The sequence below is a fragment of the Neisseria sp. HMSC15G01 genome (assembly GCF_001808255.1).
GTDB classification, from domain to species: domain Bacteria; phylum Pseudomonadota; class Gammaproteobacteria; order Burkholderiales; family Neisseriaceae; genus Neisseria; species Neisseria subflava_A.
On sequence record NZ_KV792697.1, the window covers coordinates 93,462 to 149,127 of the forward strand.

The following is a 55,666-nucleotide window of genomic DNA, read 5'->3' on the forward strand; positions in this document are numbered from 1 at the left end:
CGACTTTTGGGTTTTAGGGGGGAAAGGTCGTCTGAAAGTTGTTTGGAAAAATAGTAGGGTCAGTGCAGCATGGCAATGGCGGCGGACAGAAAAAACGGTGCGACAAGGGTCAGGATAAAGCCGCTGACGACGGCGTATTTGATGTATTCGGCGCGGCAGTTTTCTTTTACAAAGGGCAGGGCGGAGTCCATTGCTGCTGCGCCGGAAATGCCGATTGCCGCCATAGGCTGCTTTCGTCCGTAGAAATACAGGAAGACGATGCTGATCATTTCGCGGAAAAAATCGGTCATAAACGCTGCCGCACCCATTTCGGGCGATACCGCTTTTCCAACCATAGGACCCGAAAGGGAGAACCAGCCGAAACCGCCCGACAATACCAGGCTTTGGGCAAACGAATAGGGCGAACATAGCGAAAAAACGAAACACGCGGCGGCGGTTGCAGCAACGGTCAGAAGCGGCAGCAGGAAAATCCTACGTCCGAATCCGCCAAGCTGGAAATGAACCAAGTCCATGCCAACCATGAAAATCAGCAGATAGAGGATATGGGTGCTGTCGATGGGCAGATTGCCGACCTGTCGCCCGAAAAAGGCAAATGCCGCGACACCCAAACCGAAAAAAGCAAAGGCTTTGAAACAGCCGTAAAAGGGTTTGATAAAGCTGCCCGATGGAGTGGGAGCAGTCGAGGCTTCGGGTTTGCGATAAAGCGCAATCAAGGTAAACGCGCTGATAATCAGTGCGAGCAGCAGGGCATATTTGACGATGTCCGCGCCCAGATTCGGGTCGGTAAAGACGCCGCCGAACTCATAGCCCATGAAAAAGAGCAGCAGCAGGACAATAAAGGACAAGGGTTTGAGTAGGACTTGTCGAAGGGGTGGTGCAAGAAATTTACCAGATAGGAAACCGGTAGATAACAATGCAAGAACAATAAAGATCGATGATAAAGATGATTCCATATTTATAATTCTCCAGTTGAAAATTATTGATTTGATATTAAATATTTTGTTTCGTAAGAGAGAAGTCAATTAATATCATTGTTCTTTGAGCAGGTTTGCCAGTTGCAGTTTGCGGCCGGTTTCGCATTTGATGTGGTCAATAAGGTCGATGGTGTCTTGGATTATTCGTTTTCTTCCTTATTTTTTTCAAAGGCTTCATGTTCTACGAGCAGCTTATAGTATTTTGGATAAAGCTTGGCGATGCGGTTACGGTTTTCCGAGGTGCAGAATTTTGCAACCTCTTTGGGTTCATGAGATTTAGGATAGCGGGAAAACATTTCAGTCTGCTCTTGTTTGGTCATTTTTTTGACCGTTGGGCAGATAGGGGCCATTGCTGATTTGCTGTTGGCAAATCCAGCCATATTCCATGCCAGCATCCCGTTACGTTGAGTTTCCTCGTTCGTGTTTTTTTCACAAAACTCCATATCGTTATACATATCCAATGAATCACGAATGACTTGCATACACTCGGCATGTGTCATTTTTTTGATGAGGGAAATTTCAGCGTGCGCAGACAAGGCGGGGAGTAAGAGCAGTAGGGAAATGAATTTTTGCATGGTGTTAGTTGTATATTATGGATAAGTGAGAAAGATTGATGATTAGGTTGTTTATTGATATTCAGACGACCTTGCCGGTGGGTAAGGCCGTCTGAAAATATGCTGATTCAAAGTAAAATCAGGAATCTTGTTGTACTTTCAAGACCGCTTGAACCACGTCTTCTACGGTACGCACGTTGCGGAAGTCTTCGGCTTGCAGTTTGCGGCCGGTTTCGCGTTTGATGTGGTCGATAAGGTCGATAGCGTCGATGCTGTCGATTTCCAAATCTTCGTAGAGGTTGGTTTCGGGTTTGATGCGTTCCGGTTCGATTTCAAACAGGTTAACCAGTGCATCGGTCAGCAGGGTGCGTACTTCTTGTTCGGTCATCTTGTCTCTCCCTTATGCTTGGCGGCTCTTGACGAACTCGGCTAAAGTTTTGACGTTGGCGAAGTTTTCGCGCAGGTTGTCGTTTTCACCGTCGAGCTGGAAGCCGAAGGTTTTTTGTACGGCCAAACCAAGTTCCAATGCATCAACCGAATCCAGGCCCAGGCCGTCGTCGCCGAAAAGTGGATCTTCGCTGCCGATGTCGGCAACGGTAATGTCTTCCAAGCCCAAGCTGTCGATGATTAATTGTTTGATTTGGTTTTCTAAATTGCTCATGTGGTTTTCCTTGTGAAATAGTCTTGCAGGTATTCGTTTAAACGGCGTGCGGCGATGGGCAGGGGTTTTTCTGCCAGCCATTCTTCCGGCAGGATGTCGTCGCCGACGGTAATTTCATAATGAATTTTTTGTGGCGGGATTTTGTACCACGGTTGCCCTTTTTTAAAATTGGGTGGCGTCATCTTGATGCACACGGGCGTGATGACTGATGCACTGCGCAAACCGAGTGATACGGCGCCGCGGTGCATTTTAACCTGTCCGTCCCAACCTGTGCGCGTGCCCTCGGGGAAAATCAGCAAACTTTGTCCGCTTTTGAACACGGCGTCGATTTCTTCCAGCATTTCCATGCTTTCATCGTTGGGGATGTAGCCGGAAGCGATAATCTGGCTTTTCATGCTGGGGTTGTGCAGCAGGTCTTTTTTTACCAGTACGTTTGGCTCGGAATAGTGGCTGATCAGCAAGACGACATCCAAAAGCGAGGGATGGTTGGCAAGAATGAGCTGGCCGGGCCTGCCGAGTTTTTCCAAGCCGTTGAAACGGACGCTCAATACGCCCGACCATTGCAGGTAGCCGACGAAGAAACGCCAAACTTTGCCTATCATGCGTCTTGCTTCAAGTTGGCGTTTGATGTCGCCTTTGGTCGATTTGAGCGTATAGGGCAAAAGTGCGATTTTGAACAATACGCCTGCAACGCCGAAGAGGATGAAGCCGAAGAGTGTGGCAAAAAAGCGACGGAAATAGTCTAAAGTCTTCATGCGTTTTTCTGCCAGTACCAGTTTCTACCGGCATAGTGTTGCGTGTGTTGTCGGCCGTCTGAAAGCAGGAAGCGTACCCACTCCAAGCTGCTCCAATAGGGCTCGACTGTTGTATCGTTAGGGTTTTCAGACGGCCTTGCGGATGTGGTTTCCAAGCTTAGGGTATAGTCTTCGCCCTTTGTGATGACCAGTGCCAATGCATAGGCAAACGGCGCACGTGTAGCCAAGACAGGATAGTCTTCAGACAACGGATCATCGGCGACAATCACTAAAACAGATGGCGCGCCGTCTTGCAAAAGCGCGAATGCTTCAGTCAGCGCGGTTTCAAAGGAATCGGCGGCAACGGCCAACGCGGTATGTTCGCTCATGTCTTTACGCAACATCGACCATTGCCCAATCGTCGCGTTGTGAACGGACAGGCCGAATGAGGTCGGCGAGACGGTATGCGTGTTCAGAAGCTCTTGCCATAATTCAAAGCTGCGGTTGCTTTCGCCGTCGTGCGAAACGTACACCGGGACGCTTTCAGGATATTGGTCGGCCAGATTCCATGCGGCATCACAAACCAAGCGCGCCGCTTTTCCCAAGCGGCGGCGTTGCATAGGCGGCAAAAAGGAGAGCACTGGTTTGCACTCCGGCAGGGAGGCGGTATCGAGTTTTCCCTGTGCCCAGTCCTGCCATTGCTCCGGCGTACTGATTTTGCTGGAGGAGGCCTGCCATGCGGCGATATTGAAGCTGAAACGGCAAACGTTTTGAGGCATGATGTCTTTCAATGTTTTACATTTTCATACATTGTAATGAAATGGGTTAGTAAAAGCTAGGCTCTGTTATAATGCATATTGTAACGTAATTTATTCCCGGATGACATTTTATGCCTTCAATACCGAGTGCCCCGATTTATGATGTGGCGTCGCTACTTCCGCACAACGGACATATGGTGCTTATCGACTGTGTGAAAGAATTTGGCGATGACTATACGGTTTGCTGTGCGCCAGTTGGCGACAAGCATATTTTGCTGCAGGATGGCGTGTTGCCGTCTATGGCTTATATGGAATTGATGGCGCAGGGTATAGGCGCGTTTGCAGGCATTGAGGCTTTAAAGGCCGGAGAGCCTGTACGCTTGGGTTTTTTATTGGGAACGCGCAAGCTGGATTTGTTTGCCGATTCCGTGCCTGTCGGTACTGAGCTGGAAGTCAGGGCGCATGTGTCCATTCAGGATTTGGGCGGCATGGGCGTATTTGATTGCGAGTTGCGCTGGACGGATGCGCCGGAAGATGTGAAGCATCTGTTGCCGCCGGACGGTTTACTGGCAAAAGCTTCTTTAAATGTGTACAGTCCGAAAGACGGTCAAGTCATTTAAACCGTTTACAAGGCCGTCTGAAAAGACAAAGATTCAGACGGCCTGTCGATATAGTGAGAAAACGTATGAGTGAAACTATTTTAATTACAGGGTCTAATCGCGGTATCGGCAAAGCCGTCGCGCTTGGTTTGGCGCAGGACGGCTTTGATATTGTCGTCCACTGCCGCAGCCGCCGCGATGAAGCGGAAGCCGTTGCAGAAGAAATCCGTGCATTGGGTAGAAATGCGCGCGTGTTGCAGTTTGACGTGTCCGACCGCGAAGCTTGCCGAGAAATTTTGACTGCCGACATTGAGGCAAACGGCACATATTACGGCGTGGTGCTGAATGCCGGCCTGACGCGAGACAATGCGTTTCCTGCATTTACAGATGATGATTGGGACTTGGTGCTGCGTACCAATTTGGACGGTTTTTATAATGTGTTGCACCCTTTGACCATGCCGATGATCCGCCGCCGCAAAGCCGGACGGATTGTGTGCATGGCGTCGGTATCCGGTTTGACGGGCAACCGCGGTCAGGTCAATTACAGCGCGTCCAAAGCGGGCTTGATCGGCGCGGCAAAAGCCTTGGCGGTTGAGTTGGCTAAACGCAAAATTACCGTCAACTGCGTGGCACCGGGCCTTATTGATACCGATATTATCGATGAGAACGTACCTGTCGAAGAAATCTTAAAGGCTGTCCCTGCCGCGCGTATGGGATTGCCCGAGGAAGTGGCGCATGCGGTGCGCTTTTTAATGGATGAAAAAGCGGCGTACATTACGCGCCAAGTGATTGCTGTGAACGGAGGTTTGTGTTGAATACCAGAAGAGTCGTTGTAACAGGTATCGGCGGTATTACCGCCTTCGGCCGTGATTGGCAAAGTATTCAGACGGCCTTTAAAGCCGAAAAAAACGCAGTCAAACATATGGACTGGAGCGAACGCTTTCCTGAATTGGAAGCGCAACTGGGTGCGCCGATTGAAGGCTATTCTCCTCCCAAACATTGGACGCGCAAGCAGCTCAGAAGCATGGGGCGTGTATCGCATTTGTGTGTCGATGCGGCAGAACAAGCCCTGACGGATGCAGGCTTGTTGGGTGATGAAAGCATTACCGACGGCCGTATGGGCGTGGCGTGCGGTTCGTCTGTCGGCAGTACCCAAGACATCGGCGATTTGGGCGAGCTCCTGCTGACCGGCACATCGCGTAATTTCAACGCCAATACTTATGTGCGTATGATGCCGCATACGACTGCCGCCAATATCGGCATTTTCTTCGGCTTGAAAGGCCGCATTATCCCGACTTCGAGCGCGTGTTCGTCCGGCAGCCAAGGCATAGGCTATGCCTACGAAGCCATCAAATACGGCATGATAGACATGATGCTGGCGGGCGGCGGCGAAGAATTTTGTCCGTCCGAAGTTTATGTTTTCGATTCACTTTATGCCGCCAGCCGCCGCAACGGCGAACCTGAGCTGACGCCGCGCCCTTACGACAACGCTCGAGACGGCTTGGTCATCGGCGAAGGCGCAGGCATTTTCGTATTGGAAGAATTAGAACACGCCCGTGCGCGCGGTGCGAAAATCTATGCCGAGCTTGTCGGCTATGGTGCCAACAGCGACGGCAGCCACGTTACCCAGCCGCAAAAAGAAACCATGCAGAAATGTATGGAGCTTGCGCTGAAAGACGCCGGTATTACGCCTGATAAAGTCGGCTATGTCAGCGGCCACGGTACGGCGACCGAAAAAGGCGATATTGCCGAAACATTGGCGACTGAGGCGGTATTTGGTTTTGTGCCGATGAGTTCGCAAAAAAGCTATCTCGGCCATACACTCGGCGCGTGCGGCGCATTGGAAGCCTGGTTTACCATTGAAATGATGAACAACGGCTGGTTTGCGCCGACTGTCAATTTGGAAAACATCGATCCGCGTTGCGGCAAGGTGGATTACATCCAAACTGGCGGACGTGAGATTCAAACCGATTATGTGGTCAGCAATAACTTTGCTTTTGGCGGCGTCAATACTTCGCTGGTGTTCAAACGTTGGCAAGAATAATCATTGCTTGATTTTATGATTAAAGGCCGTCTGAAACGTATCTTGAGTTTCAGACGGCCTTTATTTCATTTAGAGCTTGAGATGCTTGCGAATTTTATTCGTTTGTTTTCTTCTGATTTAAATCCACCAGCCTTGTTCCGGCCAAGAAGTCGTAGAGGAATTGGCGGTCGGGATGGAACAGGGCGAAGCCCCATGGCAGGATGAGCCAGATGAGCGCGGCTCCGAATGCGCCTTTGGGCGGTATATTGAGCAGATGACGCAATCCGGCGTAGGCAAGCAGGGGAATGAAAACAATAAAAATGCTGGCCCAAATAAAGCGCAGGCGCAGTTGAGGCAGGGGCGGCTGGGTGTCGTTTTTATCGGCTAAGCCGATTTTCCATGTTTGCATGGCGAGGGTTTGGCCTTTTTTGTGCCAGTTGGCGCGGAAGTAGAGCCACCATGCGTAGAACAGAATCAGACAGGTTGCCAGCATGGACAGGCGCGTGGAAACGGGATTGAGAAAGATGGCGACAATACCGGCTGCAAGGGCGGCAATGCTGGTAACGGCGCCGGTCAGCAGAAGTTCGTAAACCAGTGCGGCGAGGCGGCGTTTAAGTGGGGCAGTGGGAAGACGGGTCATAATGCGATGGAAACGAAAATGGGTTTGATGGCAATAAAAACAGGCCGTCTGAAACGGGATAGGATGTTCAGACGGCCTGTTACTGTCGGGATTAGCGATGTGGACGTTTTTGACCGCGTGCCTGTTGGGCAGCCATTTGGTTCATTTCCTGACGGGTCGGACGTTTTTTGAAGATAGCATGCGCTTCGTCAACAGAACATTTTTGTGACAGGCAAACCAGGGTAATCGCGTCTTTTTGATGTTGGCCGCCGCTGTGGTACATACGGCGCAGGTTGGCTTCGTTGATACGGCCTTTTTCCGGGTCGATGTCGAATTTTTTCAGGCGCTCGAGGAATTGGCGTTGCTGACGGCGTGAAGTCCAAACGAAACCGCCTGCGGCAGCGGCCACGATGATGACGGCCAACAGAATGGCCAGCGGCCATGAATCGACAATCAGAACGATGATGAGGCTTAATACGGCAGTGGTCAGCAGGGCCAGACCGCCGATGCGAAGTTTGGTTTTATTATCCATATGGTTGGTGTTTCCTTGTTTTTTGCTGGAAGAGGCCGTCTGAAATGCGAGGTTCAGACGGCCTGAATTTGAGTTTACGCTATTTTACAGTATTTTCTGTTTTTGGGGCGTATTGCGTGCAAGTTTCTTGACGCGTGGCAACGGTTTCAAGCGGCCAGCGAGGTAACGAGTTGTTTGAACTCGGTCCATGCATCGCCTTCTTCCGCGCCTTTGATGATGCGGTCGATTTTAGCGCAGGTTTTGAGCGCGTCGAGCAGGCGGTTGATGGAAATGCGTTTGGCCGCCATCGGTGCAAGGGTCTGCTTGTCGCCCCATAAGCGCAGGCTGTTGCGCAGGCTTTGGATGTTTTGTCCCTGCTTGAGTGCGGCAATCAGGCGGATTAGAGTGCGGATGTCTTCGGCAACCGCCCACAACAGCAAAACCGGCTCTTCGCCTTCTTCTTCCAAACCGTCCAGTAAGCGGGAAACGCGCAGGGCATCGCCTTTCATCCATGCACCGGCCAGTTGGAATACGTCGAAACGGGCAACGGTGGCAACTGCGGCTTCTGCGTCGGCAATATTGATCAAATGGCCTTTGGGATGGAGCAGTGCGAGTTTTTCGATTTCCTGACGGGCGGCTAAAAGATTGCCTTCGACGCGCTCGGCAAAAAGGGCAAGTGCTTCAGGTTCGATATCCAAACCTTGCTGCTTCAGACGGCCCTGTATCCATTGCGGCAAAGCATGTGGCGCAACGGCTTTGGCTTCTAAGACGATGCCTTTGCCTGCCAATGCAGAAAACCATTTGGACTGGATTTGCGCTTTTTCAAGCTTGGGTAGGAGGATAAGCGTAACCGTATCTTCGGGCAGGCGTTCGGCGAAAGTTTGCAGGGCATCGCCTCCGTTTTTGCCGGGTTTGCCGTTGGGAATGTGGATTTCCAGCAGTTTCAAATCGGCAAACAAACCTGCGCTGCCGGCACTTTGCAACAGCTCGTTCCAGTCAAAATTGTTTTCGGCGGTATAGACTTCGCGGTTGAGATAGCCTTGTTTTTTTGCGGCTGCGCGCAGCGTATCCAAAGCCTCGATGCGCAACAAATCCTCTTCGCCGTGAATAATGTACAACGGTTTGAGCGGCGTATCGGGGCGCAGGCTCTCAATGGGCGCGGCAGCCATTATTGCGCCTTCAGGAAAGTCAGGCGGCGGACGATTTGATCTGCGGCGTCGATGCGCATTTCAGACCAAATGGTTTCTTCCTCTTCCTGTTTGCCCAAAACTTCGCTGTCGGCGTAGTCCATGGTACGGTGAACCTTAACTTCCATCGGTTCGCCAACCGGCTCGCTGTTGCGGAAGGCTTGGGCTTTGATGGTCATGGCCAGCAGGTATTCGTTGATTGCGGCGGCGCGGGTGATGGTGTAGATGTCGCGGCGTTTTTGAAAGTCGACAACGCGCAGGGTGATTTGTGATTCGGCTTCGCTAACTGGATGGCCGTCAGCACGGCGTAAGGCATTTTCCAGCGCTTTTTGCATGACGGCTCCGCCTTCTACATGCCAGTTTTGATAAGGCAGCGGCTGAGAAGTCACGCCTGTGCCTTTCAGGTGGAAACCGCAAGAGGCAAGCAATAGGGCGAGTGCAGGCAATAGGATTTTTTTCATTGGATATTCCTTCGTTGAAACCGGTTACGGTATCGTCGGATTATAACGAATAATGTTTAGGCCGTCTGAAATCGCAAACGGAAAGTATTTCAGACGGCCTTGTCTTTGATGGTGCAAATTTTATTTTTCCAACCAAATCAGGCTGACCATGCGACCGGTTTGTCCGTCGCGGCGGTAGGAGAAGAAAGTATCGCGTTCCAAGACGGTGCAATGGGTGCCGCCATAAATCATGTTCACGCCTTCGCGGTGCAGAACCATGCGTGCCAAAGCGTAAATGTCGGCAAGGTATTTGCCGCCGCCGATGTCTTCAAACGCATCGACAGCTTCCGGCATAGGGGTGCAAAACGCATCAAATACATCTTGCCCTACCTCAAACGCATCAGGGCCGATGGCAGGCGCGAGATAGGCCATGATTTCCAACGGCTCGATATTCATTGCTGCAATGGTGTTTTGCAAAACGCCGCCAGCCAAACCACGCCAACCTGCATGAGCCGCCGCAACCACCGTTCCTGCTTTGTCGCAAAACAAGACAGGCAGGCAATCGGCAGTCATCGAAGCGCAGGCGACTGTACCCGTCGCATCAACCGAAGCATCGGCGTCGGGCGTATTACCTAACGCTTCGGCGGCATTTACAACGATGGTACTGTGGATTTGATTGAGGTAGGCAACGGGCAGGCCGACTTGTTCCTGTACGATTTCACGGTTGCGGAGCACGGCTTCCAGATTGTCGCCGACGTGCGAACCGACATTCAGGCTGCGATATACGCCTTCGCTGACACCGCCGTTGCGCGTGGTAATAAGCGTTTTAACATTGGCAGGGGCAGGCCAGTCGGCAGTCAAAAAATTCTTGCCTTGCGGGGCGAGGTTTAGGGTATCTGTGATGGTTTTCATAATCTTTGAGTCGCTGAAATATTGGAACGGATTGATTTCAGACGGCCTGAAATAATATTTTAGGCCGTCTGAAAAATGGGTTTAATCCCTTACATAAACGACTTCGACATCGTAGTCGTCTTCATTCCAATCATCGTCATCGTCCATGCCGAATTTCTCTTGCCATTCTTCCTCGTTGCTTAGGGACGAATCCAAACCGGCTTCCAGACGCAGGACGGAAAGCAGGTGGTACATATCGTCAGGCATAGGCGCTTCAAAGGAAACGGTTTCACCGGTTTTCGGGTGTACAAAGCTCAAGCGGTAGGCGTGCAGGGCTTGACGCGCACCAAGGGCTTTGATGGCTTCTTTAACTGCGTCGCTGCATGGATGGCGCAGGTTGCCGTAAACAGGGTCGGCGGCCAGCGGATGGTTGGCTTCGCGCATATGAACGCGGATTTGATGCGTGCGGCCGGTTTCGAGCGAGCATTCGATGTAGCTGTGCGCCAGATAACGTTCCAACACTTTGACGTGGGTAATGGCAGGTTTGCCGCCGAATTTGACGACTGCCATTTTCAGGCGGTTGTGCGGATCGCGGCCGATTTGGGTTTCGATTTTGCCGTCAAAAGGGACGATTCCGTTGGCAACGGCGCGGTAAATGCGTTTGACTGTGCGCTCTTGAAGCTGTTGAACCAGTGAGTTTTGCGCCGGCAGGGTCTTGGCGACCACCATCAGGCCGCTGGTTTCTTTGTCCAAACGGTGTACGATGCCCGCACGCGGCACTTGGCTTAATTCGGGACAGTGCGCCAACAGGCCGTTGAGCAGGGTGCCGCTCCAGTTGCCTGCGGCAGGATGGACGACCAACCCGGCAGACTTGTTGATGACGATAACGGTATCGTCTTCATAAATAATGTCCAAATCCATGGGTTCGGGTGTGAACGCGAGGTTTTCTTCGCTCGGACGTACCGTAACGGCAATCAATTCACCACCTATCATTTTATCTTTGGGTTGAGCGGGCTTATCGTTTACAATGACCGCACCCTCTTTAATCCACGAACTCAGACGGCTGCGCGAGTAGTCGGGCATGAGTTTGGCCAATACGGCATCCAGCCTTCCGCCCGCCATTTCGAGCGGAACGGTCAAATTAACACAACTTTCTGTTTCAGGGGATGACGGAAAGTCTAAATCATCGCTATAATCGGCTTCGTTATCAAAGGAAGTATTCTGCATGAAAAAAATTCTTTTAGTAGTTTCTTTAGGTTTGGCACTGAGTGCCTGCGCAAATAAAGGCACAATCGATAAAGACGCCCAAATTACTCAAGATTGGAGTGTGGAAAAGCTTTATGCCGAAGCGCAAGACGAATTGAACAGCAACAATTATACGCGAGCTGTCAAGTTATACGAAATTTTAGAATCCCGTTTTCCAAACGGCCGCTATGCCCAGCAGTCCCAGTTGGATACGGCGTATGCCTATTATAAAGACGATGAGCCGGAAAAAGCCTTGGCTGCCATTGCGCGCTTCCAACGCCATCATCCGCAACATCCGAATATGGACTACGCGCTGTACTTGAAAGGTTTGGTCCTGTTTAACGAAGACCAGTCTTTCTTGAACAAGCTGGCTTCCCAAGACTGGTCCGACCGCGACCCGAAAGCTAACCGCGATGCTTATCAGGCGTTTGCCGAGTTGGTTCAACGTTATCCAAACAGCAAATACGCTGCCGATGCAACCGAGCGTATGGCCAAGCTGGTGGACGCTTTGGGTGGTAACGAGATATCTGTGGCACGTTATTACATGAAACGCGGTGCTTATGTCGCAGCGGCCAACCGTGCGCAAAAAATCGTCAGCCGTTACCAAAATACCCGTTACGTCGAAGAAGCTTTGGCGATGATGGAATTGGCATACAAAAAACTGGACAAGCCGCAACTGGCTGCCGATACACGCCGCGTTTTGGAAACCAACTTCCCGCAAAGCCCGTTCTTGCAACACGAATGGCGATCTGACGATATGCCTTGGTGGCGTTACTGGCGCTAAGCGTCGGGTTGTTCAGGCATGAATAAGGCCGTCTGAAAACGATGCAGCTATGCATTTGGTTTTCAGACGGCCTTTGTTTTTAATGTTTTTTTACGTTCTCTGTAAACAGGGTGCAAAATTCGTTTTAATATGGTAAAGTCTGATTTTAATAACTCGACGGTTTGAAGCCGTTACTCAGGGGCTGTTTAAATTTAAAATCAGTTTTGTTGAAGCCGCATCAGATTTGCTATTGATGCATTCAGGAAAATTTCAGTCGTCAGGCTGATTTGGTTTTAAATTTAATCAGCCCTTTATGTTTACAAAAAAACAGAGGTAGATTCTCATGAAGTCTTGGCAGCTTCCTGAACACGTTGCCGACGTGTTACCGACCAATGCCCGACAACTGGAAAGCGCCCGTGAGCGGTTGTTGGCTTTGTTTCGCGTGCATGGTTATGAATTGGTGCAACCGCCATTGATGGAATACAGCCATTCCTTATTGACGCATATCGATGCCGGTTTGTCTTTGAAAACCATTTTGGTCGTCGATCAGCTTAGCGGCCGTCAGCTCGGTATCCGCGCGGATATTACGCCGCAGGTGGCGCGCATTGATGCCCATTTGCTTTCCGCCAATCAAGGCATCAACCGTTTGTGCTATGCCGGCTCGGTGCTTCATGCGCGGCCTGACGGATTGCTCAATATGCGCGAGCCTTTGCAGGCCGGTGCGGAAATGTACGGCTTGGAAGGCATTGAAGCAGACATCGAATTGATTGATTTGATGCTGAAAAGCATGAAAATCGCCGACATGGGCGAAGTTCTGCTTTCATTAGGCCATATCGGTGTATTCCGCGCTTTGGCAAATGCCGCTCATTTGGACGAGCAACAATCGGCAACCCTGCTGTCATTGATGCAGGACAAAGATGCCGAGGCTGTCAGCCAGTTGGTCAAAGAGTGGAAACTCGACGGTATGTGGGCAAAAGCGTTTTCACTGTTGCCCCGACTGTACGGCGGTCGCGAAGTGCTGACTTTGGCCCGTGAGAAATTACCTGAATTATCCGCAGTCAGTGCGGCGCTGGATGAATTGCAGGCCGTATGCGATGCGTTCCCAAATCAAAAAGTGCATATCGATTTGTCGGAATTGCGCGTTGACAATTACCATACCGGCTTGCTTTACGCGGCTTATGGTTCAAATCTTTATGATGCCGTGGCGCGCGGCGGCCGTTATGACGGTTTGGGCGGATACTTCGGACGCGCACGTCCGGCTGCCGGATTCAGTTTTGATTTGCGCAGCTTTATCGGCCGCCTTCCCGCTATCGGACGAGAGTCCGTGGTGGCGGTCGATGTCAAAGACATGCCTGCGGCTCAAGAAGCGGTAGATGCTTTGCGCGAACAAGGACAATGTGTCGTTATCGATTACGGTATCGGCTACAACGGTTCGGAAGAGGTTACAGGCCGTCTGAAACAAGTGGACGGCGTTTGGAAAGTAATCGCTTTGAATAATTGAGTTTTATTTTGAAATTTTGTATCTGAAATAAGGTTAGATAGCTATGGCTAAAAATGTTGTCGTAATCGGTGCCCAATGGGGTGATGAAGGCAAAGGTAAGATTGTTGACTGGCTGGCGGAAGAAACCAGCGGTGTTGTACGTTTCCAAGGCGGCCACAATGCCGGCCATACATTGGTCGTCGGCGGCAAAAAAACCATTTTGCGTCTGATTCCAAGCGGCATTTTGCATGAGACTTTAGACTGCTTCATCGGTTCGGGTGTCGTGGTTTCTCCTGAAGCATTGTTGGGTGAAATCGACGAATTGAACGCCGCCGGTGTGAAAAACGTTGAAGGCCGTCTGAAAATTGCGCCGACCTGCCCATTGATTCTGCCTTACCACATTGCGCTTGACCAAGCACGCGAAGCTTACCGCGGTAAAAGCAAAATTGGTACAACCGGCCGCGGCATCGGCCCGGCTTATGAAGATAAAGTTGCCCGTCGTGCGATCCGCGTGGTGGACTTGTTGCACCCTGAAAAACTGGTTGAAAAACTGGAAGCTGTTTTGGCTTATTACAATGTTCAGTTGCAACACCTGCACCATGCCGAGCCGGTAAAACTTGAAGACGTGATGGCGGTCATTGAAAAAGTTGCGCCGCGCATTACGCCGATGATTACCGATGTTTCCCGTGTTTTGAACGAGAAAAACCGCAAAGGCGAAAGCCTGTTGTTTGAAGGCGCGCAAGGTACGTTGCTTGACATCGACTACGGTACTTATCCGTTTGTAACTTCGTCCAACTGCTTAGCCGGTGCCGCTTCTGCCGGTGCAGGCGTGGGCCCGCAAATGCTGGATTACGTTTTGGGTATTGTTAAAGCCTATACGACCCGCGTGGGTTCCGGCCCGTTCCCGACTGAATTGTTTGACGAAGTGGGTGCAGGTTTGGCTGAGCGCGGTCATGAGTTCGGCTCTGTAACCGGTCGTGCGCGTCGTTGCGGTTGGTTTGACGTGGCTGCGTTGAAACGCTCCATTCAAGTTAACGGCATTTCCGGCATGTGCATTACCAAGCTGGATGTCATGGACGGTGTTGAAAACATCAATATCTGCGTAGGCTATGAATTGCCTGATGGCAGCAAAACCGACATTCTGCCTTGCGGCTCTGACGCGGTGGAAACCTGCAAACCGATTTATGAAACCATGCCGGGTTGGAGCGAGTCGACTTTCGGTGTGAAAGAGTACGACAAGCTGCCTGAAAACGCTAAAGCTTATCTGAAACGTATTGAAGAAGTGTGCGGTGCGCCTGTGGCCATTGTTTCAACCGGTCCTGACCGTGAAGAAACCATTGTTTTGCATCATCCGTTTGCTTAATTGATTAAGTGAATAAAAGGCCGTCTGAAAATTCAGACGGCCTTTTATATAAAATGCAATAAAAACTCAGCCCTGAAGAACACCTGTCTTCAGGGCTGAATTTTGTATTTTACGCCGTTTTGAAGTACGAATGTTTGGAAAATGAGATGTAGTGCCAAGTAACAATTATTCTCATTGACGTAAATCAAGAAAAACCAAATCTGTAATTTTATTTCACAAAAACCCCTGTAAATAAATGGGTATTGATGTTATCCTTTCAGAAAATTTACAGTCTATATTTTCAATAAAATTAGGAGCTTGATATGTCAAATGATGTTCAGCAACGTCCTGCCGCTTGGGAAGGTTTTGTCGGTGGCAACTGGGAAACCAACGTAGATGTCCGCGATTTTATTCAAAAAAACTACACGCCATATGAGGGCGATGCTTCATTCTTAGCACCTGCAACCGAAGCCACAACCAAGCTGTGGGCGGAAGTGATGGAAGGTATCAAGGTTGAAAACCGTACACACGAGCCGTATAAAATCGACGCGCAAATCGTCTCCGGTATTACCAGCCACGCTCCAGGCTACATCAACAAAGATTTGGAAACCATTGTCGGCCTGCAAACAGACGAGCCTTTGAAACGCTCTATCATGCCGTTTGGCGGTTTGAAAATGGTGCAAGACGCGTGCAAAGTGTACAACGTTGAATTGAATCCCGAAGTCAGCGAAATTTTCACCAAATACCGCAAAACCCACAACCAAGGCGTATTTGACGTTTATACGCCCGACATCCGCCGCTGCCGCAAATCAGGCGTGATTACCGGCCTGCCGGATGCTTATGGCCGCGGCCGTATTATCGGCGACTACCGCCGCGTGGCATTGTACGGTATCGACTTCTTGATGAAAGACAAACTCAACCAGTTCAACTCACTGCAAGCCGATTTGGAAAACGGTGTGGACTTGGAAGAAGTGATCCGCCGCCGCGAAGAAATCAATGAGCAATATAAAGCATTGAACCAAATGAAAGAAATGGCAGCTTCTTACGGCTACGATATTTCCGGCCCTGCAAAAAATGCACAAGAAGCCATCCAATGGACTTACTTTGCCTACCTCGCTGCCGTTAAATCTCAAAACGGTGCGGCGATGTCTTTCGGCCGTGTATCTTCATTCTTGGATATTTATATCGAACGCGACCTGAAAAACGGTGTGATTACCGAAACCCAAGCGCAAGAATTTATCGACCACTTGGTGATGAAACTGCGTATGGTCCGTTTCCTGCGTACGCCCGAATACGACCAACTCTTCTCCGGCGACCCGATTTGGGCAACCGAATCCATCGGCGGTATGGGCTTGGACGGCCGTACGCTGGTAACCCGCACCAACTTCCGCGTGCTGCATACCCTGTACAACATGGGCCCGTCTCCTGAGCCAAACATCACTGTATTGTGGTCAGAACAACTGCCTCAAGGCTTTAAAGAATTCTGCGCCAAAGTATCCATCGATACTTCGTCCATCCAATACGAAAACGACGATTTGATGCGCCCTGACTTTAATAGCGACGACTACGCCATTGCCTGCTGCGTCAGCCCGATGGTGGTCGGCAAACAAATGCAGTTCTTCGGCGCACGCGCCAACTTGGCTAAAACTCTGCTGTACGCAATCAACGGCGGCGTGGATGAAAAATCTAAAGAGCAAGTTGGTCCGAAAACCGAGCCGATTATGGACGAAGTTTTGGACTACGACACTGTCTTTGAGCGCATGGACAAATTCATGGATTGGTTGGCAACCCAATACGTTACCGCGCTTAACATTATTCACTACATGCACGACAAATACAGCTACGAAGCCGCGTTGATGGCGTTGCATGACCGTGATGTGAAACGTACGATGGCATGCGGTATCGCCGGTTTGTCTGTGGCTGCCGACTCATTGTCCGCCATTAAGTACGCCAAAGTGAAACCGATTCGTGACGAAAATGGCATTGCCGTTGACTTCGAAATCGAAGGCGAATACCCACAATTTGGTAACAACGACGACCGCGTTGACGATATCGCCTGCGATTTGGTTGAACGCTTCATGAAAAAAGTGGCAACCCACAAAACTTACCGCAACGCTACTCCGACTCAGTCCGTACTGACCATTACTTCCAACGTTGTTTACGGTAAGAAAACCGGTAATACTCCAGACGGCCGCCGTGCAGGCGCTCCGTTTGGTCCGGGTGCAAACCCAATGCACGGCCGTGACGTCAACGGTGCAGTCGCTTCATTGACTTCCGTAGCCAAACTGCCATTTGAGTTTGCCAAAGACGGTATTTCTTATACCTTCTCCATTATTCCTGGCGCGTTGGGTAAAGACGAACATTCTCGCGAACGCAACCTTGCCGGTTTGATGGACGGCTATTTCCACCATGAAGACGGTAATTTGGAAGGCGGCCAACACTTGAACGTCAACGTATTGAATCGCGAGACTTTGGAAGATGCGATGCACAATCCGGAGAAATATCCGCAGTTGACCATTCGTGTGTCCGGTTATGCGGTTCGCTTCAACTCGCTGACCCGCGAACAACAGCTTGACGTGATTACCCGTACGTTCACAGAAACCATGTAATCCGGGTGGAGAAACAAACCGGAAGCTAAATTTGCATTTGGTTTGTTTTGAAACAAAGCTCCGAGGCCGTCTGAAATGTTCAGACGGCCTTTATTATCGTACAATCCATATAAGCAAAAACATTTTTGAGCCGAACACTATGTCCACGACTTTTGCCATTACCCCCGAGCCGGCACTGAAAGACCTTGGTCACCGTCACTATAACGGCAAAGGCATTATTCATTCGATTGAATCTTGCGGTGCTGTCGATGGTCCGGGTTTGCGCTACGTGCTCTTTTTGCAAGGCTGCCTGATGCGTTGCCTGTATTGCCATAATCGTGACACATGGGATCTTCATACTGAGCAGGCGCAGGAATTGGATGTGGCAACTGTGATGAAGCAGGTCATGACCTATCGTCATTATTTGCGTGCGACAGGCGGAGGCGTAACGGCAACCGGCGGCGAGCCGTTATTGCAATATGAGTTTGTGCGCGATTGGTTTACGGCCTGCCGGGAACACGATATCCATACCTGTCTCGACAGCAATGGCTATGCTTTGCACTATGATTCGATTTTGGATGATTTGCTCGATCATACCAATTTGGTCATGCTCGACTTAAAACAAATCGATCCTGAAATTCATAAAGTGCTTGTCGGTATTCCAAATACCAAAACGCTGAAATTCGCGCGCTATCTTGCCGAACGCAATCAGCCGACGCGTGTGCGTTATGTGGTTGTTCCAGGCTACACTGATGATGAGCGTTCAGCGCATTTATTGGGCGAGTTTATCGGTGATATGGATAATGTCGAAATGGTCGAGCTTTTGCCGTATCACGAATTGGGCGCACACAAATGGGCTTTGTGCGGCGACGAATACAAGTTAAAAGGCGTACATCCGCCGCCTAAAGAAACCATTTTGAAAATCAAAGAAATATTAGAGAGCTACGGAAAAAACATTATTTATTAAAACAGAAAAAGGCCGTCTGAAACGAAATAATCAGTTTCAGACGGCCTTTTCATTATTGAAAAAAATTTAAGCGTTCAATGCGGCCAGAACCTTGGCAACAACTTCTGATACTGCAACAGCTTGAGCCTGATTGTCACGGCGTTCGGCATATTCGACATTGCCTTCTTTTAAGGCGCGATCACCGATCACGATGCGGTGAGGAATACCCAACAGCTCAGAGTCATTCAGCAATACGCCCGCACGTTCATCGCGGTCATCCAACAATACATCCGCACCGGCAGCCAAAAGCTCGGCATAGATTTTGTCAGCGGCTTCGCGTACGGCTTCAGATTTTTTGTAGTTCATCGGCACGATAACGACTTCAAACGGCGCCATTGCTTTGGTCCAAACAATGCCTTTTTCGTCGTTGTTTTGTTCGATGGCGGCAGCAACAACGCGGGTAATACCGATACCGTAGCAGCCCATTTCCATGATTTGGGATTTACCGTTATTGTCCAAGAAGCTGACATTCATGGCTTGGGTATATTTATCGCGTAATTGGAAAACGTGGCCGACTTCAATACCACGCGCCAGTTTTAGACGGCCTTGTTCGTCAGGGCTGATATCGCCTTCGATGACATTGCGCAAATCGACAAATTCAGGCTCGTCAGCATCTCGGCCGAAGTTGAAGCCGGTATAGTGGTAGTCGTCTTCGTTCGCGCCGATAACCCAGTCTGCGCCTTTTTCAGTAGCGAAATCGGCATAGACTTTACCTTTGAAGTTGACAGGGCCGAGAGAGCCGCCGTTTGCGCCGAATTGTTCAATAATCACGGCAGGGCTCGCCATGGTCAGTGGCGATTTTACGCCGGCCAGTTTTTCTGCCTTGATGTCGTTAAATTCATGGTCGCCACGCAACAGCAGCAGGACGAGTTCGCCTTCGTTTTCGCCTTCAACCACGATGGATTTGAGGGTTTGTTCAACCGGAATATTGAGGAATTCAACCAAAGACTCAATGGTTTTGACGTTTGGCGTATGTACTTTGGTCAACTCGGCCTGAGCAGCAGCGCGTTCGCCTTTAAGCGGCAAAGTCGGCGCCAGCTCGATATTGGCGGCGTAATCAGAAGTGTCGCTATATGCAATAACGTCTTCGCCGCTTTCAGCCAATACTTGGAATTCGTGAGAGCCGGTACCGCCGATGCTACCGGTATCCGCGGCAACAGGACGGAATTCCAAACCCAAACGGGTGAAGATACGGCAGTAAGCGTCGTACATATCTTGATAGGTCGTCTGAAGCGAGGCATAGTCGGCATGGAAGGAATAAGCGTCTTTCATGACAAACTCGCGTGCACGCATCACACCAAAGCGCGGACGCACTTCATCGCGGAATTTGGTTTGGATGTGATAAAAGTTTTTCGGCAATTGTTTGTAGCTGTTGACTTCTTTGCGCACGATGTCGGCAATCACTTCTTCACAAGTCGGACCCATACAGAAATCACGGTCATGACGGTCTTTCAGGCGCAGCAGTTCTTTACCGTAAAACTCCCAGCGGCCGGATTCCTGCCACAGTTCGGCAGGTTGTACCACCGGCATCAGCAGCTCCACGCTACCTGCGCGGGCCATTTCTTCGCGCACGATATTTTCAACTTTGCGCAATACGCGCAGACCCATCGGCATCCAAGTATAAAGACCTGATGCGTTGGCTTTGATCAAGCCGGCACGAATCATCAGCTTGTGGCTGGCAAGTGCGGCTTCGGCAGGGGCTTCTTTAAGGGTAGAAATGAAGAACTGGGAGGCTTTCATGGCGTATTTTTCTTTCTTAAAAATAAGTGCGTATTGTAACGCAAAATGTATGACCGCGTGTCTTTTGAATGGCATCTGATGAAATCGGCCGTTGTTTTACGCAGCTTTTGATTCGGGGCGATTTTTAGGGATGTCAACCCTAATTTATGCACAAAGCCGCATAACCTTGTTTTACCTATAAATTTTCACTGTATGATTATAGTAAAATCTTATAAATATAACTATTTGATTTTATTATGTTTTATTTGATTAAATTTTAGTCAATTTAAGACTTGGTTTGTTCCTAAAGAAAATTTTACGATTACCCAAAGCTTATCAACAGATTTATCCACAGAGATTGTGTATAGATTTTAAATGCCGCCAGCGTAATGATTTTGCATGATTGGCAACCTTGTTTAAAGCAGATTTGATTGCCTTAAAAAGATGGGGCAACAACACGATGGGCAGGTTTTGCGCTAACATTCTGCTTATTGCTGTTTCCTTACAAGAGGTAAAATGAAAAATTCAGAATTGCATTTGCTGGAACGCAGAAAGATGTTTAACGGGTATCAGGAACGGTACCGCCATTTTTCTCAAACCTGCCGGACGGATATGGTATTTGATGTCTATCTGCCGCCACAAGTCTTAAAAGGCTATCCCGCGCCTGTTTTATATTTTCTTTCCGGTTTAAATAGCGATGGTTCTGAATTGGTTCGGCAAAGTGGAATCCAACGTTTTGCGGCACAGTGGAATATTATTGTGGCTTTTCCGGATACCTCGCCACGCGGTCAGCATGTTGCCGACAGTGAGGAACATTATCTTGGACAGGGTGCCGGATTTTATGTCAATGCAACTGAAGTGCCTTGGGCGCAGCATTACCAAATGGAAAGCTATATCAGCCAAGAATTGTCTGATTTAATCGAGCATCATTTTCCGGTAACGAAAGAGCGCAGCATTGCAGGTTTCAACATGGGCGGGCATGGCGCGCTGCATTTGGCTTTGAATCATCCAGGCCGATATGCTGCGGTTTCAGCCTTTGCGCCTTTATGTCATCCTATCGATACGGAAGGCGGCAGGCAGGCGTTGTCAGCTTATTTGGGCCAAAACGTGGAAACGTGGAAACGCTATGACAGTACAGAGCTGCTTCAGACGACCTCGCATAAATTGCCTGTTTTGATTGATGTCGGCAGTGAAGATGCTTTGTATCCTGAAGTCCTGCAACCGGAAGGGTTTGTCCGCTCAGCACGCGAAAAAGGTTTCAATATCCAATATAAAGTACGCCCGGGCTATGGGCATGACTATTTCTTTATTGCCAGCTTTATCGATTCGCATATTGAGTTTCATGCTCAGGCATTGGGGCTTTAAGCAGTATTGAATAAAAGGCCGTCTGAAATCCGATTAATGGTCGGATTTCAGACGGCCTTTATTTGGTCTTTAACCTTTAATTTCAAACAGACTTATTCCTCAGGACGTTCGCCGTCGGTATCGTCCAATTTGCCTTCGGTAATATCGACATTGATACCGACTGCCGCACGGATTTTGGCATCGATTTCGTTGGCGATATCAGGGTTTTCTTTCAGCCAAACGCGTACATTGTCTTTACCTTGGCCGATTTTTGCGCCGTTGTAGCTGTACCATGCACCAGATTTTTCAACGATGTCATGTTTGACGCCCAAGTCGATCAATTCACCTTCCCAGCTGATGCCTTCACCGTAAAGAATATCGAATTCGGCTTGACGGAATGGAGGTGCAACTTTGTTTTTGATGACTTTGACTTTGGTTTCGTTACCAATGACGTCATCGCCTTTTTTAATCTGACCGGTACGGCGGATGTCGAGGCGGACGGAGGCGTAGAATTTGAGTGCGTTACCGCCGGTCGTGGTTTCAGGGCTGCCGAACATCACGCCGATTTTCATACGGATTTGGTTAATGAAAACAACCAATGTATTGGTGCGTTTGATGTGGCCGGTCAGTTTGCGGAGGGCTTGGCTCATCAGGCGAGCTTGCAGGCCGACGTGGCTGTCACCCATTTCGCCTTCGATCTCGGCTTTAGGTACAAGTGCGGCTACGGAGTCGACAACAACCATATCGATACCGCCTGAGCGTACCAATGTATCGCAGATTTCCAATGCCTGTTCGCCGGTATCCGGTTGGGAGAGATAGAGTTCTTCGACTTTTACACCGAGTTTGCGGGCGTAAATCGGGTCAAAAGCATGCTCGGCATCGATGAATGCGCAGATGCCGCCATTTTTTTGGCATTGGGCAATGGCTTCGAGACAGAGTGTGGTTTTACCGGAGGATTCCGGGCCGAAAATTTCAACCACGCGGCCGCGGGGCAGACCGCCAACGCCGAGTGCCAAGTCCACGCCGAGGGAGCCGGTGGAAATAACATCAAGGTTTTCTTCCTGTTGGCTGCCGTCCATTTTCATGATGGAGCCTTTGCCAAAGTTTTTTTCGATTTGGGCAAGGGCGGCGGCTAAGGCTTTGCTTTTTTCGTCTGACATGTTTTCTCTCCGAAAGGAAATATGAATCGCTAAGAATTTATTTAGCTATTATCGCATAAATTAAGAAAAAGTATAGTTTTATTTTTATTTTTCAGACGGCCTGTGTTTTTTGTATGCAACAGGCCGTCTGAAACTTTGAATAATCAATCAGTTGGTTAATGATGCAAAAACTTGGAAATACTCGGGGAAAGTTTTATGCGTACATTTCGGGTCGTTGATGATGACGGGGACGCCCAAAAGCGAAGCCAGCGAGAAACACATGGCCATGCGGTGGTCGTCGTAAGTATCAATGACGGCATTGGGGGTAAGTGTTTCGGGCGGCGTAATATGGATGGCTTCGGCTTCTTCAACGACTTCTGCACCCAGTTTGCGCAGTTCGGTTGCCATAGCGGCGATGCGGTCGGTTTCTTTGACGCGCCATGAGCCGATATTGCGCAGGGTGCAGGGTTGCTTAGTGGCCAGCGCAACAATGGCCAGAGTCATGGCCGCGTCTGGAATATGGTTGGCATCCAAATCAAAAGCCTGAATCTTGCGCTCGGCAGGACGGGAAATTTCTACAAAATTTTCGCCCCAAATGACATCTGCGCCGATTTTCTCCAATTCACGCGCAAAGGCAACGTCGCCTTGGATGCTGTGTGCGCCGATGCCGGTTACGCGGATGGGTGTACCCGCAATCAGGCCTGCGCCCAAGAAATAAGACGCGCTGGAGGCATCGCCTTCTACATATAAATGCTCGGGCGCATGATATTTGGCACCAGCCGGGATTTTAAATACACGGTAGTCTTCATTGATGATGTCCACACCGAACTGCGCCATCAGCTTGAGCGTGATGTCGATATAAGGTTTGGAAATCAATTCGCCTACCATGTGGATTTCAAATGCTTGTCCGGTCAAGGGCAAAGCCATCAGCAGGGCGGTCAGGAATTGGCTGGAAACATTGCCTTTAATCGGAATAACGCGCTCGCCGTTGTCTTGGCGTTTGCCGATCTGAAGAGGCGGATAGTTTTCATTGCCCAGATATTGTACGTCCGCGCCTGCAATCCGCAGCGCATCCACCAAATCGCCGATGGGGCGTTCGTGCATACGCGGTACGCCATGCAGATGATAGTCGCCACCCAAAACGGCAAGCGCGGCAGTCAAAGGACGGAATGCCGTACCGGCGTTGCCTAAAAACAAATCGGCGGTTTGGTTGGGAAAGCGGCCGCCGGTGCCATGAACTTTCAGACGGCCTTCAGGTAAAGATTCAATTTGAACACCGAGTTTATCGAGTGCTTCAAGCATTCGGTCGGTATCGTCGGATTTGAGCAAAGAATGGATTTCGCAAACGTTGTCGGAGAGTGCCGCCAAGAGTAGCGTGCGGTTGCTGATGCTTTTGGAACCGGGCAGGGCAACGGTCGAAGGCTTGAGTGTAGAAGCGGGCAGGCGGATGGATTCGGTCATGGCTGGACTAAGCTCATTTGAGTTGTAAATTAGACCGATATTATACGCAGGCAAAGGCCGTCTGAAAAATGAAGAGGGTGCAATTTATTTGTGAAAAAATGAATTTTTATATCAGTACACGATTTTCTAATCGTTTATTTTGAAATTTTCTGCTTCAGTTTTATGTTTGCCACTATAACTTATTTTGTTGTGGCAGGCATATAACCAAACACCATAAGAAAATCAGAAACCATTCTTTCCTATTTTTTCAGACGGCCTTTAATATCGGCGGACAATCATTGATAAAGCAAGAGCACGACCATGAGACATTATCCTTTGTTTGCCGATTTGAGAGACCGCCCAGTTTTACTGGCAGGTGCGGGTAAGGTTGCCGAACGCAAGGCGGAAAGCCTGTTGTCTGCCGGAGCGCGCGTACGCGTTGTTGCGGAAACTCTGAATCCGCAGTTTCAGCAATGGGTGACTGAAGGGAAAATAGTTTGGCTGGGCGGCTTGTTTGAAGAAGCTATGCTGGACGAGGTGTATTTCGTTATTGCGGCGACGGATGATGATGGGTTTAACCGCCGTGTTTTTGAAGCGGCGGAACGACGGGCAAAATTGAGCAATACGGTGGATACGGCAGATTTGTGTTCGTTTATCGTGCCTGCCGTGGTGGATAGGGGGCCATTGAAGATAGCCATATCCAGCGGCGGTACTGCGCCTGTATTGGCGCGTAAATGGCGGCAGATTATTGAAACATTGATTCCGTTGCATACGGGCACGATGGCGCGTATTGCCGGTAAATGGCGTGAGAAGGTGAAACAGACGATTCATCATGTCGAACGCCGCCGTTATTTTTGGGAAAAGTTGTTCGACAGCCGTTTTAGTATTTTTGCGGCTCAAAACAATATCGAAGCGGCAGAACGTGAATTGATCACGCAGTTGAATCGGGAAACGCCGTTTGGCGGCGAAGTGGTTTTGGTGGGCGCAGGGCCGGGTGATCCGGGCTTGCTGACTATACATGCTTTGCAGGCGATACAGGCTGCGGATACGGTGTTTTACGATGCTTTGGTATCGGATGATATTTTGGCGATGGTACGTAAAGATGCAGTGAAAATCAGCGTGGGCAAACGCGCCGGTGCGCACCATGTCCAGCAGGAAGAAACCAATCGTCTGTTGGTTGAACACGCTCAAAAAGGCGAGCGTGTGGTAAGGTTGAAAGGCGGCGATCCTTTTGTGTTCGGACGTGGTGGGGAGGAAGTGCAAACCCTGCATCAAGCTGGAATCGCTTACCGCATTGTGCCGGGTATTACTGCTGCACTTGGAGCTACTGCTTATGCCGGTATTCCGTTAACCCATCGCGATTGCGCCCAAAGTGCTTTATTTGTAACTGGCCACAGCAAACACGAGGGCAATCAGCCTGATTGGCAGACTTTGGCTTTAAGCCGTCAAACGCTGGTAATCTATATGGGCACGCTTAAAGCGGCTGAGATTGCGGAAAAACTAATGGCTTATGGCAGGCAGCCTTCTACGCCCGTTGCCGTGATTTCTAATGGCACTTTACCTAATCAAACCGTGCGGACAGGCCGTCTGAAAGATTTGGGCTTGCTGGCTGCCGAAGCAGAGCGTCCGGCTTTAATGGTGATTGGTGAAGTGGTTGCCCTGCGCGATGAGATGAAATGGTTTGGAGAATTTGTCGAATGCTATGAAGAAGCGGCGTAAAGAGTATTGATCAAACAAGGCCGTCTGAATATTGGTTTTCAGACGGCCTTGCCTTATTTAAAAGCTTGGCAATATTGCTGATAACGTTCTGCCAGTCCATATAGGATGATTGCTGTCAGCCCCCAGATGTCGTAGTGCCGAAAAGGTAGGGCGGGGAGGGCGAGGGTTTGATTGTTGTGATGAAGCTGGCGGAATGTGTAGTTTTGCAGGTTTAAGGCGAAGTCCAAAGGCAGATAAAAAATTTCTGCTACTTCATCGGGATTTGCTTTTGGGTTGATGGGCTGGGTGCAAATTGCCGGAACAGGCGTAACACGGTAGCCGGAAGGCGTGTCATAAAAGGGTAGCGGCGCAAAAGTCTGCCATGCGGCAATCGGAATGGCGGTTTCTTCATAAGCTTCTCTTAACGCCGTTGCCGTTAGACTGTCATCTTGGGCATCTTTGCGGCCGCCGGCAAAGGCGATTTGTCCGGTGTGCTGCCTTAAGGTCTCGGCCCTTTTGGTCAGTAAAATTTGCCACGCTCCTTCATGCAAGACAATGCCGACCAAAACGGCTGCTTTTTTGACCGTTTTTGGGGTAACTAATTGATTGCGCTCTGCTTGCATACGGCTGCTGAAGTGTGAAGCTTGAGTTAGGAAATGGATAAGGTGGTCGGTATTCATTTTTGGCGCTGATCGTTTTATGCAGATGAGGATTACACAAGGTTTACGGTTACCGTGTCAACAAAATAGGGTGCGTGTGTTACAGTTATGCCTGAATGATAAATAAAGCTTTGCGTCTGTTTTGCAAGTGCTTAGGCCGTCTGAAAATGTCGGCAGGTTCTCAAAAAGGATAGTTATGTTGTTTTCCCCATCCCGTATTCGAGTAGTAGCCGCGGCTGTCATGATGTTGTTTGCTACACAGACTTTTGCCGCGCCCGGCGATTCAAATGCAGTTTTTGAATCGGCTAAGATTATTAAAAAGAAAAGCCGTGCCGACCATTTTTCTCCCGAAGAACGAGAGCAGGAGCGGATACGTCTGTTGGGTATACAAAACCGCACCTCGCAGGTTTTCACTTTGTTAAATTCAGAACTGGCCCTGCAAAAGGGTGATGCGGCTTCTGCTTTGTTTACTTATATTTTGACGTTGCATCGCACCAAATCTCCCGAAGTGGCCGAACGCGCTTTGGAGATGGCGGTTTCTTTAAACGCATTTGAACAGGCTGAAGCTATTTACCAAAAATGGCGCGAAATTGAGCCGGAGCCTGGTGAAACACAAAAGCGTATGACTTGGTTGCGCAATTTGCTGCTGGGCAAAGCCGATAAGAATTTGAGCGGATTGGATAAGGTGATTGCCGGCGGTAGTGAAGACGAGCAAAAGCGCGTGTTCCTGCTTTTGGCACAAACCGCAGCCCAACAGCCGAATCTGACCAGCGATGCAGTCAAACAGGTACATAAAACGGCACTGATTTATAAAGACTTTCCAGAAGCGGCGATTGCGGATGCAATTTTTAGTGCAAAAGACGGTCAAAAGAAACACGCCATTGCGGCATTGCAGCGATTGGCCAAGTTGGACAACGAAATCCTGCCGCCGACTTTCGTCACCCTGCGGCTGATGGCGCAACGGCATCCTGATATTCTGGACGGTTTCTTCAAAGAGACAGACACCAAAACCTTATCTCCGATTTGGCAGGAATTGGACATCGCCAATTTGATCGCTCATGGTCAAAATGATAAGGCATTCAAGCGTTTGCAGACTTTGTTGGAAGAAAATCCCAACCCTGATTTGTATATTCAGGCTGCCTTATTGTCAGCCAGCAAGACGGAAAATATTTCTGCAGTAAACAGCTATCTGGAAAAGGCTTATAAAGCCGGTACGGAGGAGCAGCGCAGCCGTGCGGCATTGATTGGCGCGGTGTCTTACAATGATGCCGAGGATTTTGCCAAAGCCAAACAATGGCTGGCCAAGGTCACGGCTACGGCTTATACGTTTGATAAAACCATTTTGGCCGCTTCCATCGAGGCCAAGCAGGGCAACCATAAAGAGGCTTGGGCTTTGGTGCAACGCGCACAAAAAATACCCGAGCAAAGAGGACGTTATTTTGAAGCCAGGGATTTGCTGAATACGGCTTTGTTTGTATTGTCTAAAAATACCAATCTTCAAGAATCGTTGAACGCTTTGAACAGCTTGGTAAACTCCACCGAAAAATCCTTGAAAACCCAAGCTTCTCCAGAGTTGCTTGCCAATGTGCTGTATCAGCGTTCGATGGTGTATGAGAAGCTGAATCAGCCAGGCAAGGCGATTGCCGATTTGCGCCGTGTGGTAGAGCTGTATCCGGATAATCCGCACGGTTGGAATGCTTTGGGCTATACCTTACTGTCAAGTGGCAAGGATTTGGAGGAAGCTTTTAAAATGGTTCAGACGGCCTATCAAATGGAGCCGGAAAGCGCAGCAATTAATGATAGTGTAGGCTGGGCGTATTATCTTAAAGGTGATGCGCAAATGGCGCTTCCATATATCCAATATGCCTACGAAAAAGAACCTGAAGCCGAAGTCGCCGCGCATTTGGGCGAAGTCCTATGGACGCTTGGAGACCAAGATAAGGCCAAAGAAATCTGGAATGATGGTTTGAAGCGCGGAAGCAATCTCCGAGTATTAAAAGAGACAATGTCCAAATTCGGTATAACGTCCAGTAAACCGCATACTCAAAAACACAAATAAAACCAAAAGGCCGTCTGAAAAGCGTTTGATTTCAGACGGCCTATGAAGGAATATCCATGAATTTGAAACGATTATCATCGGTTGCAGCCTTATTGCTTTTGGCTGCCTGTGCGCAGCCAAATTTACCTCAGCAAAACAGTTGGCAAGCAGCAGAGCAGGTGCAGGATTTTAGCGCAGATGGTCGATTGGCTGTTAAAGTGGAAGGCAAAGGCTCATATGCTAATTTCGACTGGACTTATCAGAATGCGGTTCAAACCATTGATGTCAATACACCATTGGGCAATACCGTAGGTCAGCTGTGTCAAGACAGTGAAGGTGTATTGGCAGTAGACAGTAAGGGTAAGGTCTATCAGGCGGAAACGGCTGAGGAATTGAGCAGACAGCTTTTAGGCTTTGCTTTGCCGGTCCAATATCTGCATATTTGGGCTGATGGTAAACGCGTTGCCAATGCGCCATACAAAATCCTGCCTGATGGCCGTCTGGAGCAGTTTGACTGGACAATATCGCGTACTTTAAATAGTTCAGGACAGCCTAAAACGCTTCAACTTGAGAATGCCAAGTTTAATATCCGCTTGGTGTTTGACACGGTAAACCACTCTTTGGATAAGAATGGACAAACCCGATGCGCAGCACGCAAATAGAGGATGCCATGTCTGTTTCAGAGGAAATCCAAGCCTTTCCTGCGCCGGCCAAATTAAATTTGGATTTGAGGATTACCGGCCGTAGGAGCGATGGTTATCATAATTTGGAAAGTATTTTCTGTTTGATCGGCTTATACGATACCGTTCATCTGAAAATGCGTACTGATGGGCAGATTATTCTGCATACGCCGGTCGAAGGGCTTAAGCCTGAGCAAGACTTGACTTATCGGGCGGCTAAATTATTACTGCCCTATGCCAACGTGCCGCACGGCGTTGAAATCTGGTTGGATAAGGTGATTCCGACCGGAGGCGGATTGGGCGGTGGCAGCTCTGATGCAGCCACAGTCTTAATGGTTTTAAACCAATGGTGGCAATGTGATTTGAGCAGGCAGCAACTGATTGATTTAGGCCTAAGTCTTGGCGCGGATGTTCCTTTTTTTATTTTTGGAAGAAGTGCTTTTGCCAAAGGCGTAGGCGAGAAGCTGGCTGAAATAGATGTCCCTAAACAATGGTATGTTATCGTTAAGCCCCCTGTTCATGTGGCAACAGCTAAAATTTTTGCACATGAAGGCTTGACACGGGATTCCAAACCCAGCATAATGCCGACTTTCCAATCATTACAGCCGTTTCAAAATGATATGCAGGCGGTTGTGTTTCAGGAATATCCTGAAGTTTGGAAGGCTTATGTTGAGTTATCCCAATATGGTTATACATTAATGACTGGTTCTGGAGCTTGTTTATTCATAGCAAGTGAATCTCATCAAGAAGCAAATACAATTTACCAACAGGTTTCTCAATCATATGAAGCGTATTGTGTGGAAGGATTAGATATTCATCCGCTGTTTCATATGATTTAGTAAGTTGGGGAGTCGTCAAGCGGTTAAGACACTGGATTTTGATTCCAGCATGCGAAGGTTCGAATCCTTCCTCCCCAGCCAAATAAAAGCGTGTAAGTTCTCTTACACGCTTTTTTACGCTAAGAGCAAAATAACGCTGAAAAACTTTTTTTTACCCGTCTTTACGCGTATAATCGCGTAATTAGTGTCTTAGATATAGGGCAAAGGGAAGCGTAATGTTTTCTGCGCGTAAATCAAATCTAGAATCAGGTGAAGATATGGCTGCTTATGACAGTTTAATGGTGTTTACCGGTAATGCAAATCCGGAATTGGCGCAACGTGTTGTCAAACATTTGGATATTTCACTCGGTGAAGCCACCGTTTCCAAATTCTCTGATGGCGAAGTAGCCATTGAATTGTTGGAAAATGTGCGTGGTCGCGATGTGTTTATTTTGCAACCTACCTGTGCGCCAACCAATGACAACCTGATGGAAATTTTGACTATGGCCGATGCACTCAAACGTGCTTCTGCCGGGCGTATTACTGCCGCGATTCCTTACTTTGGCTATGCGCGTCAAGATCGTCGTCCTCGCTCTGTCCGTGTGCCGATTTCTGCTAAATTAGTGGCAAATATGTTGTACTCAGCAGGTATCGACCGCGTATTGACTGTTGACTTGCATGCTGATCAAATTCAAGGTTTCTTCGATATTCCGGTAGATAATATTTACGCTACCCCGATTTTGTTGAACGATATTAAACAACAGCGCATTGAGAACCTGACTGTTGTCAGCCCTGACATTGGTGGTGTTGTACGTGCACGTGCTGTTGCTAAATCTTTAAATGCTGATTTGGCGATTATCGACAAACGTCGTCCTAAAGCCAATGTGGCTGAAGTGATGAACATTATTGGCGATATTCAAGGCCGTACTTGCTTGATCGTAGATGATATGATCGATACAGCAAACACCTTGTGTAAAGCAGCCGTTGCCCTGAAAGAGCGCGGTGCAGATCGTGTACTGGCATACGCCAGCCATGCAGTATTCTCCGGTGAAGCAGTGAATCGAATTGCTTCTTCCGAAATTGACCAAGTAGTTGTGACAGATACGATTCCGTTGTCTGAAGCAGCTAAAAAATGTGAACGCATCCGTCAAGTTACTATTGCCGGTTTGCTGGCTGAAACGGTACGCCGTATCAGTAATGAAGAATCTGTCTCATATCTTTTCAATGAAGATGTGATGACTGGCGGCATGTTGCTGCCATAACCCGATGTCGTCTTAAGCTGGTCGCGGCCGATGACGACGATTTTATCTAAATTGGAGTATTAAACATGACTTACGAAATTCAAGCCTCTGTTCGCGAAGCCCAAGGCACTGGTGCGAGCCGCCGCCTTCGTCGCGAAGGCCAAATCCCTGGCATCCTGTACGGTGAAGGTCAAGAGCCTGTTGCTATCGCTGTAGACCACAAAACTGTATTCTACGCATTGGAAAAAGAATCTTTCCATACTGCTTTGATTAAACTGTCTTTGAACGGTGAAACTAAAGACGTTATCGTGCGTGACTTCCAAATGCACCCATTCCGTCGCGAAGTTCAACACATCGACTTCCAAGCTGTAAAAGCTGATCAACCTGTACGCATCCGTGTTCCTCTGCACATTGTTAACGCTGAAAACTCTCAAGCTGTTAAATTGCAAGGTGGTCGCGTATCTCTGTTGAACACTTCTGTTGAAGTAGTTGCTTTGCCTGCAAACATTCCTGCTTTCTTGGAGTTGGATTGTGCATCAGTAGTTGCCGGCGACATTCTGCACTTGTCAGACGTCAAATTGCCAGAAGGTGTTGAAAGCGTTTCCCTGAAACGTAATGAAAACCTGGCTGTTGCTACTGTTACCGGTAAAAAACGCTAATCGGTAGTTAATATAAGAAAACCGTATCAGATTTATCTGATACGGTTTTTGTTTTACATATAAAATCATTTGTTATAAAACTTGGGTAAACGTAACAGCATATGTACTTTATAAAATTGAAGCAATTTCATTGCGAAGTTTATTAAGAAAGCGGCCATGCCGTACCCATTGTGCGGCTGATTCATAATCCTGTTGTTCAAATGCTTGTTGTAAATCTTGATATAGGCTGCTTTGTACTTCTTGAATTTCTTGATCCAGTGCCCGGATGGCATCATGGTTTTGTTCTATTTGTGCATCCATCAATGTTTCCCGCCATTCCATTTGCTGCATGAGGAATTCTGGTGAAAACGAAGTGTGTTCAGGTGCATCAGCATCGATATTTTGGCTTTTCAAGAGATAAGCAGCCCGATCAATAGGACTTTTTAATGTGCGGTAGGCATCATTAATTGTAGAAGACATCATAACGGCTTGTTTCTGCTCAAAAGCTGAAGCAGAAGCAAATTTATCAGGATGAAATCGGGCAGCTAAAGCCCGATAGCTTTGTTCGAGTGCTTCGGTATCAATATTGAAAGATGGCTCAAGCTGGAAGAGGTTGAAGTATTGAGACATGATATTAAAGGAAAAAATCTAAAGAAGAGGATTATTTTACGATATAATCCGGAAACTGTTTATATGAAAGGAAAACAATATGACCGGTAAGGTGCAACACAATAAAGGCAAAATACGAGACAATACCTTAAAAGCCTTAGTCAAATCTGATTTGTTCCGACACAAAGTAGAACGAAAAAGAAAAGGCAAGGGTAGCTATAATAGGCAAGAAGCCAAAAAATGGCGGGATGGTTTTGATACTTTCCCGCCATTTTTTATATTTTAAACGTGGAAGCTCTCACCGCAGCCGCAAGAGTCTTTGACATTTGGATTTTCAAATTTGAAACCTTCCTGCAAACCTTCTTTAGTGTAATCAACTTGCGTGCCGTCTAGATAAACCAAGCTTTTCGGATCGATATAAACTCGTGCGCCGTGTTCTTCAAAAATCAGGTCATCCTCGTTCACTTCATCGACAAATTCAAGGTTGTATGCCATGCCTGAGCAGCCGCTGGTTTTGACACCCAAGCGCACGCCCAAGCCTTTGCCGCGTTTGGTCAAGTAGCCGTTGATGTGTTTGGCTGCGTTTTCTGTGATGGTAATCATGCTTTTTTCCTCATTTCGCAATCATTTTCTGTTTTGTCTGCTTTTTATTTCAGACGGCCTCTTGATTTTCAGGCCGTCTGAAAACGCTGTTTTGCCCACTCTATTGCGGTGGCAATGGTAGTTTTTGCCTGCGGACTGTTTTTCCAACAGGTCGAGCCGGTCAATTGTGCGCCCTGTTCCAAAATATCGTCTAAATCCGCAACCGCCAAAGTGGCAATATCATCCAATCCCATTTGCTGCAAACGCTGCAATATGGTTTTACCTATGCCTTTGACAGCAAGTAGGGATTGGACTTCTTTATCAGTAAAAGGCATATCGTCTTCTTTGATTTTGCAGGTATAACGACTAAATATAAGCTGTAGCTTATTGCCCTCTCCCTAACCCTCTCCCGTGGGGAGAGGGGATAGATTGGCAGGTAATCCCAAACTTGGTAGCAACTTCAAAACGATTAAGTTTCTGTACAGTTGGTTTTGTCTCACAAAAGAAGAGGGGGGAAACCATTAGATTTGCTTTTCTCGAAGATTCGCCGGGAATCTTGGGCACCTGCCGATAAGGGTTCGTTAAATCCGGTTATTTGTTTTCCTGACGTTTGCGATAGTCTGCAACGGCCGCTTTTACCGCATCTTCAGCCAAGATGGAGCAGTGGATTTTAACTGGAGGTAATTCCAACTCTTCGGCAATTTCGCTGTTTTTGATTGCCAGTGCATCGTTAAGGCTTTTGCCTTTAACCCACTCTGTGATCAGACTGGAAGAAGCGATGGCGGAGCCGCAGCCGTAAGTCTTGAATTTTGCATCTTCGATAATACCCTCATCGTTTACTTTGATTTGCAGACGCATTACGTCACCGCAGGCCGGAGCACCGACCATGCCGGTACCGACAGATTCGTCGTTTTTGTCGAAAGTGCCGACGTTGCGGGGGTTTTCGTAGTGGTCGATTACTTTATCGCTGTATGCCATGATGTGGTTTCCTTTGTGTTTTTAGTGGTGTAAATGGTTTGTTTACGAATATTCAGACGGCCTGAAGTTTAGATTTTGCATGCGCCGCCTTCGCAGCCGTCATCATTCTCTGAATCAACGCCGCCTTCTACGGTAACGTCGTCAAAATCTTCGAGCAGGTTGTCGAGATTGTCGAGGTCGATTTCTTGTTCGTTCATGGGTTGTATCCTTGATTCTAATGTGGTGGCTTTTAGGTCGTCTGAAAAGGCCTTTGGGGATTTTCAGACGACCTTTTTTTATTTATAGGTAGGTTGGGTTATTAAACTCAACATTTCAGGCGCTTTAATAGACTCGTTGGGTTTCCAACCCAACCTACGCTTGCTTAAAATATCGTGGTTTGTTGATGTTTTAGTCGTCTGAAAAAGACGATTGTTCTAAATTTTCTAAAATTAGGCGTGCCAATAAGCTGCTATCGACATGGTATGCCTGAATACAGGCTTGAATCATTTGTTCGGCAGAGATATTTTGCCAATGTATCTGCAAACCGTTTTTCATTGCCAATTGCGTCATAAACAGGCGCAATGTTCTGCCGTTTCCTTCACGAAAAGGATGTAGGACGTTCAACTCGCCCAAATAATAGGCCACACGCTCGGCGAATTTATCTTTATCCAACCCCCGCAAATAGTTTTCGCTTTGCAGCTTCTCCAAAAGTGTACGGCTTTCGTTTTCGATAAAAGCAAAATTGGCAAATCGGGTATTACCTTTGGAAATATCAATTCGCCGGATTTCTCCTGCCCAATCATAAACATTGCCAAACAGTTTGCGATGAATGGTCTGTAAATGCGCCAAATCGAAATTGCCTGTAATGGGTTGCAAAAGCAGATTTTGGGCGGAAATAGCAGAAATGTCTCTTTCGACCTTTTCTAATTTAAGTGGATCTTGAATGGCTAATTTATTTCTAAATACACCATCATTCATATAGATTATGTCTTCACCACCGTATTTACTCATTTTTTTAGAACCTTTGTTTAATTTTTCTTATTTCTTTCTCAATATTTGTTTTACCAATCTTTAGAAGTTGCATTGCATATTGAGTTTGTCGACTAATTTCTAAATTCTCCATTTTCCATGAACCAGTGATATCATCAACATCTTTTGTCCAATGATCTTCAATAGTTAACCATTCCAAACTTCCTTTATCACGATCAATAATATCAAGATGATGTCCTCCTTGATAAACAAAAATGTTTTTACTCTTAAATAAGGAAGAGAATTTATTGAATATAGATCGATTGTATTCAATAACAGATAAAGCAAATTCAATATCTTTTTTTAATACGTCTAAATCTTGTTCATAATCTAAGTCAAATTGTTCAAAATATTTTCCATAAATAATACGTTTATAACCATTTGGCAAATTAATAATTTTAACTTTCATGGTATTCTTTCTATGAAAATAGCATACAAGACTGTCTATAAAAAGTGTTTTACTGTATTCAAAAATCAGACTCACTTTCTTAGACAGCCTTTGTTTGACATCAATCTTAATGCGCTGCCCATTCAATCGAGTTCAAATCAATCCCGTCTTTGAACATTTCCCACAGCGGCGACAGTTCGCGCAGTTTGCCGATTTTGGATTTGATCAGTTCTGCCGCAAACTGCACTTCTTCTTCGGTGGTCATGCGGCCGAAGGTGATGCGCAGGGAGGAATGTGCCAATTCGTCGTTGCGGCCGAGTGCGCGTAAAACGTAGCTTGGCTCAAGGCTTGCGGAAGTACAGGCGGAGCCGCTGGATACGGCGAGTTCTTTCACTGCCATAATCAGGCTTTCGCCTTCGACGAAGTTGAAGCTGACGTTTAGGTTGTTCGGAGCGCGGTGTTCGAGGTCGCCGTTGATGTAGACTTCTTCAATGCCTTCGATACCTTTGAGGAAGATATCGCGCAGTTTCAAGTAGTGCGCAGTGTCTCGTGCCAATTCTTCTTTGGCAATGCGGAAGGCTTCGCCCATGCCGACGATTTGATGGGTCGGTAATGTGCCGGAACGGAAACCGCGTTCGTGACCGCCGCCGTGCATTTGGGCTTCGAGACGCACGCGTGGTTTACGGCGTACATACAGGGCGCCGATGCCTTTAGGGCCGTATACTTTGTGGCCGGACATAGACAACAAATCAACTTTGGCTGCGTCAACGTCGACAGGCACTTTGCCGCATGCTTGTGCTGCGTCAACGTGGAAAATGATTTTGCGTTCGCGGCAGATTTCGCCGATGGCAGGAATATCTTGAACCACGCCGATTTCGTTGTTTACCCACATGACGGAAACAAGGATGGTGTCTTCGCGGATGGCGGCTTTCAGTACGTCTAAATCAACTAAGCCGTTTTCTTGTACGTCCAGATAAGTCACTTCATAACCTTGGCGTTCGAGTTCGCGCATGGTGTCGAGCACGGCTTTGTGCTCGGTTTTTACGGTGATGAGGTGGTTGCCTTTAGATTTGTAGAAGTGCGCCGCGCCTTTAATGGCGAGGTTGTTGGACTCGGTTGCGCCGCTGGTAAAAACAATCTCTTTAGAGTCGGCGTTAATCAGGGCAGCAATGTCTGCACGTGCTTTTTCTACGGCTTCTTCTGCTTCCCAGCCGAAGCTGTGGCTGTTGGAGGCTGGGTTGCCGAAAATATCGGACAGGTAGGGAATCATTTTTTCGGCAACGCGGCGGTCAACGGGAGTGGTGGCGGCGTAGTCGAGGTATACGGGGGTTTTGACGGTCATGGTTTGCTCTTTCGTTTGGTCATCTGCCTGCGGTCTTTGCCGCAAGTCGGTTTAATGAATGTGTGTAAAGGTAACGACATGACTGCTGTCGCTGCAGTTTTTTTGTTCAATGATGCTTTGCAGCGTAACGCCGCTGAGGTAATCATTGATGGTTTTGTTTAAGTTCTCCCAAAGGTCATGGGTCAGACAGGGGGCGCCGTGGTGGCAGTTTGCTTTGCTGCCGCATTGTGTGGCATCCAGTCGGTCTTCGGCTGCGGAGATGATTTGTGCAATATTGATTTGCTCGGCGGGAGCGGCAAGGATGTAGCCTCCGCCTGGGCCGCGTAGGCTTTCAACCAATCCGGCACGGCGCAGCTTGCTGAATAATTGTTCGAGGTAGGAGAGCGATATGCTTTGTCGTTCGCTGATGGCACTGAGTTTGACACGCCGGTTTGCGCGTTCATCGCCAAATCTATCATGGCGGTTACTGCAAATCGCCCTTTGGTAGTCAGTCTCATGGTGTGGTTGCCTGTGTGGGCGTTTTTATTAGTGGAGGGAATTGTCTAATATCTGAGTGTTTCAGTCAAGTATGTGGTGGCTCGGTTTGATTGTTTGTTTAAATGGTGGCATGGGTTAATTTTTAAATCGGAAAATATTTTCTTTATTTTTCTGTAATTTGGACTTGAGGCCATCTGAAAAAAGGCTATCAACCCTACGGATGGCAGGGTTAAAATGTTTTGATTTAATATTGATAGTGATATAGATTATCAAAATTATTCTTAAAATTTAGTTGTTTTGATGGAGTAAAATAATGAGGTGTTTGAAATGTTCAGACGGCCTTGACCATCCATCTTTACTTGAACAGAGGCAATCGACAATGAAATGTGATTTAAGCAAAATAACCTGTATCGAAGACTTGCGCCTTGTTGCCAAACGTAAAATGCCGCGTATGTTTTATGACTATATTGACTCAGGCTCTTGGACGGAAACCACTTATCGTGAAAATACTTCGGATTTTAAAGACATCCGTTTTCGTCAAAAAGTATTGGTTGATATGGAAGGACGCAGCCTTGAGACTAAAATGATCGGTCAGGATGTGAAAATGCCGGTGGCGATTGCGCCGACCGGTTTCACGGGCATGGCACACGCTGACGGCGAAATCTTGGCGGCACGTGCGGCTGAAAAATTCGGTATTCCGTTTACGCTGTCAACCATGTCCATTTGTTCGATTGAAGATGTGGCTGAAAACACCAGCTCGCCGTTTTGGTTTCAGCTTTATGTGATGCGCGACCGCGAGTTTATGGAAAACCTGATTAAGCGTGCGAAGGATGCTAATTGTTCGGCTTTGGTATTGACTGCCGATTTGCAGGTTTTGGGTCAGCGCCACAAAGACATCAAAAACGGCCTGTCTGCGCCACCGAAACCGACCATCGCCAATTTAATCAATTTGGCGACTAAGCCCGAATGGTGCATGAAAATGCTGAACACGGAACGCCGTACCTTCCGTAATATTGTCGGTCATGCGAAAAACGTGGGCGATTTGTCTTCGCTGTCTTCATGGACTTCCGAACAATTCGACCCGCGTCTGAGCTGGGACGATGTGGCGCGCATTAAAGATTTGTGGGGCGGCAAGCTGATTATCAAAGGCATTATGGAACCTGAAGACGCGGAAAAGGCAGCGAAAAGCGGTGCGGACGCATTGGTCGTTTCCAATCATGGCGGCCGTCAGCTTGACGATACCGTGTCTGCCATTAAGGCTTTGCCTGATGTGGTCAGCGCGGTAGGCAGCGACATTGAGGTTTGGATGGACAGCGGTATCCGCAGCGGTCAGGATATTTTGAAGGCTTGGGCTTTGGGTGCGAAAGGTACGATGATTGGCCGGGCGTTCCTGTATGGTTTGGGTGCGTATGGTGAAGAAGGCGTAACCCGTGCGCTGGAAATCCTGTATAAAGAAATGGATATTTCCATGGCGTTTACCGGTCATCGCAATATTCAAGATGTGGATTCCAGCATTTTGCGTTCTACGCGTTGGCATCAAGATGAATTTTAATTTCTGAACATAAGAAAAGGCCGTCTGAAAAACTGTTTCAGACGGCCTTTTTATAGACGGCTATTTCTCGTTTTTGCGATACCATTCGATAAAGGCATCGGGTTTGACAAAGCCTAATAAGGCTTCGCTATGACTTCCGTCGGCGCGGACAACAAACACGCCCGGAGGGCCGAAGAGGCCGTATTCTTTCAGTAAGGCCTGATGGTCGGGAGTGTTAGCGGTCACGTCGATTTGGAAGAAGCGCTGCATATCGACTGCTTCGTGTACCTGCGGTTGGTTGAGCGTGTAGGCGGCCATTTCTTTGCAGGATACGCACCAGTCGGCGTAGAAATCAATCAACACGGGCTTGGTTGGATCGGCTTTCAAGGCGGCATCCATAGCGGCTTTGAGTTCGCCGACATCAGTAAACATCTTGCCGTGGTCGGTTTCTTGTCCGGCTTCGGATGGCGGAACCAACGTTAAGAAGTGGTGCAGGGCAGTGGTTTGTTTATTAAAGCTTTGCCAGCCAAACCATGAGCCGCCAATCAGCAGTAAAAAGCCCAATACGGCGGCAACTGTTTTCAGACGGCCTTTTTGTTTGCCAGATTTTGCCAAAAGCATAAGGGCGGGAACAATCATCAGCAAGGTGTAGAGGCCGACTACTGCGAAGTAAGGCAGATGCGGTGTGGCAAGGTATACGGCAACGGCCAGTAAGATAAAGCCGAATGCGTATTTGATGCCGTTCATCCAGTCGCCTGCTTTGGGCAGGATATGACCGCCGAATGTGCCGATGATGATTAGCGGTACGCCTGTGCCGAGTGCTAATGTATAGAGCGCAAGGCCACCCAATACGGCATCGCCGGTCTGGCCGATATAGCCCAGAGCAAATGCCAGTGGAGGCGCAACGCAAGGGCCGACAATCAGGGCGGACAAAATACCCATGATGAAAACGGAAATGATTTTGCCGCCGGAGAGTTTGTTGCTTTGGTTTTGGAAATAGGATTGGACGGAGTTTGGCAGTTGGATATTGAAGAGGCCGAACATAGACAGGGCCAGTACCACCATCAATGCGGCAGCGGCAAGCACAACCCAAGGCTGTTGCAGCCATACGGTCAAGAGCGCGCCTGTCAAACCGGCAATCACGCCAACCAAGGTATAGGTCAATGCCAAACCTTGTACATATACCATCGACAAGGTGAACGCGCGGCCTTTTCCGGCTTTTTTATCGCCTACGACAATGCTGGAAACAATCGGCAGGAGCGGATACATACAGGCGGTAAAGCTTAAGCCCAAACCTGCGACAAAAAACGCCAATAGGTTAGCGTTTAAAGTATCCCAAGAGAGCTTGAAGCGGCTGCTGTCGGGATTGTTTGTACTGGGTTGGGCGGGCATTTGGCCGTCTGAAGAGGCGGATGGTTGCAAAAAGCGGTCTTTGGCAGAAACCGGCTCGTCGCTTTGAGGCTGGTAAACCCCGTTGCCTTTTACGTCAAACTCGGTGTCCACAGGCGGATAACACACACCCACTTCGGCACAGCCTTGATAAGTCAGCGTCAGTTTGTATTGCGGCGCGGCTTGTTTGTAAGGCAGGTCAACCTGTGCGGTATGGTGGTAAACCGTTTGTTTGCCGAAGAATTCGTCTTCTTTTTCTTCGCCTTTGCTGAATTTGGGTTCGGCCAAGACTTTGTCAGGATTGGTCGCTGCAACGATTTTGGACTGGTACATATAGTAGCCGTCAGCGATTTTGAACTGCACGCTGATGCCTTGATCGGTTACATTGACTTGAGGTACAAAGGCTTGCTCTGGAGGCAGCAAATCATTGGCATCTACTGCGAATGCGAAGCTGCTCAAGCCTAAAAATGCAATGAGGAAATAAAGGAATTTTTTCATAGTATCTACGGAGATGCCGTTGAGGAACCGTCATTATAAATGATGGAAAAAATAAACGGCTTAATTTATGTTAAATATTGCGAGAGAAATCTAATGCTTTTGAATTATATCGAAATAGGGTTGCCCATATATGACCGATAGTCTCATGTTATCGTTCAATCTATGCCAAAGGCCGTCTGAAACTTTCAGACGGCCTTTGTTTCTATTCGGCTCGGCTTTTACGGATAAGCGATATAAGCGTAAGCGGAATGGTTGTGTATCGATTCGAAGTTTTCGCTTTCGACAACAAACGACTCGATGCGTTTATCGGCAATCAGCGCAGTGGCCACATCACGAACCATGTCTTCGACAAACTTCGGATTTTCGTATGCTTTCTCCGTTACATACTTCTCGTCAGGGCGTTTGAGCAAACCGTAGAGCTGGCAGCTTGCTTGTGCTTCGACGTAATCGATGATTTCTTCAATGCCTACATCTGCGTTTGCAATCAGACTGACCGTCACATGCGAACGTTGGTTGTGCGCGCCGTATTGGGAAATTTCTTTGGAACACGGACACAATGAAGTAACCGGAACCATCACTTTCAGATTGTGGCTGTATGTACCGTTTTTGATTTCGCCGGTCAGGGTAACATCATAGTCGAGCAGCGATTGGATGCCGGAGACCGGCGCGCTTTTCTTGCGGAAAAACGGGAAGGAAACGCTGATTTTGCCGGAATGGGAATCCAGCAGGGCAACCATGTCGGCAGTCAGTTTGTGCAGCGTATCGAAATCCAAAGCATCGGTTTGTTTTTCCATCAGGGCGACAAAGCGCGACATATGCGTGCCTTTTTGGTCGGCAGGCAGGAAAACCGTCATGGTCAGGCGGGCGACGGTGGATTGTTCGCCTTCTTTGCTTTTGAGGGAGATTGGAAAGCGCAGGTCTTTGATGCCGACCTGATTAATCGGCAGGTTGCGTAAATCGCGGCTGGATTGCACGTCTGCAATGGCGTTCATGCGTGGTATGTCCTTCATGATAGGATTGTTGAGATGCGTGTGGAGGGAATCGGCTCGTGTCGGCCGATTTGCAAATGCGAGATTATATCACTTGCTTTATCCGCCTGCATTGATTGTTTCTATTTTTCAGATAGTGATAAAATCTTCGATTATTCACATCTATATAGGCAGAGACCAAATGAAATTCGCCACGAAAGCCATTCATTCCAGCTACGATTGCGACGAACACAACCGTGCGCTGATGCCGCCGATTTATCAAAACAGTATGTTTGCGTTGCACGAGATTGGCGAAAATGTGCCTTACCGCTACTCGCGCCTGAGCAACCCGACCCGTCAGGTTTTGGAAGATACCGTTGCCGATTTGGAGCATGGTGCGGCCGGTTTTGCGTTTTCCAGCGGCATGGCGGGGATTGATGCCGTGTGGCGCACTTTCCTGCGCCCGGGCGATACCATTGTCGCCGTCGCCGATATTTATGGCGGCGCTTATGATTTATTGGTCGATGTTTATCAAAAATGGGGTGTAAACGTTGTTTTTGCCGATTTGGGAAATCCGGATAATTTGGACGAGTTGCTCAAAGTACACAATGTCAAACTGGTTTGGCTGGAAACGCCGTCCAATCCGCTTTTGCGCTTGGTAGACATCAAAGCGCTTGCCGCAAAAGCCAAAACAGCCGGTGCGCTGGTCGGTATCGACAATACTTTTGCTACGCCGTATTTGCAACAGCCGTTGGATATGGGCTGTGATTTTGTGTTCCATTCCGCAACCAAATATTTGTGTGGCCATTCCGACGTATTGATGGGTGTAGTCGTTGCCAAAACCAAAGAGCTGGCTCAGCCTTTGCACGACATGATGGTTCATACCGGCGCGATTGCAGGTCCGATGGACTGTTGGCTGGTGTTGCGTGGTATTAAAACGCTGGCCTTGCGCATGAACGCCCATTGCCAAAACGCACTCGAAATCGCACGCCGTTTGGAAGCCCATCCTGCCATTGAAAAAGTGTTCTATCCCGGCCTGCCGTCGCACGAACATTACGAACTCGCCCAAGCACAAATGCCCAAAGGCATCGGCGGCGTGGTTACGGTTTATCTCAAAAACGACACGCGTGAAGCGGCCAATAGCGTGATTAAAAACATGAAACTGGTCAAAATGGCTTCCAGCCTCGGCGGCGTGGAAAGTCTGGTCAACCATTGCTATTCCCAATCCCACAGCGGCGTGCCGCATGATGTGAAAATGGAAATGGGCATCAAAGTCGGCCTGCTGCGTTTCTCTGTCGGTATTGAAGATGTGGACGATATTTGGAACGATATTTCCAAAGCATTGGATACGACTTTGTAAATAAGGCGTAAAGGCCGTCTGGAGGTAAATAGTTTTTCAGACGGCCTTTAGTAATACATAAGGAATAGATATGAAAACATTATTCGGCGCATTGATAAGTATGGTAGTTTTGGCAGCTTGTACATCTCCTTCAGCATCTAAGCCTGAACAAGCCTCTAAAGTGCAGGTACAAACTCAACAAGCTGCGCAACCTACTTTAGCCGCCAAATGGCGTGTTGTCGCTTTCAATAAATTCACTGAAAAAGAATTGGCAGATAAAAACGCCTATTTGGATTTCAGCAAAATGCCTAAGGCGTATGGCAAGATGGGGTGTAACGGTATGATGTTCCAAGCCAATACGATTGGTTCGGACAAAATTGATTTTGGCCATATTGCGGTAAGTATGATGCTGTGTGAAGACATGAAGCTGGAAGATGCGTTTTTGCGTAAACAAAGCGTGTGGAACTATCGTTTTGACGGTAACGATTTGATTTTGGAACAAAAAGGCATCAGTATCCGTTTGCGCCGTGAATAATCTTAAAGGCCGTCTGAAAATAAATATTTCAGACGGCCTTTTGAATCTTTATAATAAGCCCTATTTGAAACTGATACCGAATATCAAGGAAACCTATTATGGCAGCTTCTCCAGAAGCCAAGTTTACCGAAGAAAAAGTCTTGTGGATCAAACACCATACGCCTAAGCTGATGACTTTTGCCATCAGCCGCCCTGAGTCCTACCGTTTTTCAGCAGGGCAGTTTTCTCGCCTTGGTTTCCGTGACGGCGAGGGCTTTATTTGGCGCGCGTATTCCGTCGTGTCTGCCGAATACGCCGATACGCTTGAGTATTTCGCAGTATTAATCGAAGGCGGCCCGATGTCGGCGCGTTTTGCTGCGATGAAAGAGGGCGACACTATTTTATTGGATAAAACGGCTACCGGTTTCCTCTTGCCCGAGCGTTTCCCCGACGGAAAAGATTTGGTCATGCTCTGCACGGGTTCCGGCATTGCGCCTTTCCTTTCCATTATCGAGCAACCTGAAATCTGGCAGCGTTTCGACCGTTTGGTTTTGGTGCATTCAGTTTCTTACGCCGACGAGTTGATTTTCAACCAACGCCTTGCTGATTTGAAAAAGCATCCGCTGATTGAAGAATATTTCCATAAATTCACTTTTGTTCCGGTCACTACGCGTGAGGAAACGGAAGGCGCATTGAGCGGCAAACGGATTCCCGAATTGCTGAAGAATGGAGGCTTGGAAGAAAAAATCGGCTTCAAGTTCACCAAGGTCGATACGCGCTTTATGGTTTGCGGCAATCCGGCAATGGTCAAAGACACTTTCCAAGCCCTGATGGATTTGGGCTACGCCATGCACCGCAACCGCATCCCCGGCGAAATCATGATGGAAAATGGTTTTTAACAGGTAAATGTTCAAAGGCCGTCTGAAAGTTTCAGACGGCCTTCAATATTAAATATAAACCGAAAATTAGAGAAAATGAGACCTTTGCAAAAATAGTCTGTTAACGAAATTTGACGCATAAAAATGCGCCAAAAAAATTCAATTGACTAAAACCTTCCTGATATTGAGCAAAAAATAGGAAAAATCAGAAAGGTTTTGCATTTTGAAAATGAGATTGAGCATAAAATTTTAGTAACCTATGTTATTGCAAAGGTCTCAAAATATGAATATCAAACAAATTATCCAAGCCCTGCCCAAAGCAGAGTTGCACGTCCACATCGAAGGGACGTTCGAGCCGGAGTTGATGTTTGAAATCGCCAAGCGCAACCACATAGCGATTCCTTATGAAAATGTCGATGCGGTACGGCAGGCTTATGATTTTCACAATTTGCAGTCGTTTTTGGATATTTATTATGCCGGTGCCGGCGTATTGTTGCACGAGGCGGATTTTTACGATTTGACCCGCGCGTATCTTGAGCGTTGCCATGAAGACAATGTCGTGCATACGGAAATATTTTTCGATCCGCAAACCCATACTGTGCGGGGCGTGGCGTTTGAAACCGTGATTAACGGCATTGTCCGTGCCTGCCGTGAAGCCGGGCAGCAATGGGGCATAAGCACGCGTTTGATTATGTGTTTCCTGCGTCATTTGTCGGAAGAAAGCGCATTTGAAACCTTAAATCAGGCTTTGCCATATAAAGAACACATCATCGGCGTAGGCTTGGATTCGAGCGAATTGGGGCATCCGCCGTCTAAGTTTGAGCGCGTGTTTGCGCAGGCGCAGGCGGAGGGTTTGTTGACGGTGGCACATGCTGGAGAAGAAGGCCCGCCCGAATATGTTTATGAGGCTTTGGACTTGCTGCATGTCCGCCGTATCGATCATGGCGTACGGGCGGAAGAAGATGAGGCGTTGATGGCGCGTTTGATTAAAGAACAAATGCCCTTGAGCGTTTGCCCATTGAGCAATTTGAAATTAAAAGTGTTCCCTGAAATGGCGAAACACAATTTGCGCCGTATGTTGCAACGTGGCGTCTTGGTAACCGTCAATTCCGATGATCCGGCATATTTCGGCGGCTATATGAACCGCAATTTTGAAGCGCTTGCCGAGGCTTTAGATTTGAGTGCGGAAGAAATCAAAACCTTGTGCACCAATTCGTTCCGCGCTTCGTTTTTGAGCGAGGAGGAAAAGGAAGAGTGGATACGGAAGATTGAAGGTTTTGATGCTGAATAACGATAAAAGGCCGTCTGAAAAAGTTTTAGACGGCCTTTTATGTCGGCGACGGGCTTATTCGCCTACGGTTTTTTGTATCAGTTTTTCGGCGTTTGCCAAAGTGTTTGCCACTTCGTCAAAACCGATGCGGCTGCCGGCGATGAGGGCGCGCGTATCGGTATAGGCGGCGCGTACTTTGCCGTCCGTTTCGGTAACGAGGACGCGCAGGGGCAGTTGCAGGGCGAAGGCGGGGTCTTTGACCATCAGCGGCGTGCCGGCTTTGGGCGTGCCGAAGACGATGACTTTTGCCGGCTGCATCGTTAAGCCGTTTCGGCGGGCGGCTTCCTGATGGTCAATGACGGCAAAAATGTCCATTCCTTTGCTTTTTATGGCGGTTTCAAGGCGGCTGACGGTTTCGTCAAAGCTGTATTTTGAGGTGAGGGTATGCGTGGTCATAGCGGTTTCGTTTTGGGTGGACGGTTCGCCGGTAGGATGTGCCGAAGCGGTTGAAATGCAGAGTGCGGATGCGGCAATCAGGGGGAGTATGTGTTTCATCGTATTTCCTTATCGGTTTGTTTATCAGGCTTCGGACGGGGCGGCACGCGCCGCGCCTGATGTTGCGCCGCGTGCAGGAGTGCCGTATGCCGTCTGAAAGCCTGTCCTTTCAGACGGCATTATGATGGCGGTTAATAGTCGACTTTGATTTTGGGTGTTTCCTGCGCGGCTTTGTATTCTTCTTCCAATTCAAAGCGCAGCGGATACAAATTCAATTTTTCCATCAGCAGGCGGTCGCCGTCTTCGTCCGGATTGCCCGTAGTCAGCAGCTTGTCGCCGTAGAAAATCGAGTTTGCGCCAGCCATGAAACACATGGCCTGCATGGATTCCGGCATATTGCTGCGGCCTGCGGACAGGCGGACGTAGCTCTCGGGCATGGTAATGCGCGCCACAGCGATGGTGCGGACAAATTCCGTCCAGTCCAAATCTTCGGCATCGGCCAGCGGTGTGCCTTCTACTTTAACCAACTGGTTAATCGGCACGCTTTCGGGCTGCGGGTCGAGGTTGGCAAGGCTGGCAATCAGGCCGGCGCGTTCGGCGCGGGTTTCGTTCATGCCGACGATGCCGCCGCAGCAGACTTTCAAACCGGCATTGCGGACTTTGCCCAAAGTATCCATGCGGTCTTCGTGTTTGCGGGTGTGGATGATGTCGTTGTAGCGTTCGGGGTCGGTGTCGAGGTTGTGGTTGTAGTAGTCCAGACCGGCTTTTTTGAAGTCTTCCGCCATGCCGTCTTCGAGCATGCCGAAGGTGCCGCACACTTCCATGCCCAAGCCTTTCACCGCGCTGATGATTTCGGAAACGACAGCCACGTCTTTGGGTTTGGGGCCGCGCCATGCCGCTCCCATGCAGAAACGGCTGGCGCCGCGCGATTGGGCAATTTTGGCTTTTTCGACGATTTCGTCCACATCCATCATCTGCTCTTTGCCCAGATTGGTGTTGTGGTGTGCCGATTGCGGGCAGTAGGCGCAGTCTTCGGGGCAACCGCCGGTTTTGATGGAGAGCAGGGTGGAAAGTTGGATTTCGCGCGGGTTGAAGTTTTGGCGGTGGATTTCGGCGGCTTGGAAAACGAGGTCGAGGAAAGGCAGTCCAAACAAAGCCTCGACATCGCATTTTTTCCAATAACGCGCAGTCGGATGCGGCTTGCGCTCGGTTTGACGGCGCAAGGCTACGGGAGATACGGTCATAGTGTGTTCTTTCGTGTTTACAGCGACGCAGTGTCGCTGACGGCTTGACTGCCGGCGCAATGACGGCAGCAGCAGGTTTGAAATCAATATAAAAGGCCGTCTGAAACGGCGCAGCAAGTGTAACGCTTTTGATAATGTAGAGCAAATGTTTCAGACGGCCTGAAATATGGTTTGCCCGGGTTTGCTATAATCGCATTTTTAATTTTTCCGTTTTCTTATGAACGCGCCCAAAGCCTTCGCCGTACTCGGCCCGACCGCCGGCGGTAAAACCGCACTGGCCTTAAATATTGCCCAATCGCTGCCGGTGGAAATCATCAGTTTGGATTCCGCACTGGTGTATCGCGGCATGGACATCGGTACGGCCAAGCCGACTGCCGAAGAGCTTGCCGCCGTACCGCATCATTTGATTGATATTATTTCGCCGCTGGAAAGTTACAGTGCGGCAGATTTTGTCGGCGACTGCGTGCGCTTGGTGAACGAAATACATGCGCGCGGTCGCTATCCGCTGATTGTCGGCGGTACGATGATGTATTTCCACGCGCTGACGGAAGGTTTGAACGACTTACCTAGCGCGGATGCGGCAGTGCGCGCACAGCTTCAGGCAGAAAAAAACGAACACGGTCTGGCAGGCCTATATCGCCGTTTGCAGGAAGTTGACCCGATTACAGCAGGCCGTCTGAAAGCCAATGACAGTCAGCGTATTGAGCGCGCTTTGGAAGTCTATCTTCTGACCAGCAAGCCTTTGAGCGAACATTTCACAGAGCAGAAGCAGGCTGCGCCCTTATTGGATTTATGCACGGTTGCCCTGATTCCCGAAGACCGCCATTTGTTACACCAGCAAATCGAAAAACGCTTTTTAAATATGCTGGAACACGGTTTCCTCGATGAAATGCACGCCTTACGCCGCGATTATCCGCAGCTGCATGCCGATATGCCGTCTATGCGCTGCGTGGGCTACCGTCAGGCTTGGGATTATCTCGAAGGCGAAACCGATTATGTTACCTTTGTCGAAAAAGGCATTGTCGCCACGCGCCAGCTTGCCAAACGCCAGTTGACCTGGTTGCGGAAAATTCCTTTGGCGCACACGTTAGATCCTTACTCAGACAGCGATTATGTTCAGACGGCCTTAGCCTTGGCGCGTCAGCATTTTCAGGAATAATCCATGCTGACCACGCCACCACTTGCCCCTAAAACATTGACCGCGCTAAAAGAATTGGGTGTTTGTACGCTGGAAGATTTACAGGAAATCGGCGCAGTCCGCACATTTCTATTGCTGAAAGCGTCGGGTTTGACCGTAACCAAAAGCACCTTGTGGCAACTGGCTGCGCTGGTTTCAGGTGTAGATGTCCGGCATATTTCCGAGGAGAGAAAGACGGAGCTGGGCGAGGCCTTGAAAAACCATCCGCCTGTTGCCGTTTTCCCTTCGCAAAACGATATGGAAACCTTTATGCGGCTGGCGATAGAACAGGCCAGACAATCGGCGGCCTTGGGCGAGATACCAGTTGGCGCGCTCATCGTATATCAAGGTAAGGCAATCGCAGCGGCACACAATACCTGCATTGGCGACCACAATGTCAGCCACCACGCCGAAATTAATGCGCTTGCCGCCGCAGGTAAGGCCTTGCAAAACTATCGCTTGGCAGACTGCGACGTGTATATCACATTAGAGCCTTGCTCCATGTGCGCATCTGCCTTGATACAGGCGCGGGTCGGGCGCGTGATTTATGGTGCGGCCGAAGCCAAAACCGGTGCGGCAGGCAGCGTGGTCGATTTGTTTGCCGACAAACGTCTGAACAAGCATACCGCAATTTTGGGCGGCATATTGGCAGAAGAATGCCAAAGCGTATTGCAGGATTTCTTTGCGGCCAAACGTAAGGCCGTCTGAATTTCAGACGGCCTGTCAGCAAAAACACTTTATTTTAAATTTTCGGATTTCCCCATGTCAGTCAATCATTACGAAAACTTCCCAGTCGGCTCTATTGTGCTGCCGCGCCGTTTGCGCAAGCCGGTTCACGCCGTTTACGCTTTTGCGCGGACGGCGGACGATATTGCCGACGAAGGCAATGCCGAAGCAGTCGAACGCCTGCGCCAACTGGACAAACTGAAGGCAGAGTTAGACCGCATTGCAAAAGGAGGGGAACCGCAAACGGCATTGATGCAGCGTTTATATAACGAAGCGATTGTGCCGTTTCAATTACCGTTGCAGCCGTTTTATGATTTGCTGGCGGCGTTCAGTCAGGATGTAGTCAAAACCCGTTATGAAAACTTTGGCGAATTGATTGCCTATTGCCGCTTGTCCGCCAATCCGGTGGGGCGCATTATGCTGCATTTGTACGGGCAAACCGATGAAGTGAGCATGGCGCAAAGCGACGGCATTTGCATTGCCTTGCAGCTGATTAATTTCTGGCAGGACGTGGCGGTAGATTGGCAGAAAGGGCGCGTGTACATCCCTCAGGAAGATTTGCGGAAGTTCAAAGTCAGTGAAGGGCAGATTGCGGCCGGCAAAGCCGACTTCGCCTTTCAACGATTGATGGCGCACGAGTGCCAACGTGCTTTTCAAATGCTGAAGGCAGGCTCGCCGTTGGGCAAAACCCTCAAAGGGCGAATCGGTTTTGAGCTGCGCATGATTATTGTCGGCGGCCAGTTGATTTTGCAGAAGCTGGACGGTTGCAAATATGACGTGTTTAACCAGCGGCCGCTGTTGGATAAGAAAGACTGGATGATTATCATCAAACGGGCTTTGATGAAGAAATAAAAAAAGGCCGTCTGAAATGGATGTTTCAGACGGCCTTGATGTTTTCGATTAGCGGTTTTTCAAACGGTTGATGCGGTTGTCCAAAGAAGGATGGGTACTGAACCAAGAGTCTTTGGATTCGCTGGCAATGCCCATTGCGGTCATGGTTTGCGGCAGATCGCTGGTGCTGCCTTTTAAGCGTTGCAGGGCGGCAATCATTTTCGGCGCGCCCACCAGTTTTGCAGCGCCCGCATCGGCGCGGTATTCGCGTTGGCGGCTGAACCACATCACAATGATGCTGGCGAGGAAGCCGAATACGATCTGCAATACCATGCTGACCATAAAATATGTACCTTGCGAAGTGCTGCCGTCATTGTTGCGCGCCACCATGCTGGAAACGATACGCGCCAAGAAGACGACGAAAGTATTCACAATACCTTGAATCAGCGTCAGCGTTACCATATCGCCGTTGCCGACGTGCGCCATTTCATGCGCCAAAACGGCTTCGACTTCATCGCGGGTCATGTGGTCGAGCAGGCCGGTGCTGACGGCGACGAGCGAGCTGTTTTTAGTCGCGCCGGTTGCAAAGGCGTTAGGCTCTGGAGAGTCGTAAATGGCTACTTCCGGTGTTTTCAGATTCCATTGGCGGGCTTGCGCTTCAACAGTTGCCAACAGCCAAGCTTCTTCTTCGCTTTGGGGCTGGTCGATGACGACGGCGCCGACCGAATGTTTGGCGATGGTTTTCGACATCAGCAGGGAGACAATCGAGCCGCTGAAGCCGACGACTGCGGAATAAGCCAACAGGCTGCCGACTTGGTCGGTACTGTTGATGCCCAAGATGGCCAAAATAACACGGATGACACCCAGAACTGCGATATTGGTTGCGATAAATAAGAAAATGCGTTTCACCGATTATTCCTTTTTAGTGTGGTTTGTGAGGTGATTTTTATATGGGCGCATTGTCTCAAAAACTCTATAGAGATGAAACAGCGCAATAGGCAAAGGTATGCAAATTCAAAGCAATTGAAGCAAAGGCCGTCTGAAAAAGCAGGATTTATGATTAAAAACAGCTTTTCAGACGGCCTGATTGCAAACAGATATTATTTTCCGAATTCCTGCAGCCAGTCTCGCGCTACCAAAAATTGATTTAATGCGGCTTCTGGAGAACCTTCTTCCGGCGCATATTGATACTCGAAGCGTACTAAAGGCGGCATGGACATCAAAATGCTTTCCGTACGACCGCCGCTTTGCAGGCCAAACAGCGTGCCTCTGTCCCAAACCAAGTTAAATTCCACATAGCGTCCGCGACGGTAGAGTTGGAAATCTCGTTCACGTTCTCCATAAGGCGTATTTTTGCGTTTGGCCACAATCGGTAGATACGCTGCGATATAGCCTTCCCCGACTGCCTTGATAAAATTCAAGCAGGTATCGAAATCCCAGCGGTTTAAATCGTCAAAAAACAGGCCGCCCACGCCACGTGTTTCGTTACGGTGTTTCAAATAGAAATATTCGTCACACCATTGTTTGAATTCAGGATAAACCGATTCTCCAAATGGCGCGCATACGTCCCGAGTCACTGTGTGCCAATGCACGATATCTTCTTCAAAAGGATAAAACGGCGTCAAATCAAAGCCGCCGCCAAACCACCAAACCGGCTCGGCATTTTCAGGGTAGGCAATAAAAAAGCGCACATTGGCATGGCTGGTCGGAACATAAGGATTTTTCGGATGAATGACCAGCGACACGCCCATGGCTTCAAACGCCGCGCCTGCCAATTCCGGACGATGGGCCGTAGCAGAAGCCGGCATTTTTGTTCCCTTTACATGCGAAAAATTCACACCGGCCTGCTCGAATACTGCGCCGTTTTTCAATACACGGGTTTCGCCGATACCCAGCTTCCCAGTCCATACTTCATGCACAAATTTGGCTTCGCCATCTTCTTGCTCCAGCGCGGCGCAGATTTGGTTTTGCAGTGTTTTGAGGAGGGTTAGAACGGATTCTGTGTGCATGATATATCCTTGATGGTTTCGTATTTGTAAAATGACAGGGCGGAAGATGATTTAAGTTGTTGAAACTAATTGTTATTTTTCTGTTTCTTTATTATGGGTAAATTTTTGCATGGGCGTATCTTGCAATCAAGCGTTACTCATCGGCAATAGATTGAAAGGTATTACGGGGTTAAAAATACAGTTGCTACTCTTGCTGCATGATATTGGCAAGATTTAATTTAAATGTTTGTTGAATCTTGTTTACATCCTTAGCAAAAATATGATAGTCACTCGAAGAATAGATAGATTTTATTCTATCCAAATTAGTTTGTTGATAACATTTTTTCATTTCCGCGATGAAAAAATTATCTTTTCCTCTTTCATTGAGACAGTTATTTTCTAACAGATAGATTGCCCATGCTGTAAAAATAAATATACTATCTTCCGGATATTCAGATAAATAAATTTCGAATTCAATTATAGAATATTCAGCTGCTTCAATTAATGTTATATCTAAATCTCTGACAAATTTTTCCGTTATATTTTTAAATAATTTCTTGAATTCTATATAATTTTTTATTTTTTCCATGATTCTATTTTCCTGTAAAAATATTTAATTGAATATTTGGATAGCGATTTCTAAACTCTAAAATAACATTGCTGCAAGATTGACAGGCCTTTAATGATGATATTGCGATACCTTTCAGACGGCCTTGATTTATTCAGTAAAAAAAGTATGTGCGCCCAAATAGTTTTTTGCGTAGAACGGAGTGGAAAGTTTTTCGGTTTTGATGGTTTTACCGCTGCTGGGGGCGTGAATAAATTCGCCGTTGCCGATGTAGAGGCCGACATGGGAATATTTGTGTGCGCCGCCGGTATTGAAGAAGACAAGATCGCCGGCTTTCAATTTGCTGTCGGGAATTTTTCGGCTGGCTGCGGCCATATCGCGTGCGGTGCGTGGCAGATTGACGTTGAGGGCGTTTTTATAGACGAATTGGATCATGCCGCTACAGTCAAAGCCTGTGGCTGTGGTGCTGCCTCCCCATTTGTAGGGCGTACCGATCAGGCCTAGGCTGTGAAGCATCAATTCCTGCGAACCTTGGGTGTGGTCGATATGGGAAATGCGGACAGGTTGGATTGTTCTGGCGGTTGTTTGCGGCTTGTGGGATTTATGCTTGCCAGTGGTGCCGCAGGAGGCCAACAATAAGCAGGTGGGACAAACAAATAGGGTTTTGCAGATGAGTCGAGACATGGTGAATTCCTCCGGCTGCATGATTTTTGTTTTCAGACGGCCTCTATAATAATCCTTCTATGGGCAGGATGGACAGGATTTTTGAAGTCATCCGTTTCCAGAACTTGGCTTCGGGTTCGTGTGCGTAAGTTCGTTTTTCGCTTGGGTCATACCAGTATAGTTTGTTGTAATTGCCAAGCGTTACCTGATAGGCGTAGCTTGGGGTGGTCGTAACGAGGGTGCGCTGCATTTGGCCTGCGATTTCGGGGCTTTCGATGACGACACCCATTTCGGTATTGAGGCGTGCGGAGCGTGGGTCGAGGTTGAATGAGCCGATGAAAACGCGTTTCTCGTCCACGATGAATGTTTTGGCATGCAGGCTGGTGGTGGAGCTACCGGTTAAGCCGCGGTCTTTGGTGGTCGGAACGGCATGATTGGGTTGGAGTTCGTATAGTTTGACCCCGGCTTTGAGCAAAGGCTTGCGGTATTTGACGTAGCCGGAATGGACGGCGGCAACGTCGGTTGCTTGGAGCGAATTGGTCAAAACGGTAACGTCCACGCCGTTGTGTATCAGTTTTTCTATGGCTTTGACACCTGATTTTGTGGGTACAAAATAGGGCGAGACAAGGTAAACGCTTTTTTCAGGTTGCTTGAGGGCGTCTTGCAGGCGTTCGGAAATAGGCGGTTTGTGCCGGTCGCGGTCTAAGCCTTTGGCCGGGTCATCGCTGATCAGGCGTGTGCTGACGCTTTGCCACTCCATAAGGTTGCTCTGCATTTTTTGATAGAGGTTGGAGTGTTCGATGCTTTGACGGTAGCGGATGAGCGTTTGGTTTTTATCTTGGTCGGTGTAATCAAGCTCTGCCAATCCTTTTTTCAGGTTTCCCCGTTTGATAATGCTGGTCGCGTTGTAGGCGGAATGGCTTGCCCAATAGCGGTCGAAGTCTTGGGACACTTCTGTTACTACGCGGCCTGTGGCGAGGATATCGAGGTCGGCAAAGATGGTATCGTCGTTAACCTTAAAATATTCGTCGCCGATATTGCGTCCGCCCAAAATGGTGGCACGGTTGTCGGCGGTAAACGATTTGTTGTGCATCCGGCGGTTAAGTCGCGGAAAGTCAGCAACGTAGCCGAGTGCACGCCATTTTCTGAAAATAAAGGGATTAAACAGACGGACTTCAATATTGGGATGATTGTCGAGTGCCAGCAGGAGATCATCCATGCCGTTGGTGTTGTTGTCGTCCAGAAGCAAACGCACACGGACGCCGCGTTCAGCTGCACGATGAATCAGGTTGAACAGAAGCTTGCCGGAGATGTCGTTGTGCCAGATATAGTATTGTAAATCGAGGGTATGGTCGGCGGATTCAATCAGGGTAGCACGAGCGACAAAGGCTTCATGGGCATCGTTCAGCAGATAGATATGGGAAACATCAGTCTTGGAGGATGTAGAAGGAATACCTAATGCGCTGTCCAGCCGCGGGGTTGCAGGTATGTCAAGATAACTGCTTTGGGTGCGTTCGTCCAATGATGGCAAAAACGCGGCGCAACCGCCCAATAGCAGGGTATAAAGAAAGGGAAGATGAAATTTCATGGGAAACCGGTACAAACAATCCCTACCTAAATGACATTTAGGCAGGGATTGAATTGAAATTAGGTTGCTTGAATCAGCTTAGAAGGCAACATAATTTGCCGGATTGACCGGTTTGCCGTTTTGACGGATTTCAAAGTGCAACTGAGTACGAGATGCATCGGTATTACCCATGTGCGCAATGGTTTGACCGCGTTTAACGGTTTGGTTTTCATTAACCAGCAGACGTTGGTTGTGGCCGTATGCGCTCAAGAATGAGGAGTTGTGTTGGATGATGACCAAGTTGCCGTAACCGCGCAAGCCTGAGCCTGCGTAAACGACTTTACCGTCTGCCGCTGCAACGACAGGCTGACCTTGTGTACCAGCAATATCCACGCCTTTGTTGCTGCCGCCGAAGTTGGCAATAACGTTACCGGTAGTCGGACGCTGCCATGTGATGCCGCTGACGTTGCGGCTGCTGCCGGTAGATACGGTTGGTGTATTGGCAGGAGTGCTTGGAGCCGGAGCAGTGGTTGTCGTTGTTGGCGTAGAAGGTTTGCTTGCAGAAGCTGCAGGTGCAACGTAGCCTTCAGGTTTCACGCGCAGGGTTTGACCAATGCTGATGGTGTTGTCGGCCAGGTTATTCCATGCACGCAGATTGTCTTGGGTAATATTGTAACGTTTGGAGATGTTGTAAACGGTATCACCACGAACAACGGTATGTGTCGCTGCATTAATATCAACAGGCGCGTAAGAAGGCGTGTAAGTGCCGGTGCTGCCGCTGTTGTATGTTGGAGCAGGTGTACTTGCCGGCGGAGTGTATGGAGCATCTGCCGCTGGGCTGGTGTTG

Annotated in this window: 57 protein-coding genes, 1 tRNA gene and 2 pseudogenes (1 of these 60 running past the window's edge); 25 read left to right on the forward strand and 35 right to left on the reverse strand. The window is 48.6% G+C overall.

All coding sequences use genetic code 11. The features are described 5' to 3' along the window. Positions 1–59 precede the first annotated feature (59 nt). The 6 genes from HMPREF3139_RS09460 to HMPREF3139_RS09490 all read right to left on the reverse strand — a co-directional run bounded on the left by HMPREF3139_RS09460 (position 60) and on the right by HMPREF3139_RS09490 (position 3,702). Positions 60–845: a LysO family transporter gene (locus HMPREF3139_RS09460; RefSeq protein ID WP_070461758.1), complete on the reverse strand. Its 786-nt coding sequence runs from the start codon at positions 843–845 to the stop codon at positions 60–62. A 269-nt stretch (positions 846–1,114) separates the two neighbouring features. After that, positions 1,115–1,549, reverse strand: a complete 435-nt coding sequence (locus tag HMPREF3139_RS09470) for a hypothetical protein (protein WP_070461759.1) — start codon at positions 1,547–1,549, stop codon at positions 1,115–1,117. A gap of 118 nt (positions 1,550–1,667) precedes the next feature. Beyond that, on the reverse strand, positions 1,668–1,916 hold the full coding sequence (locus tag HMPREF3139_RS09475) for an acyl carrier protein (RefSeq protein WP_003680823.1): 249 nt from the start codon (positions 1,914–1,916) through the stop codon (positions 1,668–1,670). A gap of 12 nt (positions 1,917–1,928) precedes the next feature. Further along, on the reverse strand, positions 1,929–2,189 hold the full coding sequence (locus HMPREF3139_RS09480; protein ID WP_003680822.1) for a phosphopantetheine-binding protein: 261 nt from the start codon (positions 2,187–2,189) through the stop codon (positions 1,929–1,931). Next, complete coding sequence (locus tag HMPREF3139_RS09485; RefSeq protein WP_049344240.1) at positions 2,186–2,944, reverse strand: lysophospholipid acyltransferase family protein; 759 nt, start codon at positions 2,942–2,944, stop codon at positions 2,186–2,188. The genes HMPREF3139_RS09480 and HMPREF3139_RS09485 overlap by 4 nt, the downstream gene beginning before the upstream one ends. Further along, on the reverse strand, positions 2,941–3,702 hold the full coding sequence (locus tag HMPREF3139_RS09490) for a beta-ketoacyl synthase chain length factor (protein WP_070461760.1): 762 nt from the start codon (positions 3,700–3,702) through the stop codon (positions 2,941–2,943). The genes HMPREF3139_RS09485 and HMPREF3139_RS09490 overlap by 4 nt, the downstream gene beginning before the upstream one ends. A gap of 110 nt (positions 3,703–3,812) precedes the next feature. On the opposite strand from HMPREF3139_RS09490, the gene HMPREF3139_RS09495 reads away from it, so the two are divergent. The 3 genes from HMPREF3139_RS09495 (at position 3,813) to HMPREF3139_RS09505 (ending at position 6,324) form a co-directional block, all read left to right on the forward strand. Next, a complete protein-coding gene (locus HMPREF3139_RS09495) occupies positions 3,813–4,301 on the forward strand; it encodes a hotdog family protein (protein WP_168160499.1) in 489 nt (162 codons plus the stop codon). A gap of 65 nt (positions 4,302–4,366) precedes the next feature. After that, positions 4,367–5,095 (forward strand): 3-oxoacyl-ACP reductase FabG, encoded by a 729-nt coding sequence (fabG, locus tag HMPREF3139_RS09500; protein WP_003746422.1) that lies wholly within the window; start codon positions 4,367–4,369, stop codon positions 5,093–5,095. Then, a complete protein-coding gene (locus tag HMPREF3139_RS09505) occupies positions 5,089–6,324 on the forward strand; it encodes a beta-ketoacyl-ACP synthase (RefSeq protein WP_070461762.1) in 1,236 nt (411 codons plus the stop codon). Before fabG ends, HMPREF3139_RS09505 begins: the two co-directional genes overlap by 7 nt. Before the next feature lie 94 nt (positions 6,325–6,418). On the opposite strand, the gene HMPREF3139_RS09510 is transcribed toward HMPREF3139_RS09505, so the two are convergent. The 6 genes from HMPREF3139_RS09510 to rluD all read right to left on the reverse strand — a co-directional run bounded on the left by HMPREF3139_RS09510 (position 6,419) and on the right by rluD (position 11,178). Next, positions 6,419–6,943, reverse strand: coding sequence for an RDD family protein (locus HMPREF3139_RS09510; protein WP_049359744.1), 525 nt, complete (start codon positions 6,941–6,943; stop codon positions 6,419–6,421). A 91-nt stretch (positions 6,944–7,034) separates the two neighbouring features. Next, positions 7,035–7,454: a hypothetical protein gene (locus HMPREF3139_RS09515; protein ID WP_003746427.1), complete on the reverse strand. Its 420-nt coding sequence runs from the start codon at positions 7,452–7,454 to the stop codon at positions 7,035–7,037. Positions 7,455–7,600: 146 nt separating this feature from the next. Next, positions 7,601–8,602: a DNA polymerase III subunit delta gene (gene holA / locus HMPREF3139_RS09520; protein ID WP_070461763.1), complete on the reverse strand. Its 1,002-nt coding sequence runs from the start codon at positions 8,600–8,602 to the stop codon at positions 7,601–7,603. Further along, positions 8,602–9,081 (reverse strand): LPS-assembly lipoprotein LptE, encoded by a 480-nt coding sequence (gene lptE / locus HMPREF3139_RS09525; RefSeq protein WP_070461764.1) that lies wholly within the window; start codon positions 9,079–9,081, stop codon positions 8,602–8,604. Before lptE ends, holA begins: the two co-directional genes overlap by 1 nt. 120 nt (positions 9,082–9,201) lie before the next feature. Further along, complete coding sequence (gene pgeF / locus HMPREF3139_RS09530) at positions 9,202–9,972, reverse strand: peptidoglycan editing factor PgeF (protein WP_070461765.1); 771 nt, start codon at positions 9,970–9,972, stop codon at positions 9,202–9,204. Positions 9,973–10,053: 81 nt separating this feature from the next. After that, on the reverse strand, positions 10,054–11,178 hold the full coding sequence (gene rluD, locus HMPREF3139_RS09535) for a 23S rRNA pseudouridine(1911/1915/1917) synthase RluD (protein WP_070461766.1): 1,125 nt from the start codon (positions 11,176–11,178) through the stop codon (positions 10,054–10,056). Here rluD and HMPREF3139_RS09540 point away from each other — a divergent pair. From HMPREF3139_RS09540 to pflA, 5 genes are all read left to right on the forward strand, one after another. Then, entirely contained in the window at positions 11,177–11,980 is an 804-nt protein-coding gene (locus HMPREF3139_RS09540) for an outer membrane protein assembly factor BamD (protein ID WP_003680807.1), read from the forward strand. The two genes, rluD and HMPREF3139_RS09540, sit on opposite strands and share 2 nt — an antisense overlap. A 322-nt stretch (positions 11,981–12,302) precedes the next feature. Next, complete coding sequence (locus tag HMPREF3139_RS09545) at positions 12,303–13,460, forward strand: ATP phosphoribosyltransferase regulatory subunit (protein WP_070461767.1); 1,158 nt, start codon at positions 12,303–12,305, stop codon at positions 13,458–13,460. A gap of 43 nt (positions 13,461–13,503) precedes the next feature. Beyond that, entirely contained in the window at positions 13,504–14,802 is a 1,299-nt protein-coding gene (locus HMPREF3139_RS09550; RefSeq protein WP_070461768.1) for an adenylosuccinate synthase, read from the forward strand. A 302-nt stretch (positions 14,803–15,104) separates the two neighbouring features. Next, positions 15,105–17,390 carry a formate C-acetyltransferase gene (gene pflB, locus HMPREF3139_RS09555; protein WP_070461769.1) on the forward strand — a complete coding sequence of 762 codons (2,286 nt, stop codon included), beginning with the start codon at positions 15,105–15,107 and terminating at the stop codon, positions 17,388–17,390. A gap of 139 nt (positions 17,391–17,529) precedes the next feature. Beyond that, positions 17,530–18,336, forward strand: coding sequence for a pyruvate formate lyase 1-activating protein (pflA, locus tag HMPREF3139_RS09560; RefSeq protein ID WP_039862212.1), 807 nt, complete (start codon positions 17,530–17,532; stop codon positions 18,334–18,336). 66 nt (positions 18,337–18,402) lie between these two features. Here pflA and HMPREF3139_RS09565 read toward each other — a convergent pair whose 3' ends face one another. Next, positions 18,403–20,115 (reverse strand): proline--tRNA ligase, encoded by a 1,713-nt coding sequence (locus tag HMPREF3139_RS09565; RefSeq protein WP_070461944.1) that lies wholly within the window; start codon positions 20,113–20,115, stop codon positions 18,403–18,405. Positions 20,116–20,610: 495 nt separating this feature from the next. Between HMPREF3139_RS09565 and fghA the strand changes: the two genes are divergently transcribed. Continuing rightward, the gene (gene fghA, locus HMPREF3139_RS09570) at positions 20,611–21,459 is read left to right on the forward strand and encodes an S-formylglutathione hydrolase (RefSeq protein WP_070461770.1); all 849 of its coding nucleotides are present in this window, start codon (positions 20,611–20,613) and stop codon (positions 21,457–21,459) included. Positions 21,460–21,551: 92 nt separating this feature from the next. Here fghA and recA read toward each other — a convergent pair whose 3' ends face one another. Further along, complete coding sequence (recA, locus tag HMPREF3139_RS09575; protein ID WP_003680794.1) at positions 21,552–22,598, reverse strand: recombinase RecA; 1,047 nt, start codon at positions 22,596–22,598, stop codon at positions 21,552–21,554. Positions 22,599–22,745: 147 nt separating this feature from the next. Then, positions 22,746–24,038 (reverse strand): 3-phosphoshikimate 1-carboxyvinyltransferase, encoded by a 1,293-nt coding sequence (aroA, locus tag HMPREF3139_RS09580; RefSeq protein WP_070461771.1) that lies wholly within the window; start codon positions 24,036–24,038, stop codon positions 22,746–22,748. 300 nt (positions 24,039–24,338) lie between these two features. Here aroA and cysG point away from each other — a divergent pair, with 300 nt between their 5' ends. Next, a complete protein-coding gene (cysG, locus tag HMPREF3139_RS09585) occupies positions 24,339–25,736 on the forward strand; it encodes a siroheme synthase CysG (protein ID WP_070461772.1) in 1,398 nt (465 codons plus the stop codon). A gap of 53 nt (positions 25,737–25,789) precedes the next feature. Here cysG and HMPREF3139_RS09590 read toward each other — a convergent pair whose 3' ends face one another. Then, positions 25,790–26,395: a CoA pyrophosphatase gene (locus HMPREF3139_RS09590; RefSeq protein WP_070461773.1), complete on the reverse strand. Its 606-nt coding sequence runs from the start codon at positions 26,393–26,395 to the stop codon at positions 25,790–25,792. Between the two features lie 175 nt (positions 26,396–26,570). On the opposite strand from HMPREF3139_RS09590, the gene HMPREF3139_RS09595 reads away from it, so the two are divergent. From HMPREF3139_RS09595 to HMPREF3139_RS09620, 6 genes are all read left to right on the forward strand, one after another. Next, on the forward strand, positions 26,571–28,433 hold the full coding sequence (locus HMPREF3139_RS09595) for a tetratricopeptide repeat protein (RefSeq protein ID WP_070461774.1): 1,863 nt from the start codon (positions 26,571–26,573) through the stop codon (positions 28,431–28,433). Positions 28,434–28,489: 56 nt separating this feature from the next. After that, a complete protein-coding gene (gene lolB, locus HMPREF3139_RS09600) occupies positions 28,490–29,074 on the forward strand; it encodes a lipoprotein insertase outer membrane protein LolB (protein ID WP_004519905.1) in 585 nt (194 codons plus the stop codon). Between the two features lie 8 nt (positions 29,075–29,082). Then, complete coding sequence (gene ispE, locus HMPREF3139_RS09605; RefSeq protein ID WP_070461946.1) at positions 29,083–29,931, forward strand: 4-(cytidine 5'-diphospho)-2-C-methyl-D-erythritol kinase; 849 nt, start codon at positions 29,083–29,085, stop codon at positions 29,929–29,931. Positions 29,932–29,936: 5 nt separating this feature from the next. Then, a tRNA-Gln gene (locus HMPREF3139_RS09610) sits at positions 29,937–30,012 on the forward strand. A 176-nt stretch (positions 30,013–30,188) separates the two neighbouring features. Beyond that, entirely contained in the window at positions 30,189–31,172 is a 984-nt protein-coding gene (locus HMPREF3139_RS09615) for a ribose-phosphate pyrophosphokinase (RefSeq protein ID WP_107723665.1), read from the forward strand. Positions 31,173–31,237: 65 nt separating this feature from the next. Continuing rightward, the gene (locus HMPREF3139_RS09620; protein ID WP_070461775.1) at positions 31,238–31,810 is read left to right on the forward strand and encodes a 50S ribosomal protein L25/general stress protein Ctc; all 573 of its coding nucleotides are present in this window, start codon (positions 31,238–31,240) and stop codon (positions 31,808–31,810) included. 108 nt (positions 31,811–31,918) lie between these two features. On the opposite strand, the gene hscB is transcribed toward HMPREF3139_RS09620, so the two are convergent. After that, positions 31,919–32,419: a Fe-S protein assembly co-chaperone HscB gene (hscB, locus tag HMPREF3139_RS09625; protein ID WP_070461776.1), complete on the reverse strand. Its 501-nt coding sequence runs from the start codon at positions 32,417–32,419 to the stop codon at positions 31,919–31,921. 79 nt (positions 32,420–32,498) lie between these two features. Between hscB and HMPREF3139_RS09630 the strand changes: the two are divergent. After that, a pseudogene (locus HMPREF3139_RS09630) lies at positions 32,499–32,721 on the forward strand (alternative ribosome-rescue factor A). Here HMPREF3139_RS09630 and iscA read toward each other — a convergent pair. The 8 genes and pseudogenes from iscA to iscR all read right to left on the reverse strand — a co-directional run bounded on the left by iscA (position 32,681) and on the right by iscR (position 37,193). Continuing rightward, a complete protein-coding gene (gene iscA, locus HMPREF3139_RS09635; RefSeq protein WP_063075834.1) occupies positions 32,681–33,001 on the reverse strand; it encodes an iron-sulfur cluster assembly protein IscA in 321 nt (106 codons plus the stop codon). The pseudogene HMPREF3139_RS09630 and the gene iscA overlap by 41 nt on opposite strands. Before the next feature lie 68 nt (positions 33,002–33,069). Further along, complete coding sequence (locus HMPREF3139_RS09640) at positions 33,070–33,315, reverse strand: recombinase RecA (RefSeq protein ID WP_070461779.1); 246 nt, start codon at positions 33,313–33,315, stop codon at positions 33,070–33,072. Between the two features lie 256 nt (positions 33,316–33,571). Continuing rightward, entirely contained in the window at positions 33,572–33,958 is a 387-nt protein-coding gene (gene iscU / locus HMPREF3139_RS09645) for a Fe-S cluster assembly scaffold IscU (RefSeq protein ID WP_070461780.1), read from the reverse strand. Between the two features lie 68 nt (positions 33,959–34,026). Next, the gene (locus tag HMPREF3139_RS11335; RefSeq protein ID WP_256388723.1) at positions 34,027–34,155 is read right to left on the reverse strand and encodes a hypothetical protein; all 129 of its coding nucleotides are present in this window, start codon (positions 34,153–34,155) and stop codon (positions 34,027–34,029) included. A 190-nt stretch (positions 34,156–34,345) separates the two neighbouring features. After that, the gene (locus HMPREF3139_RS09650; protein WP_070461783.1) at positions 34,346–34,948 is read right to left on the reverse strand and encodes a Fic/DOC family protein; all 603 of its coding nucleotides are present in this window, start codon (positions 34,946–34,948) and stop codon (positions 34,346–34,348) included. A 4-nt stretch (positions 34,949–34,952) separates the two neighbouring features. Then, entirely contained in the window at positions 34,953–35,375 is a 423-nt protein-coding gene (locus HMPREF3139_RS11340; protein WP_225905478.1) for a hypothetical protein, read from the reverse strand. Between the two features lie 106 nt (positions 35,376–35,481). After that, positions 35,482–36,696: an IscS subfamily cysteine desulfurase gene (locus tag HMPREF3139_RS09660; protein ID WP_070461785.1), complete on the reverse strand. Its 1,215-nt coding sequence runs from the start codon at positions 36,694–36,696 to the stop codon at positions 35,482–35,484. Positions 36,697–36,747: 51 nt separating this feature from the next. After that, positions 36,748–37,193 (reverse strand): annotated as a pseudogene (gene iscR, locus HMPREF3139_RS09665) (Fe-S cluster assembly transcriptional regulator IscR). A gap of 359 nt (positions 37,194–37,552) precedes the next feature. Between iscR and HMPREF3139_RS09670 the strand changes: the two are divergent. After that, positions 37,553–38,725 carry an alpha-hydroxy acid oxidase gene (locus HMPREF3139_RS09670; RefSeq protein WP_070461787.1) on the forward strand — a complete coding sequence of 391 codons (1,173 nt, stop codon included), beginning with the start codon at positions 37,553–37,555 and terminating at the stop codon, positions 38,723–38,725. Positions 38,726–38,785: 60 nt separating this feature from the next. Here HMPREF3139_RS09670 and dsbD read toward each other — a convergent pair whose 3' ends face one another. Both dsbD and folE2 read right to left on the reverse strand, forming a co-directional pair. Next, a complete protein-coding gene (gene dsbD, locus HMPREF3139_RS09675) occupies positions 38,786–40,591 on the reverse strand; it encodes a protein-disulfide reductase DsbD (RefSeq protein WP_070461789.1) in 1,806 nt (601 codons plus the stop codon). Positions 40,592–40,809: 218 nt separating this feature from the next. Continuing rightward, positions 40,810–41,583, reverse strand: a complete 774-nt coding sequence (folE2, locus tag HMPREF3139_RS09680; protein WP_070461792.1) for a GTP cyclohydrolase FolE2 — start codon at positions 41,581–41,583, stop codon at positions 40,810–40,812. Between the two features lie 178 nt (positions 41,584–41,761). Here folE2 and HMPREF3139_RS09685 point away from each other — a divergent pair, with 178 nt between their 5' ends. From HMPREF3139_RS09685 to HMPREF3139_RS09700, 4 genes are all read left to right on the forward strand, one after another. Continuing rightward, positions 41,762–42,919 (forward strand): trans-sulfuration enzyme family protein, encoded by a 1,158-nt coding sequence (locus tag HMPREF3139_RS09685; protein ID WP_070461793.1) that lies wholly within the window; start codon positions 41,762–41,764, stop codon positions 42,917–42,919. 70 nt (positions 42,920–42,989) lie between these two features. Continuing rightward, complete coding sequence (locus tag HMPREF3139_RS09690) at positions 42,990–43,433, forward strand: META domain-containing protein (RefSeq protein WP_070461795.1); 444 nt, start codon at positions 42,990–42,992, stop codon at positions 43,431–43,433. 98 nt (positions 43,434–43,531) lie between these two features. Continuing rightward, positions 43,532–44,311, forward strand: a complete 780-nt coding sequence (locus HMPREF3139_RS09695) for a ferredoxin--NADP reductase (RefSeq protein ID WP_070461797.1) — start codon at positions 43,532–43,534, stop codon at positions 44,309–44,311. Positions 44,312–44,573: 262 nt separating this feature from the next. Then, on the forward strand, positions 44,574–45,581 hold the full coding sequence (locus HMPREF3139_RS09700; protein WP_070461798.1) for an adenosine deaminase: 1,008 nt from the start codon (positions 44,574–44,576) through the stop codon (positions 45,579–45,581). A gap of 54 nt (positions 45,582–45,635) precedes the next feature. Here HMPREF3139_RS09700 and HMPREF3139_RS09705 read toward each other — a convergent pair whose 3' ends face one another. Together HMPREF3139_RS09705 and bioB are read right to left on the reverse strand one after the other, a co-directional pair. Continuing rightward, positions 45,636–46,115, reverse strand: coding sequence for a DUF302 domain-containing protein (locus HMPREF3139_RS09705; RefSeq protein WP_003680761.1), 480 nt, complete (start codon positions 46,113–46,115; stop codon positions 45,636–45,638). A 131-nt stretch (positions 46,116–46,246) separates the two neighbouring features. Then, entirely contained in the window at positions 46,247–47,299 is a 1,053-nt protein-coding gene (bioB, locus tag HMPREF3139_RS09710; RefSeq protein WP_070461800.1) for a biotin synthase BioB, read from the reverse strand. Positions 47,300–47,516: 217 nt separating this feature from the next. Here bioB and miaA point away from each other — a divergent pair, with 217 nt between their 5' ends. Genes miaA through hpnC form a run of 3 tightly spaced genes read left to right on the forward strand, consistent with a single transcriptional unit; the run spans position 47,517 to position 50,054 of the window. Beyond that, positions 47,517–48,458: a tRNA (adenosine(37)-N6)-dimethylallyltransferase MiaA gene (gene miaA / locus HMPREF3139_RS09715; protein ID WP_070461802.1), complete on the forward strand. Its 942-nt coding sequence runs from the start codon at positions 47,517–47,519 to the stop codon at positions 48,456–48,458. A gap of 3 nt (positions 48,459–48,461) precedes the next feature. Next, complete coding sequence (tadA, locus tag HMPREF3139_RS09720) at positions 48,462–49,184, forward strand: tRNA adenosine(34) deaminase TadA (protein ID WP_070461804.1); 723 nt, start codon at positions 48,462–48,464, stop codon at positions 49,182–49,184. 54 nt (positions 49,185–49,238) lie between these two features. Beyond that, positions 49,239–50,054: a squalene synthase HpnC gene (gene hpnC, locus HMPREF3139_RS09725; RefSeq protein WP_070461806.1), complete on the forward strand. Its 816-nt coding sequence runs from the start codon at positions 49,239–49,241 to the stop codon at positions 50,052–50,054. Between the two features lie 48 nt (positions 50,055–50,102). Here hpnC and htpX read toward each other — a convergent pair whose 3' ends face one another. The 6 genes from htpX to HMPREF3139_RS09755 all read right to left on the reverse strand — a co-directional run. Further along, positions 50,103–50,942 carry a protease HtpX gene (gene htpX / locus HMPREF3139_RS09730; RefSeq protein WP_070461808.1) on the reverse strand — a complete coding sequence of 280 codons (840 nt, stop codon included), beginning with the start codon at positions 50,940–50,942 and terminating at the stop codon, positions 50,103–50,105. Between the two features lie 191 nt (positions 50,943–51,133). Continuing rightward, a complete protein-coding gene (hemF, locus tag HMPREF3139_RS09735; RefSeq protein ID WP_063075822.1) occupies positions 51,134–52,042 on the reverse strand; it encodes an oxygen-dependent coproporphyrinogen oxidase in 909 nt (302 codons plus the stop codon). 184 nt (positions 52,043–52,226) lie between these two features. After that, the gene (locus tag HMPREF3139_RS09740; RefSeq protein WP_070461810.1) at positions 52,227–52,610 is read right to left on the reverse strand and encodes a hypothetical protein; all 384 of its coding nucleotides are present in this window, start codon (positions 52,608–52,610) and stop codon (positions 52,227–52,229) included. Positions 52,611–52,739: 129 nt separating this feature from the next. After that, positions 52,740–53,273, reverse strand: a complete 534-nt coding sequence (locus tag HMPREF3139_RS09745; protein WP_070461948.1) for a C40 family peptidase — start codon at positions 53,271–53,273, stop codon at positions 52,740–52,742. 43 nt (positions 53,274–53,316) lie between these two features. Beyond that, positions 53,317–54,840, reverse strand: coding sequence for a phospholipase D family protein (locus HMPREF3139_RS09750; protein ID WP_070461812.1), 1,524 nt, complete (start codon positions 54,838–54,840; stop codon positions 53,317–53,319). 78 nt (positions 54,841–54,918) lie between these two features. After that, on the reverse strand, positions 54,919–55,666 hold the 3' portion of the coding sequence (locus HMPREF3139_RS09755; protein WP_070461814.1) for a peptidoglycan DD-metalloendopeptidase family protein. The gene runs 164 nt beyond the window's last position; 748 of the gene's 912 nt are visible here — the last part of the coding sequence; its start codon lies beyond the right edge, outside the window; its stop codon occupies positions 54,919–54,921.

Coding starts and splice junctions, on each gene's coding strand:
- HMPREF3139_RS09470 (WP_070461759.1), bottom strand. CDS start 1,549: ATGCAAAAATTCATTTCCCTACTGCTCTTACTCCCCGCCTTGTCTGCG.
- HMPREF3139_RS09475 (WP_003680823.1), bottom strand. CDS start 1,916: ATGACCGAACAAGAAGTACGCACCCTGCTGACCGATGCACTGGTTAAC.
- HMPREF3139_RS09480 (WP_003680822.1), bottom strand. CDS start 2,189: ATGAGCAATTTAGAAAACCAAATCAAACAATTAATCATCGACAGCTTG.
- HMPREF3139_RS09485 (WP_049344240.1), bottom strand. CDS start 2,944: ATGAAGACTTTAGACTATTTCCGTCGCTTTTTTGCCACACTCTTCGGC.
- HMPREF3139_RS09490 (WP_070461760.1), bottom strand. CDS start 3,702: ATGCCTCAAAACGTTTGCCGTTTCAGCTTCAATATCGCCGCATGGCAG.
- HMPREF3139_RS09495 (WP_168160499.1), top strand. CDS start 3,813: ATGCCTTCAATACCGAGTGCCCCGATTTATGATGTGGCGTCGCTACTT.
- fabG (WP_003746422.1), top strand. CDS start 4,367: ATGAGTGAAACTATTTTAATTACAGGGTCTAATCGCGGTATCGGCAAA.
- HMPREF3139_RS09510 (WP_049359744.1), bottom strand. CDS start 6,943: ATGACCCGTCTTCCCACTGCCCCACTTAAACGCCGCCTCGCCGCACTG.
- HMPREF3139_RS09515 (WP_003746427.1), bottom strand. CDS start 7,454: ATGGATAATAAAACCAAACTTCGCATCGGCGGTCTGGCCCTGCTGACC.
- holA (WP_070461763.1), bottom strand. CDS start 8,602: ATGGCTGCCGCGCCCATTGAGAGCCTGCGCCCCGATACGCCGCTCAAA.
- lptE (WP_070461764.1), bottom strand. CDS start 9,081: ATGAAAAAAATCCTATTGCCTGCACTCGCCCTATTGCTTGCCTCTTGC.
- pgeF (WP_070461765.1), bottom strand. CDS start 9,972: ATGAAAACCATCACAGATACCCTAAACCTCGCCCCGCAAGGCAAGAAT.
- HMPREF3139_RS09540 (WP_003680807.1), top strand. CDS start 11,177: ATGAAAAAAATTCTTTTAGTAGTTTCTTTAGGTTTGGCACTGAGTGCC.
- rluD (WP_070461766.1), bottom strand. CDS start 11,178: ATGCAGAATACTTCCTTTGATAACGAAGCCGATTATAGCGATGATTTA.
- HMPREF3139_RS09545 (WP_070461767.1), top strand. CDS start 12,303: ATGAAGTCTTGGCAGCTTCCTGAACACGTTGCCGACGTGTTACCGACC.
- HMPREF3139_RS09550 (WP_070461768.1), top strand. CDS start 13,504: ATGGCTAAAAATGTTGTCGTAATCGGTGCCCAATGGGGTGATGAAGGC.
- pflB (WP_070461769.1), top strand. CDS start 15,105: ATGTCAAATGATGTTCAGCAACGTCCTGCCGCTTGGGAAGGTTTTGTC.
- pflA (WP_039862212.1), top strand. CDS start 17,530: ATGTCCACGACTTTTGCCATTACCCCCGAGCCGGCACTGAAAGACCTT.
- HMPREF3139_RS09565 (WP_070461944.1), bottom strand. CDS start 20,115: ATGAAAGCCTCCCAGTTCTTCATTTCTACCCTTAAAGAAGCCCCTGCC.
- fghA (WP_070461770.1), top strand. CDS start 20,611: ATGAAAAATTCAGAATTGCATTTGCTGGAACGCAGAAAGATGTTTAAC.
- recA (WP_003680794.1), bottom strand. CDS start 22,598: ATGTCAGACGAAAAAAGCAAAGCCTTAGCCGCCGCCCTTGCCCAAATC.
- aroA (WP_070461771.1), bottom strand. CDS start 24,038: ATGACCGAATCCATCCGCCTGCCCGCTTCTACACTCAAGCCTTCGACC.
- cysG (WP_070461772.1), top strand. CDS start 24,339: ATGAGACATTATCCTTTGTTTGCCGATTTGAGAGACCGCCCAGTTTTA.
- HMPREF3139_RS09590 (WP_070461773.1), bottom strand. CDS start 26,395: ATGAATACCGACCACCTTATCCATTTCCTAACTCAAGCTTCACACTTC.
- HMPREF3139_RS09595 (WP_070461774.1), top strand. CDS start 26,571: ATGTTGTTTTCCCCATCCCGTATTCGAGTAGTAGCCGCGGCTGTCATG.
- lolB (WP_004519905.1), top strand. CDS start 28,490: ATGAATTTGAAACGATTATCATCGGTTGCAGCCTTATTGCTTTTGGCT.
- ispE (WP_070461946.1), top strand. CDS start 29,083: ATGTCTGTTTCAGAGGAAATCCAAGCCTTTCCTGCGCCGGCCAAATTA.
- HMPREF3139_RS09615 (WP_107723665.1), top strand. CDS start 30,189: ATGGCTGCTTATGACAGTTTAATGGTGTTTACCGGTAATGCAAATCCG.
- HMPREF3139_RS09620 (WP_070461775.1), top strand. CDS start 31,238: ATGACTTACGAAATTCAAGCCTCTGTTCGCGAAGCCCAAGGCACTGGT.
- hscB (WP_070461776.1), bottom strand. CDS start 32,419: ATGTCTCAATACTTCAACCTCTTCCAGCTTGAGCCATCTTTCAATATT.
- iscA (WP_063075834.1), bottom strand. CDS start 33,001: ATGATTACCATCACAGAAAACGCAGCCAAACACATCAACGGCTACTTG.
- HMPREF3139_RS09640 (WP_070461779.1), bottom strand. CDS start 33,315: ATGCCTTTTACTGATAAAGAAGTCCAATCCCTACTTGCTGTCAAAGGC.
- iscU (WP_070461780.1), bottom strand. CDS start 33,958: ATGGCATACAGCGATAAAGTAATCGACCACTACGAAAACCCCCGCAAC.
- HMPREF3139_RS11335 (WP_256388723.1), bottom strand. CDS start 34,155: ATGAACGAACAAGAAATCGACCTCGACAATCTCGACAACCTGCTCGAA.
- HMPREF3139_RS09650 (WP_070461783.1), bottom strand. CDS start 34,948: ATGAGTAAATACGGTGGTGAAGACATAATCTATATGAATGATGGTGTA.
- HMPREF3139_RS11340 (WP_225905478.1), bottom strand. CDS start 35,375: ATGAAAGTTAAAATTATTAATTTGCCAAATGGTTATAAACGTATTATT.
- HMPREF3139_RS09660 (WP_070461785.1), bottom strand. CDS start 36,696: ATGACCGTCAAAACCCCCGTATACCTCGACTACGCCGCCACCACTCCC.
- HMPREF3139_RS09670 (WP_070461787.1), top strand. CDS start 37,553: ATGAAATGTGATTTAAGCAAAATAACCTGTATCGAAGACTTGCGCCTT.
- dsbD (WP_070461789.1), bottom strand. CDS start 40,591: ATGAAAAAATTCCTTTATTTCCTCATTGCATTTTTAGGCTTGAGCAGC.
- folE2 (WP_070461792.1), bottom strand. CDS start 41,583: ATGAACGCCATTGCAGACGTGCAATCCAGCCGCGATTTACGCAACCTG.
- HMPREF3139_RS09685 (WP_070461793.1), top strand. CDS start 41,762: ATGAAATTCGCCACGAAAGCCATTCATTCCAGCTACGATTGCGACGAA.
- HMPREF3139_RS09690 (WP_070461795.1), top strand. CDS start 42,990: ATGAAAACATTATTCGGCGCATTGATAAGTATGGTAGTTTTGGCAGCT.
- HMPREF3139_RS09695 (WP_070461797.1), top strand. CDS start 43,532: ATGGCAGCTTCTCCAGAAGCCAAGTTTACCGAAGAAAAAGTCTTGTGG.
- HMPREF3139_RS09700 (WP_070461798.1), top strand. CDS start 44,574: ATGAATATCAAACAAATTATCCAAGCCCTGCCCAAAGCAGAGTTGCAC.
- HMPREF3139_RS09705 (WP_003680761.1), bottom strand. CDS start 46,115: ATGAAACACATACTCCCCCTGATTGCCGCATCCGCACTCTGCATTTCA.
- bioB (WP_070461800.1), bottom strand. CDS start 47,299: ATGACCGTATCTCCCGTAGCCTTGCGCCGTCAAACCGAGCGCAAGCCG.
- miaA (WP_070461802.1), top strand. CDS start 47,517: ATGAACGCGCCCAAAGCCTTCGCCGTACTCGGCCCGACCGCCGGCGGT.
- tadA (WP_070461804.1), top strand. CDS start 48,462: ATGCTGACCACGCCACCACTTGCCCCTAAAACATTGACCGCGCTAAAA.
- hpnC (WP_070461806.1), top strand. CDS start 49,239: ATGTCAGTCAATCATTACGAAAACTTCCCAGTCGGCTCTATTGTGCTG.
- hemF (WP_063075822.1), bottom strand. CDS start 52,042: ATGCACACAGAATCCGTTCTAACCCTCCTCAAAACACTGCAAAACCAA.
- HMPREF3139_RS09740 (WP_070461810.1), bottom strand. CDS start 52,610: ATGGAAAAAATAAAAAATTATATAGAATTCAAGAAATTATTTAAAAAT.
- HMPREF3139_RS09745 (WP_070461948.1), bottom strand. CDS start 53,273: ATGTCTCGACTCATCTGCAAAACCCTATTTGTTTGTCCCACCTGCTTA.
- HMPREF3139_RS09750 (WP_070461812.1), bottom strand. CDS start 54,840: ATGAAATTTCATCTTCCCTTTCTTTATACCCTGCTATTGGGCGGTTGC.